General features: G+C 72.2%; 50 protein-coding genes and 1 riboswitch (2 of these 51 running past the window's edge). Of the genes, 22 read left to right on the forward strand and 28 right to left on the reverse strand.

Annotation, left to right across the window (positions count from 1 at the left end):
* The 7 genes from ASE15_RS15735 to ASE15_RS15765 form a co-directional block, all read left to right on the forward strand.
* Positions 1–392, forward strand: partial view of a winged helix DNA-binding domain-containing protein gene (locus ASE15_RS15735; RefSeq protein WP_056764308.1) — the 3' end only. The gene continues 784 nt to the left of window position 1, outside the view; 392 of the gene's 1,176 nt are visible here — the last part of the coding sequence; the start codon falls outside the window, past its left edge; the stop codon is at positions 390–392.
* Between the two features lie 70 nt (positions 393–462).
* Positions 463–852: a MerR family transcriptional regulator gene (locus tag ASE15_RS15740; RefSeq protein ID WP_056764310.1), complete on the forward strand. Its 390-nt coding sequence runs from the start codon at positions 463–465 to the stop codon at positions 850–852.
* A 51-nt stretch (positions 853–903) separates the two neighbouring features.
* Complete coding sequence (locus ASE15_RS15745; RefSeq protein WP_056764313.1) at positions 904–1,953, forward strand: aldo/keto reductase; 1,050 nt, start codon at positions 904–906, stop codon at positions 1,951–1,953.
* A gap of 169 nt (positions 1,954–2,122) precedes the next feature.
* Positions 2,123–3,052, forward strand: coding sequence for an ABC transporter substrate-binding protein (locus ASE15_RS15750; protein WP_056764315.1), 930 nt, complete (start codon positions 2,123–2,125; stop codon positions 3,050–3,052).
* A gap of 323 nt (positions 3,053–3,375) precedes the next feature.
* On the forward strand, positions 3,376–4,299 hold the full coding sequence (locus ASE15_RS15755; protein ID WP_082609070.1) for an ABC transporter substrate-binding protein: 924 nt from the start codon (positions 3,376–3,378) through the stop codon (positions 4,297–4,299).
* A gap of 29 nt (positions 4,300–4,328) precedes the next feature.
* Positions 4,329–5,372, forward strand: a complete 1,044-nt coding sequence (locus ASE15_RS15760) for an amino acid ABC transporter permease (RefSeq protein WP_082609069.1) — start codon at positions 4,329–4,331, stop codon at positions 5,370–5,372.
* Between the two features lie 98 nt (positions 5,373–5,470).
* Positions 5,471–6,235 (forward strand): amino acid ABC transporter ATP-binding protein, encoded by a 765-nt coding sequence (locus ASE15_RS15765; protein ID WP_056653646.1) that lies wholly within the window; start codon positions 5,471–5,473, stop codon positions 6,233–6,235.
* Between the two features lie 114 nt (positions 6,236–6,349).
* Here ASE15_RS15765 and ASE15_RS15770 read toward each other — a convergent pair whose 3' ends face one another.
* Positions 6,350–7,432: an excalibur calcium-binding domain-containing protein gene (locus ASE15_RS15770; protein WP_157277251.1), complete on the reverse strand. Its 1,083-nt coding sequence runs from the start codon at positions 7,430–7,432 to the stop codon at positions 6,350–6,352.
* Positions 7,433–7,625: 193 nt separating this feature from the next.
* Here ASE15_RS15770 and ASE15_RS15775 point away from each other — a divergent pair, with 193 nt between their 5' ends.
* A complete protein-coding gene (locus ASE15_RS15775) occupies positions 7,626–11,633 on the forward strand; it encodes a bifunctional RecB family nuclease/DEAD/DEAH box helicase (RefSeq protein WP_235534519.1) in 4,008 nt (1,335 codons plus the stop codon).
* An 87-nt stretch (positions 11,634–11,720) separates the two neighbouring features.
* Here ASE15_RS15775 and ASE15_RS15780 read toward each other — a convergent pair whose 3' ends face one another.
* The 4 genes from ASE15_RS15780 to ASE15_RS15795 form a co-directional block, all read right to left on the reverse strand.
* Positions 11,721–12,422, reverse strand: coding sequence for a hypothetical protein (locus ASE15_RS15780; RefSeq protein WP_056764321.1), 702 nt, complete (start codon positions 12,420–12,422; stop codon positions 11,721–11,723).
* Between the two features lie 132 nt (positions 12,423–12,554).
* Complete coding sequence (locus ASE15_RS15785; RefSeq protein WP_056764323.1) at positions 12,555–12,923, reverse strand: hypothetical protein; 369 nt, start codon at positions 12,921–12,923, stop codon at positions 12,555–12,557.
* Positions 12,924–13,030: 107 nt separating this feature from the next.
* Positions 13,031–13,142: riboswitch (SAM riboswitch) on the reverse strand.
* Between the two features lie 131 nt (positions 13,143–13,273).
* A complete protein-coding gene (locus ASE15_RS15790) occupies positions 13,274–13,477 on the reverse strand; it encodes a cold-shock protein (protein WP_030152390.1) in 204 nt (67 codons plus the stop codon).
* Positions 13,478–13,659: 182 nt separating this feature from the next.
* Positions 13,660–15,195 (reverse strand): polysaccharide deacetylase family protein, encoded by a 1,536-nt coding sequence (locus ASE15_RS15795; protein ID WP_157277252.1) that lies wholly within the window; start codon positions 15,193–15,195, stop codon positions 13,660–13,662.
* A gap of 233 nt (positions 15,196–15,428) precedes the next feature.
* Between ASE15_RS15795 and ASE15_RS15800 the strand changes: the two genes are divergently transcribed.
* The 6 genes from ASE15_RS15800 (at position 15,429) to ASE15_RS15825 (ending at position 22,245) form a co-directional block, all read left to right on the forward strand.
* The gene (locus ASE15_RS15800; RefSeq protein WP_056653246.1) at positions 15,429–16,280 is read left to right on the forward strand and encodes an aldo/keto reductase; all 852 of its coding nucleotides are present in this window, start codon (positions 15,429–15,431) and stop codon (positions 16,278–16,280) included.
* 469 nt (positions 16,281–16,749) lie between these two features.
* Positions 16,750–17,841: a branched-chain amino acid ABC transporter substrate-binding protein gene (locus tag ASE15_RS15805; RefSeq protein ID WP_235534474.1), complete on the forward strand. Its 1,092-nt coding sequence runs from the start codon at positions 16,750–16,752 to the stop codon at positions 17,839–17,841.
* A gap of 172 nt (positions 17,842–18,013) precedes the next feature.
* Positions 18,014–19,048: a branched-chain amino acid ABC transporter permease gene (locus ASE15_RS15810; protein WP_139107950.1), complete on the forward strand. Its 1,035-nt coding sequence runs from the start codon at positions 18,014–18,016 to the stop codon at positions 19,046–19,048.
* On the forward strand, positions 19,045–20,520 hold the full coding sequence (locus tag ASE15_RS15815) for a branched-chain amino acid ABC transporter permease (RefSeq protein WP_082609068.1): 1,476 nt from the start codon (positions 19,045–19,047) through the stop codon (positions 20,518–20,520). Before ASE15_RS15810 ends, ASE15_RS15815 begins: the two co-directional genes overlap by 4 nt.
* Complete coding sequence (locus tag ASE15_RS15820) at positions 20,517–21,539, forward strand: ABC transporter ATP-binding protein (protein WP_225220318.1); 1,023 nt, start codon at positions 20,517–20,519, stop codon at positions 21,537–21,539. The genes ASE15_RS15815 and ASE15_RS15820 overlap by 4 nt, the downstream gene beginning before the upstream one ends.
* Complete coding sequence (locus ASE15_RS15825; RefSeq protein ID WP_056653240.1) at positions 21,526–22,245, forward strand: ABC transporter ATP-binding protein; 720 nt, start codon at positions 21,526–21,528, stop codon at positions 22,243–22,245. The genes ASE15_RS15820 and ASE15_RS15825 overlap by 14 nt, the downstream gene beginning before the upstream one ends.
* Positions 22,246–22,507: 262 nt before the next feature.
* Here the strand turns inward: ASE15_RS15825 and ASE15_RS15830 are convergent, their stop codons facing one another.
* The 4 genes from ASE15_RS15830 to ASE15_RS15845 form a co-directional block, all read right to left on the reverse strand.
* On the reverse strand, positions 22,508–23,725 hold the full coding sequence (locus ASE15_RS15830) for a glycoside hydrolase family 3 N-terminal domain-containing protein (RefSeq protein WP_056653236.1): 1,218 nt from the start codon (positions 23,723–23,725) through the stop codon (positions 22,508–22,510).
* A 254-nt stretch (positions 23,726–23,979) separates the two neighbouring features.
* The gene (locus tag ASE15_RS15835) at positions 23,980–24,597 is read right to left on the reverse strand and encodes a carboxymuconolactone decarboxylase family protein (RefSeq protein WP_056653233.1); all 618 of its coding nucleotides are present in this window, start codon (positions 24,595–24,597) and stop codon (positions 23,980–23,982) included.
* A gap of 231 nt (positions 24,598–24,828) precedes the next feature.
* Positions 24,829–26,958: a toxin glutamine deamidase domain-containing protein gene (locus ASE15_RS15840; RefSeq protein WP_056653230.1), complete on the reverse strand. Its 2,130-nt coding sequence runs from the start codon at positions 26,956–26,958 to the stop codon at positions 24,829–24,831.
* A 66-nt stretch (positions 26,959–27,024) separates the two neighbouring features.
* Complete coding sequence (locus ASE15_RS15845; protein ID WP_200955969.1) at positions 27,025–28,062, reverse strand: ABC transporter substrate-binding protein; 1,038 nt, start codon at positions 28,060–28,062, stop codon at positions 27,025–27,027.
* A 404-nt stretch (positions 28,063–28,466) separates the two neighbouring features.
* On the opposite strand from ASE15_RS15845, the gene ASE15_RS15850 reads away from it, so the two are divergent.
* Entirely contained in the window at positions 28,467–28,808 is a 342-nt protein-coding gene (locus ASE15_RS15850; protein ID WP_056653227.1) for a hypothetical protein, read from the forward strand.
* Between the two features lie 77 nt (positions 28,809–28,885).
* Here the strand turns inward: ASE15_RS15850 and ASE15_RS15855 are convergent, their stop codons facing one another.
* The 8 genes from ASE15_RS15855 to ASE15_RS15890 form a co-directional block, all read right to left on the reverse strand.
* Positions 28,886–29,788 carry an AraC family transcriptional regulator gene (locus tag ASE15_RS15855; RefSeq protein WP_056653225.1) on the reverse strand — a complete coding sequence of 301 codons (903 nt, stop codon included), beginning with the start codon at positions 29,786–29,788 and terminating at the stop codon, positions 28,886–28,888.
* Between the two features lie 99 nt (positions 29,789–29,887).
* Positions 29,888–31,405, reverse strand: coding sequence for a glycosyltransferase 87 family protein (locus tag ASE15_RS15860; RefSeq protein ID WP_056653223.1), 1,518 nt, complete (start codon positions 31,403–31,405; stop codon positions 29,888–29,890).
* A gap of 128 nt (positions 31,406–31,533) precedes the next feature.
* Positions 31,534–33,423 carry a heavy metal translocating P-type ATPase gene (locus tag ASE15_RS15865; RefSeq protein ID WP_056653220.1) on the reverse strand — a complete coding sequence of 630 codons (1,890 nt, stop codon included), beginning with the start codon at positions 33,421–33,423 and terminating at the stop codon, positions 31,534–31,536.
* Between the two features lie 308 nt (positions 33,424–33,731).
* Positions 33,732–34,091 carry a hypothetical protein gene (locus ASE15_RS15870; protein ID WP_056653217.1) on the reverse strand — a complete coding sequence of 120 codons (360 nt, stop codon included), beginning with the start codon at positions 34,089–34,091 and terminating at the stop codon, positions 33,732–33,734.
* The gene (locus ASE15_RS15875; RefSeq protein WP_082618508.1) at positions 34,088–36,112 is read right to left on the reverse strand and encodes a ferrous iron transporter B; all 2,025 of its coding nucleotides are present in this window, start codon (positions 36,110–36,112) and stop codon (positions 34,088–34,090) included. Before ASE15_RS15875 ends, ASE15_RS15870 begins: the two co-directional genes overlap by 4 nt.
* Positions 36,109–36,339 (reverse strand): FeoA family protein, encoded by a 231-nt coding sequence (locus tag ASE15_RS15880; protein ID WP_056653215.1) that lies wholly within the window; start codon positions 36,337–36,339, stop codon positions 36,109–36,111. Before ASE15_RS15880 ends, ASE15_RS15875 begins: the two co-directional genes overlap by 4 nt.
* A gap of 74 nt (positions 36,340–36,413) precedes the next feature.
* Positions 36,414–36,620, reverse strand: coding sequence for a hypothetical protein (locus ASE15_RS15885; RefSeq protein ID WP_056653206.1), 207 nt, complete (start codon positions 36,618–36,620; stop codon positions 36,414–36,416).
* A gap of 165 nt (positions 36,621–36,785) precedes the next feature.
* Positions 36,786–37,805, reverse strand: coding sequence for a LacI family DNA-binding transcriptional regulator (locus ASE15_RS15890; RefSeq protein ID WP_056653203.1), 1,020 nt, complete (start codon positions 37,803–37,805; stop codon positions 36,786–36,788).
* A 190-nt stretch (positions 37,806–37,995) separates the two neighbouring features.
* Here ASE15_RS15890 and ASE15_RS15895 point away from each other — a divergent pair, with 190 nt between their 5' ends.
* From ASE15_RS15895 to ASE15_RS15915, 5 genes are read left to right on the forward strand one after another with little or no spacing between them, the layout of a single operon-like run.
* Complete coding sequence (locus ASE15_RS15895) at positions 37,996–39,303, forward strand: ABC transporter substrate-binding protein (protein ID WP_056653631.1); 1,308 nt, start codon at positions 37,996–37,998, stop codon at positions 39,301–39,303.
* Between the two features lie 22 nt (positions 39,304–39,325).
* On the forward strand, positions 39,326–40,246 hold the full coding sequence (locus ASE15_RS15900) for a carbohydrate ABC transporter permease (protein ID WP_056764327.1): 921 nt from the start codon (positions 39,326–39,328) through the stop codon (positions 40,244–40,246).
* The gene (locus ASE15_RS21550; RefSeq protein ID WP_082618566.1) at positions 40,246–41,196 is read left to right on the forward strand and encodes a carbohydrate ABC transporter permease; all 951 of its coding nucleotides are present in this window, start codon (positions 40,246–40,248) and stop codon (positions 41,194–41,196) included. Before ASE15_RS15900 ends, ASE15_RS21550 begins: the two co-directional genes overlap by 1 nt.
* A gap of 7 nt (positions 41,197–41,203) precedes the next feature.
* A complete protein-coding gene (locus ASE15_RS15910; protein WP_056764329.1) occupies positions 41,204–43,714 on the forward strand; it encodes a beta-glucosidase in 2,511 nt (836 codons plus the stop codon).
* A gap of 49 nt (positions 43,715–43,763) precedes the next feature.
* Positions 43,764–45,530, forward strand: coding sequence for a glycoside hydrolase family 43 protein (locus ASE15_RS15915; RefSeq protein ID WP_056764331.1), 1,767 nt, complete (start codon positions 43,764–43,766; stop codon positions 45,528–45,530).
* Between the two features lie 75 nt (positions 45,531–45,605).
* Here ASE15_RS15915 and ASE15_RS15920 read toward each other — a convergent pair whose 3' ends face one another.
* The 4 genes from ASE15_RS15920 to ASE15_RS15935 form a co-directional block, all read right to left on the reverse strand.
* Complete coding sequence (locus ASE15_RS15920; RefSeq protein ID WP_056764333.1) at positions 45,606–45,962, reverse strand: iron chaperone; 357 nt, start codon at positions 45,960–45,962, stop codon at positions 45,606–45,608.
* An 81-nt stretch (positions 45,963–46,043) separates the two neighbouring features.
* Positions 46,044–46,625, reverse strand: a complete 582-nt coding sequence (locus ASE15_RS15925) for a VanZ family protein (RefSeq protein WP_056764335.1) — start codon at positions 46,623–46,625, stop codon at positions 46,044–46,046.
* A gap of 168 nt (positions 46,626–46,793) precedes the next feature.
* Positions 46,794–47,531: a HEAT repeat domain-containing protein gene (locus ASE15_RS15930; protein WP_056764732.1), complete on the reverse strand. Its 738-nt coding sequence runs from the start codon at positions 47,529–47,531 to the stop codon at positions 46,794–46,796.
* Between the two features lie 188 nt (positions 47,532–47,719).
* A complete protein-coding gene (locus tag ASE15_RS15935; RefSeq protein ID WP_056764337.1) occupies positions 47,720–48,322 on the reverse strand; it encodes a TetR/AcrR family transcriptional regulator in 603 nt (200 codons plus the stop codon).
* A 185-nt stretch (positions 48,323–48,507) separates the two neighbouring features.
* Here ASE15_RS15935 and ASE15_RS15940 point away from each other — a divergent pair, with 185 nt between their 5' ends.
* Together ASE15_RS15940 and ASE15_RS15945 are read left to right on the forward strand one after the other, a co-directional pair.
* On the forward strand, positions 48,508–49,584 hold the full coding sequence (locus ASE15_RS15940; RefSeq protein ID WP_056764339.1) for an alkene reductase: 1,077 nt from the start codon (positions 48,508–48,510) through the stop codon (positions 49,582–49,584).
* 97 nt (positions 49,585–49,681) lie between these two features.
* Positions 49,682–50,395 (forward strand): SDR family oxidoreductase, encoded by a 714-nt coding sequence (locus ASE15_RS15945; protein ID WP_056764341.1) that lies wholly within the window; start codon positions 49,682–49,684, stop codon positions 50,393–50,395.
* Positions 50,396–50,513: 118 nt separating this feature from the next.
* On the opposite strand, the gene ASE15_RS15950 is transcribed toward ASE15_RS15945, so the two are convergent.
* From ASE15_RS15950 to ASE15_RS15980, 7 genes are all read right to left on the reverse strand, one after another.
* The gene (locus tag ASE15_RS15950; RefSeq protein WP_235534477.1) at positions 50,514–51,317 is read right to left on the reverse strand and encodes a strictosidine synthase; all 804 of its coding nucleotides are present in this window, start codon (positions 51,315–51,317) and stop codon (positions 50,514–50,516) included.
* 31 nt (positions 51,318–51,348) lie between these two features.
* Complete coding sequence (locus ASE15_RS15955; protein ID WP_056764343.1) at positions 51,349–52,206, reverse strand: alpha/beta fold hydrolase; 858 nt, start codon at positions 52,204–52,206, stop codon at positions 51,349–51,351.
* A 47-nt stretch (positions 52,207–52,253) separates the two neighbouring features.
* A complete protein-coding gene (locus ASE15_RS15960) occupies positions 52,254–53,249 on the reverse strand; it encodes an NADP-dependent oxidoreductase (RefSeq protein WP_056764347.1) in 996 nt (331 codons plus the stop codon).
* Positions 53,250–53,292: 43 nt separating this feature from the next.
* On the reverse strand, positions 53,293–54,144 hold the full coding sequence (locus ASE15_RS15965) for an alpha/beta fold hydrolase (RefSeq protein WP_056764350.1): 852 nt from the start codon (positions 54,142–54,144) through the stop codon (positions 53,293–53,295).
* A gap of 237 nt (positions 54,145–54,381) precedes the next feature.
* The gene (locus ASE15_RS15970) at positions 54,382–55,146 is read right to left on the reverse strand and encodes a cyclopropane-fatty-acyl-phospholipid synthase family protein (RefSeq protein ID WP_056653173.1); all 765 of its coding nucleotides are present in this window, start codon (positions 55,144–55,146) and stop codon (positions 54,382–54,384) included.
* A gap of 104 nt (positions 55,147–55,250) precedes the next feature.
* Entirely contained in the window at positions 55,251–56,087 is an 837-nt protein-coding gene (locus tag ASE15_RS15975; RefSeq protein ID WP_056764352.1) for an MBL fold metallo-hydrolase, read from the reverse strand.
* Positions 56,088–56,220: 133 nt separating this feature from the next.
* On the reverse strand, positions 56,221–56,937 hold the 3' portion of the coding sequence (locus tag ASE15_RS15980; RefSeq protein WP_056764354.1) for a DinB family protein. Its footprint extends 36 nt past the window's final position; 717 of the gene's 753 nt are visible here — the last part of the coding sequence; the start codon falls outside the window, past its right edge; its stop codon occupies positions 56,221–56,223.

Below are 56,937 nucleotides of genomic sequence, written 5' to 3' on the forward strand. Positions count from 1 at the left end.
GGGACGAGGCGACGGGGCTGGTCATGTGGCGGCTGGTCGACGGCCCGCCCCTGACCGCGGCCGCGGGGGACGGACACGTCGACCTGCTCCAGGGGTACGACGAGTACTTCGTGTCGTACAAGGACAGCCGGGACCTGGCCCGCGACCCGCTCTCGGTCGAGGCACCCGCGGTCCTGCCGCTCCGGCTCCCCGGCACGGAGGAGTCGCCGTTCCTGCACGTGATCGCCGTGGGGGGCCGGGTCGTGGGGCGGTGGCGGCACGTGCTCACGGCGCGCACCCTGCGGCTCGACACCCAGCTCTTCCGGCCGCTCGTCCGGGCCGAGCAGCGCGGGTTCGAGGTCCAGGCGGAGCGGCTCGCGGCGCACTGGGGCGTCGAGCACGTGCCGTCCTGACCGGTGCCCGGTCCGACATCAGCACCCCTGCCCCCGGCGCCCGACGGCGCCGCCGTGGCACGCTGGACCCATGACCGCTCTCGCCCCGGGAACGGCGCTGACCATCGCTGAAGCGGCCGCGTCGTCGGGCCTCACCGTCCACACCCTGCGCTACTACGAGCGCGACGGGCTCATGCTCGACGCGGTCGAGCGTGCCCCGTCGGGGCACCGGCGCTACACGCCTCGTGACCTCGACTGGCTCGTGCTCCTCACGCGGCTGCGCGGCACGGGCATGCCGATCCGTGAGGTGCGCGCGTACGCGGACCTGGTCCGCGCGGGCCAGGGCAACGAGGCCGAGCGGCTGCGTCTGCTGCACGCGCACCGCGAGCGCGTGCGCGCCGAGCTCGCGTCCGTGCAGGAGCACCTCGCGGCGATCGAGCGCAAGATCGACGTCTACGAGGGGCGGACCGGGGACCGCTGACGACGGCCGTCCTCTTGACCTCGAGCGCACTCGAAGTCGCACGCTGGAGTCATGACGGACACCACCGCAGCTCGGCACCTCCCCACCCACACGCTCGGCAGCACCGAGAACGGGACACTGCTCGAGGTCGGGGCCGTGGGCCTCGGCTGCATGGGCATGTCGGCCTTCTACGGCGCGACGAGCGGCGAGGGCTCGACCACCGACGAGACCTCGATCGCCACGATCCACCGCGCGCTCGACCTGGGCGTGACCCTCCTCGACACGGCCGACATGTACGGCCCGCACACCAACGAACGCCTCGTGGGCCGCGCGCTGCGCAGCTCGGGCGTGGCCCGCGACGACGTCGTGGTCGCGACCAAGTTCGGGATCTCCCGAGCCGGGGCGAGCGCGGGCGACCGGACCATCGACGGACGACCCGAGTACGTGCGCCAGGCCGTCGACGGCAGCCTGCAGCGGCTGGGCCTCGACCACATCGACCTCTACTACCAGCACCGCGTCGACCCCGACGTACCCATCGAGGACACCGTGGGCGCCATGGCCGAGCTCGTCCAGGCGGGCAAGGTCCGCCACCTCGGCCTGTCCGAGGCCGCGCCCGAGACCATCCGGCGCGCGCACGCCGTGCACCCCATCACCGCTCTCCAGACCGAGTACTCGCTGTGGTCGCGCGACGTCGAGGCGCAGATCCTGCCGACGCTGCGCGAGCTGGGCATCGGGCTCGTCCCGTACTCACCCCTCGGGCGCGGCTTCCTCACGGGGACCATCTCGTCGGTCGACGGGCTCACCGAGGACGACTACCGCAGGACCAACCCGCGCTTCGTGGGCGACGCGCTCGACGCCAACCTCGCGCTCGTGGCCCAGGTGCGTGCGCTCGCGGCGGCGCGAGGCATCACGGCCGGGCAGCTCGCCCTGGCCTGGGTCCTGGCGCAGGGGCACGACGTCGTCCCGATCCCCGGCACCAAGCGGGTTCGGTACCTCGAGGAGAACGTCGCCGCGGCGGCCGTCGAGCTCACTCCCGAGGACCTCGCGGCGCTCGACGCGGTGCTCCCGGCCGGGGCCGCGGCGGGTGACCGGTACCTGGACATGTCGCCGCTCAACGGCTGACGAAGGGCTGATCGGGTGCGTGCCGACCGAGGCGTCGGGCCCACCCGGGGGCGCGACGCGGTCGGGCGGGTCAGGGCTAGGTGCCGAACCGAAACCCTTACGTGACGCGAGCGAGACGTATCGCCCCTAGAGTGGCGCGCCACGACGTACCCACCCGATCGGAGCTCTCATGCGCAAGATGCCTCTCCTCGTCGCCCTCACGGCCGCGGCGACCCTGGCCCTCACGGCCTGCACCGACGCCTCGCAGCCCACCGACTCCCCATCGACCGGTTCCGCGGGCGAGACCTCCACGGAAGCTCCCTTCGACCTCACGTCGGTCCAGAAGGACGACGCGGCCGCGGCCCTGCTGCCGGCCGGCATCGCGAGCGCGGGCAAGCTCGTCGTCGCGTCCAACACGGAGTACGCACCTGCCGAGTTCATCGACGCGGACGGCCGGACACCGGTCGGCTACGACATCGACATCATCACGGCCGTGGGCGCGGTCCTGGGGCTCGAGGTCGTGATCGAGTCGGCCGACTTCCCGGCGATCATCCCGGCGCTGGGCAGCAAGTACGACGTCGGCATCTCGTCGTTCACCATCACGACCGAGCGCATGGCCGAGGCGAACATGGTCAGCTACTTCAACGCGGGCGAGGCGTTCTCGGTCCAGAAGGGCAACCCCAAGAACGTCGACCCGGCGAACATCTGCGGCCTGACCGTCGCGGTGCAGACCGGCACGGTCGAGGACGAGGGCGCCGACGAGATCAGCTCGACGTGCGTCGAGGACGGCGAGCAGCCGCTCGAGGTCCTGCGCTACGACAACCAGGCCGACGCGACCACCAACCTCGTGGGCGGCAAGGCCGACATCATGTACGCCGACTCGCCCATCGTGTCCTACGCGATCGAGCAGACGAACGGTGAGATCGAGCAGATCGGCGACGTGTTCGACTCCGCGCCCCAGGGGATCGTGACCGCGAAGGCGGACACCGAGCTCGCGGCCGCGATCCAGGCCGCGCTCACGGTCCTCATGGAGGACGGCACGTTCACCGACATCCTGGCCTCGTGGGGCAACGACGCGGGGGCCCTCGACGAGTCGGTCGTCAACCCGCCGGTCTCCTGAGCCGAGCGAGGTAGCCGAGCGAGGTAGCCGGCCGAGGTACCGGTCGAGAGGTGCCAGGCCCGACGGCGGTCGAGCAGCTCCACGGAGCTGCCCGGCCGCCGTCGGGTCCGGCATCCGGGCCGGCATCCGGGCCGGTGCCCGGGGCGCACCCGGCTCCCGGAGCCCAGGCCGGAACGGCGTCGTTTTGCCAGTCGGGGCGCCCGCGCGGGAAACTGGGAGGGCAACGGTGCGGCGCCGCTCCGTGCTGCCCGCGTTGCACGGTGTCACGACCCACCCCCCTGAGGTCGGCGCCGGAGCTCATCACCATGAAACGGGAGACCCCCATGCGCAGGCTGCCTGCCCTCACCGCCCTGACCGCCCTCGTCGCGACCTTCGCTCTCACGGCGTGCACCGACGCCTCGACGGACTCGGGCGCGAGCCCCACCGCCGGCGGCTCGTCGACCGCGACGTTCGACCCGTCGACCATCGCCAAGGACGAGACGATCGCCGCGATGCTCCCGGCCGACGTCGTCGAGGCCGGCCTCCTGACCGTCGGCACCAACGCCACGTACGCCCCCGCCGAGTTCATCGGTGACGACGGCAAGACGATCGTCGGCTACGACGTCGACCTGGCCAAGGCCGTCGGCGCCGTCCTGGGCCTCGACGTCGAGGTCACCAACGCCGACTTCGCGTCGATCATCCCGGCGATCGGCAGCAAGTACGACATCGGGGTCTCGGGCTTCACGATCACGCCCGAGCGCCTGGCCGAGGTCAACATGGTCAGCTACTTCCGCGCGGGCGAGGCGTTCGCGGTGGCGCAGGGCAACCCCAAGGACGTCGACCCCACCGACGTGTGCGGACTGAGCATCGCCGTCCAGACCGGCACGGTCGAGGACGAGGCCCTCGACGGCCTCATGGCGGACTGCGAGGCCGCGGGCAAGCCCGACATCACGCCGCTGCGCTACGCGAGCCAGGCCGACGTGACGACCAACCTGGTGGGCGGCAAGGCCGACGTCATGTACGCGGACTCGCAGGTCGTGGCCTACGCCGTGACCCAGACGGGCGGCCAGATCGAGCAGCTCGGCGACATCTTCGCCGACTCGCTGCACGGCATCGCGATCGCCAAGGACGACACCGCGCTCGCGCAGGCCGTCCAGGCCGCGGTCCAGAAGCTCATCGACGACAGCGACTACACGACGATCCTCGACACCTGGGGCAACGCCTCCGGTGCGGTGACCACGGCCGAGCTCAACCCCGTGGTCTCCTGAGCTGATCCCCTGACAGAACAGAGGTAGCCATGGCCCAGCCGCCCAGCACCCCATCGCCCGACGGATCGCCGGGCGGGGGCTCGTCGAGCCTCGGCACGGCGTCCGCGCCTGCCGACCGGATCCCGGAGCGCATCCACGCGGTCCCGGTGCCCCGGCCAGGACGCTGGGCGGCGGCCGTGGTCCTCCTCGTCCTGGCGGCCATGGCCGTCCACGGCCTGGTCACGAACGAGAAGTTCCGGTGGGACGTCGTCTGGCTCTACCTGCGGGACGTGCAGATCATGCGCGGCGTGGGCTGGACCCTCATCCTGACGTTCTCCTCGATGGCCATCGCCGTCGTGCTCGCGGTGATCCTCGCGGTCATGCGGCGCTCGGACAACCCGGTCATGCGGGCGACGAGCTGGTTCTACATCTGGTTCTTCCGCGGCACCCCGATCTACACCCAGCTCGTGTTCTGGGGTCTCATCTCGGTGCTGTACCCCAAGCTCAGCCTGGGCGTCCCGTTCGGTCCCGAGTGGTTCGTGTTCGACACGGCCGACCTCATCACCGCGGCACGCGCGGCGATCCTGGGGCTCGCGCTCAACGAGGCCGCGTACCTCGCGGAGATCGTCCGCGCGGGCCTGGGATCGGTGGACCCGGGCCAGGCCGAGGCCGCGAAGGCCCTGGGCATGAAGGACGGCAAGATCCTGCGGCGCATCATCCTGCCGCAGGCCATGCGCGTGATCGTGCCGCCGACGGGCAACGAGACCATCTCGATGCTCAAGACCACGTCGCTGGTCCTCGCGGTGCCGTTCAGCCTGGACCTGACGTTCGCGTCGAACGCGATCGCGAACCGCATCTTCCTCCCGATCCCGCTCCTCATGGTCGCGGCGATCTGGTACCTGCTGATCACGAGCATCCTCATGGTCGGCCAGCACTACATCGAGCAGTACTACGGGCGCGGGTTCGGCTCGTCGACGGGCACGAGCCGCCGTCGCAAGCCGGGCAAGGGCCCCAAGAAGCCGAGCAAGCAGGAGGCGATAGCGGCGTCGGGCACGACCGCGAACGCCGACCCCTTCCTGGAGGTGACCCCGTGACCGCGGACGCTCTCGACCGCCCGTCGGGGGCTTCGACCCCGTCCTCCGCCCCCGCGTCAGGCCCGACGGCGGCACACGCCGACGCGTCCGCCGCCCCCATGGTGGAGATCGCCGGGGTGCACAAGATGTTCGGTGACGTCCACGTCCTCAAGGGCGTGGACCTCGAGGTGCCGCGGGGCTCGGTGTGCGTGGTGCTCGGCCCCTCGGGCTCGGGCAAGTCGACGCTGCTGCGCTGCATCAACGAGCTCGAGGACCTCACGGCGGGGCGCATCTACGTCGACGGCGACCTGATCGGGTACCGCGAGGTCGAGAAGAACGGCAAGAAGCGCCTGCACCGGCTGCACCCCAAGGTCATCGCGACCCAGCGCTCGCGCATCGGCATGGTGTTCCAGCGCTTCAACCTGTTCCCGCACATGACGGCCCTCCAGAACGTCATGGAGGCCCCCGTGCAGGTGCGTGGGCTGTCGCGGGCGCAGGCCAGGGCGCGGGCCGAGGAGCTGCTCGCCCGGGTCGGCCTGTCCGACCGCGTCGACCACTACCCCTCGCAGCTCTCCGGTGGTCAGCAGCAGCGGGTCGCGATCGCGCGGGCGCTCGCGATGGACCCCGAGCTCATGCTGTTCGACGAGCCGACGTCGGCGCTCGACCCCGAGCTCGTGGGCGAGGTCCTCGCGGTCATGCGCGACCTCGCGGAGAGCGGCATGACGATGATCGTCGTGACGCACGAGATCGGCTTCGCACGGGAGGTCGGCGACCACGTGGTCTTCATGGACGACGGCGTGATCGTCGAGCAGGGCGACCCGCGTGAGGTGCTGACGAACCCGCGCGAGGAGCGGACCCGGGAGTTCCTGGCGCACGTGCTGTAACCGTCCGCGCCTGTGTCGAGCGTGAGCTGTGGCCCCTGGACCGCTCGGTCCAGGGGCCACGTCCGTCGTACCACCACCACGAGAGGGGCCGAGGCGCCCGCCGGCGAGAGCCGGTCAGCGCTCGCAGGCCACCCCGTTGCCGTCCCAGTCGAGCGCCGGGTTGAAGCCCGCGTCGTCGTTCTTGAGCGGCGTCTTGCCGTCGCGTCTCGCGGCCTCGCACGTCAGGTAGACGCCGTTGACCTTGCCCGAGTCCCAGCCGCCGTCGTTCCCGTCGTCGCCGTTGTCCTGCACCGCGGCCTCGCGTTCCGCGATCGCCACCTCGCGGTCGTCGAGCGCGACGTCGCGCGCGTCGAGCTCGGCCTCCTTGGTGGTCGCGGCGGTCTCACGGGCCGTGACGGCCTCGGTCGAGGCCGCGATCCCGGCGAGCTGCGTCTCGAGGTCGGCTCGCTCGGCGTCGAGCTTCTCGCGCTCGGCGGCCATCTGCTCGGTCGTGAGGGCGGCCGCCGCGGTGGCGTCCCCGGCCTCCGACTGGGCCTTGAGCGTCACGCCGAGGCCGATGAGCAGCCCCACGGCGAGGCAGCCCACGCCGATCCCGAGGGGCAGGAGCCAGCGCATGTACGTCCGCTCCTCGCGCTCCTCGTCGTCGCTCGAGAAGATCGCGAGCGGCCCCCGGTCGGCGGCAGGAGTGGGCCCTGCGGGCGAGGCAGCAGTCCCGACGGCGACGGCGGGCCCGTCGGCCTGGGCGGCGCTCGTGGCCGCGACGGGCGGGGCTGCAGCAGCACCGACGACCGGCAGGATCATGGTCGAGGAGGGCGCCTCCGCGGGCGCGGGAGCGCTCACGTCGCGGCGGGACCGCCTCGTCGGCCCGACGGCGGGCGTCCCGTCCCCGGGCGACGTGACGGGGGCCATGACGTGCGTGGAGTCAGCGGGCGAGGGCGCCACCGCGGCTCCGGGCACGACCGCGGTCTGGAAGAGGACGGGGATCCCGCCCCCCGGCGTCTCGCGGGACCAGGCTTCCGCCCCCGAGGCGGGCGGGGCGGGTGGCGCCGGCGGCGCGGGGACGGCAGGGGCGGCTTCCACCCAGAAGACCCAGCCCTGGGGCGCGGCCGGCCAGGCCGGGTCGGGATGCCAGTCGGACGAAGGGGCGAAACCGGGAGGTACCAACCAGCCGGGCGGCGGGTTGAAATGTACGGCCATGGGAGAGCTCCTTCGACAGTTCCAGCGCGCTCACTATGCTGCAGATCGGCCCGTTGACGCCAATTCCGTACCCTGTCAGCGGCGCCGGGTACAAAGGAACCGGGCCGAGACGCGTGCGGCGGCCCCCGGTCGGCAGCCTCCACGGGCGATCGGCAGCGCGCGTGAGCGATCCCGAGGAGTCGTCGTGTTCCTGATGGACCAGCAGGACCCGTCCGCGGAGGAGCTGCTCGTGTTCTCCGCGAGCGACCTCGTCGCGGCGAGCGAGTGCGAGTACCGCCTGCTGCGCACGCTCGACGAGAAGACGGGGCGCGCTGCCCGCGGTGCGGTCGAGGTCGACGACATGCTCGAACGCACCGCGACCCTGGGCGACGTGCACGAGCAGCACGTCCTCGCCGGGCTCGTGGACCTCGTGGGTGCTGACGCCGTCCGGGAGATCCCCGTGTCGCGCACCATGCGCCGCGAGGACCTCGTGGCCGCGCACGCCGCGACGCTCGCGGCCCTGCGTGACGGGGTGGAGGTCGTCTACCAGGGCTCGTTCTTCGACGGCCGCTTCCACGGCCGCGCGGACTTCCTGATCCGCACGGACAGCCGGGCGGCCCACGTCCCCCTGCTCCCCGCCGGCCCGACGACGTCGCGCACCCTGGGAGGGCCCGGCGCGCCGGGTGCGGGCGGCCCCGAGTACGCGGTGTACGACGCCAAGCTCGCGCGGCGCGCCAAGGTCCCCGCGCTGCTCCAGCTCGCCGCCTACGCCGACCAGCTCCTGGCAGCCGGCGTCGAGACGTCGCCCGTGCTGCACCTGATCCTCGGCACGCGGGCCGTGACCGACCACCGGCTCGCGGACGTCCTGCCCGTGTTCCGCGAGCGGCGCGCCGAGCTGCTGCACCTGCTGGACGCGCACCGCGCGGCCGGCGAGCCGGTCCGCTGGGACGCGCCCGGGCTGCGGCAGTGCGGGACGTGCGGGTACTGCGCCCAGCAGGTCGAGGAGCACGACGACCTGCTCCGCGTCGCGGGCCTGCGCAGCACCCAGCGCGTGAGGCTCCGCGCGGGTGGCATCACCACCATGACCCAACTCGCGTCGGCCACGACCCCGCCGCGCGGGCTCGCGGCGCGCACGTTCGAGACGCTGAGGGTCCAGGCCCGGCTCCAGGCCGGGCTGGTCGACGTGCCGGCGGACGGGGGCGAGGTGCCGGGCCTGGGCCCCGGCCCCAGCGGGTCGGTCACGTGGAGCACGCGGGCGGCCACCGGGGTGGGGGATGTCGACGCGAGCAGCCCCGGCAGCACTGCCGGGGAGGGGGCGGTCGCTCATGGCGCCGAGGACGCCCCGGGCGGCACCGGGACCGAGCAGCACACGCTGTCCTACGTGGTCGTCGACCCCGCGCCGCTGCGCGCCCTGCCCCCGCCGGATCCGGGCGACGTGTTCTTCGACTTCGAGGGCGACCCGCTGTGGTCGGTCACGGACCCGGCGACCGGCGACATCACGTGGAACATCGACTACCTGTTCGGGCTGGTCGAGCGACCCGGCACCTCGGGGGAGGTACCGCCCTTCCACGCGTTCTGGGCGCACGACCTGGAGCAGGAGAAGCAGGCGCTCGTCGACTTCGTCGACTACCTGGCCAAGCGACGCGCCCAGTACCCCGGGCTGCACGTCTACCACTACGCGTCCTACGAGAAGACCCACCTGCTGTCGATCGCGGCCCGCCACGGGGTCTACGAGCAGGAGGTCGACGACCTCCTGCGCCAGGGCGTGCTCGTCGACCTCTACGCGACCGTGCGCCACTCGCTCAAGGTCTCGGCGCCGTCGTACTCGATCAAGAAGCTCGAACCGCTGTACATGGGCGACCAGCTCCGCGGCGGCGACGTGACCGACGCCGCCGCGTCGGTCGTGGCCTACGCGACCTGGTGCGCCGCGCGCGACGCGGGCGACGACGAGGAGGCGGCCAGGCTGCTGCGCGGCATCGCCGACTACAACGAGTACGACTGCCTCTCGACCCTGCGGCTGCACGAGTTCCTGCTGGGCCTCGCCGGACGCACGGCCCCCGCGACGAGCGACGTACGGACGACGCCCCCGGTGGGCAACGGGTGGGAGGACGACCTGCCGCCCGCCCTCGAGCTCAGCGACGCCGAGGTGGCGCGCCGGGCCAAGCGCGCCGAGGCCGAGCAGGTCGAGCTCGACGTGCGGGGGCTCGCGGGCGGCGTGGACGGCCGCTCGGGGGCCGGACGGACCGACGACGAGGAGGCCGTCGCGCTCCTGGGCGCCGGGGTCGGGTACTACTGGCGCGAGGCCAAGCCTTTCTGGCAGGAGTACTTCTCGCGGCTCAAGGACCCCGTGGACGAGTGGCAGACGCCCCGGTCGTACTTCGTCGTGGAGCGGGCCGAGGTGATCGAGGACTGGGCCCGGGCGACGCCGCGCAGCAACCCGTCGCGTCGTCTGCGGCTCTACGGCGAGCTGCCCGACGGCACCGAGCTCAAGGCGGGCTACGAGGGCGCGACCGCGCTCTTCGAGGGGCCGGCTCCCGACGGGATCGAGCCCGCGCACGGCGCGGTGCGCTGGTCGACGGGGAGCGTGCGCGTGCACGGCGTCGAGCGCGGACGGCTCGCGAGCGGCCGGGAGGTCGACGTCCTCGACGTGCGGATGCCCGTCCCCAAGGGGGCCGCCACGCACGACGTGCTGCCCATGGCGCTGACGGTGGGCCAGGTGCTGCCCACACCGCAGCAGGAGGCCTCGATCCGGGCGCTCGCGACGCTCGTGCAGGGCCAGAACCCCGCTGGGGTCGAGGCCCCGCTGGTGCTTCCCGACCGCCCTGCGCTCGACCTGCTGCGCAGGCGCCCGCCGCGCACGTCGTCGGGCGGCCCGCTGCCCACGCTGGGTGACGGCCCCGAGCGGTACATCGACGCGGTCACGGACGCCGTCCGCGCCCTCGACGGGTCGTACCTCGGCGTCCAGGGCCCTCCCGGCACCGGGAAGACCCACCTCGCCTCGAAGGTGATCGGGAGCCTCGTCGCCGAGGGCTGGCGCGTGGGCGTGGTGGCGCAGTCGCACGACGTCGTCGAGAACGTCCTCGCGGGAGTCATCAGCAAGGGCGGGGTGCCTGCGGACCGCGTGGGCAAGAAGGCCTCGGGCCCCAAGGGGCGCGACGTGTCGAGGGTCGGGCGCGACGTGGGCTCCGGCCTGGCCGACGACGTCGCCGCGGCGGACCTGCCCGAGGGCTCGCGGCTCGTCCCCTGGCGGCTCGTGGACTCCGCGCAGACCTCGGCCTTCGTCGCGGAAGGTCCCGGTGTGATCGGCGGGACGGCCTGGGACTTCGCGCACGTCGAGCGGTTCGGCGACGGCGAGCTCGACCTGCTCGTGATCGACGAGGCCGGGCAGTTCTCGCTCGCGAACACCGTCGCGGTCTCGCGGGCCGCGCAGCGGCTCCTGCTCCTGGGCGACCCGCAGCAGCTCCCGCAGGTCTCGCAGGGGCAGCACCCCGAGCCGGTCGACCAGTCGGCCCTCGGCTGGCTGACCCGCGCCGGCGGCGGGCACGACGTGCTGCCACCGGAGTACGGCTACTTCCTCGCGCGGTCGTGGCGCATGCACCCGGCGCTGTGCGACGCGGTGTCCGAGCTCGCGTACGAGGGCCTGCTGCACGCCGAGGCGGCCGCGGGCGAACGCTTGCTCGTGGGGGTCGAGCCCGGCGTGCACGTGGTCGAGGTCGAGCACGCAGGGAACGCGGTGTCCTCGGTCGAGGAGGCCCAGGAGATCGTGCGTCAGGTCCAGGCGCTGCTCGGGACCACCTGGTACCCGGGCGGGCGGGGTGGGGGCGCCGCAGGCTCCCACGGTGGGGCCGCCGCCTGCTCTCGGCCGCTCGACCAGCACGACTTCGTGGTCGTGGCCCCCTACAACGCGCAGGTCTGGACCGTGCGGCACGCGCTCCAGGCCGCGGGGCTGGGGGACGTGCGCGTGGGAACGGTCGACAAGTTCCAGGGCAAGGAGGCGCCCGTCGCGATCGTCTCGATGACGGCCTCGGCACGTGAGGACGTGCCGCGCGGCATGGAGTTCCTGCTGTCGCGCAACCGCGTGAACGTCGCGGTCTCGCGGGGCCAGTGGTGCGCCGTCGTGGTCCGCTCGCACCGGCTCACCGACTACCTGCCGCACCACCCCGAGGAGCTCGCCGAGCTGGGCGCGTTCATCGGGCTGTGCCAGTCAGGGGCTGCTCGGTAGCGGCCGAGCTTCCGCTGAGTGCATGATGCGGCAGCGACACGCCGGTCGAGTCGCTGCCGAACCACGCACTCAGCGGCGGGTCAGGGCTCAGAAGTCCCCGAACCCTCCGAAGTCCCCACCACCGAAGTCGCCGAACCCACCGAAGTCACCGCCGAGGTCCCCTCCGGCCTCGGTGACCTCACCGCCCGTGTCGCCCGCTCCAGGGTCGGCCTCGGTCGCCCCGGGATCCCCCTCGCCTCCCGTCCCGCCGTCGCCCGCGAGGTTCGCGGTCGGGTCGCCGAACATCGGGCCGAACATCATGTTGGCGACCGCGGAGCCGATCACGACGCCCGCGATGGTGCCGAGCATGCTCGAGCCGATCATCGAGCCCATGCCGGGCCCGCCCGGGCCGCCGACCCCTTGCCGGCCGCCGAACGACCGCTCGAGCGTGCCGGGGTTGCGCATCTCGGCGCGGGTCGCCATGCGGGCGAGCGACTGCGGGTCGTCGGAGGTCGCGCGCTCGGCGGGCGGCAGGTTCTCGCCGAGGTCGGTGAGCACACGGCGCCGCTGCTCGGGCGTGAGCCGCTCGAACGCCTCGGTGTGCGCCTGCTCGACGGCCTCAGGGGGAGCCGTGCGCAGCAGGTAACGGTAGCGGTCGATCGCGACGTCGTCCTCGCTGCGCCCCGGACCCGTCGGAGCGGGGGGCGGGGTGCCGTACACGGGGGACTCGTGGCCGTCGTAGGTCGCGTGGCGGCGCGGCATCCCCTCGTCCTGCGGGGTGCGGCCGAGGAGGCGGTCGAGGAATCCCATGAGCGTGTCCTTCTGGTCGAACCGTCGAGGGCGGGTGCCCTCACCGGTTCAACGCGGTTCGCCGCCCCTCCGTTCCGTCGAGTGCGTGGTTCGGCAGCGACACGCCCGGCGAGTCCCTGCCGAACCATGCACTCAGCGGGGAGCGGGCTCCGGTACGCAGCCCACCCCACCCAGGAGGCGGACGTTGAGCGGCTGTCCCGCGAGCTCGAGCGCGTGGTACTGCTCGTGCACGCGCACGGTCAGCCCGTCGGCCAGGTCGAGCCCCGTGTGGTGCCACACGCGGCACGCTCCCTCACCCGTCGTGTACTCGACGACGACCTCGACGCCTCCGTCGACCGGTCGCACCGCGCGGACCGTGCCGTCACGCCAGCCCCAGGGCCGGTTGCCCAGCATGCGTGCGTGGACGGGGTGCAGGAGGTGCCCGGTGTCGTACCGGTCGCACACGGTCGGTACGGGACAGGGGGCGGTGCTCGCCCGGCGTTCCATGACGTGCTGGGCCATGGTGCTCCTTCTCTCCGTGCCCGACGGCGGAGCTCACCCGCGTGCGGGCACCCACCCGGGCGAGGCCCAGGGCGAGGGGCACGAGGACGAGCGCTGCGGCGTGGGGCTGCTCGCTCTTCCCCCACGGGTGTGGGGGCGGGTCTTCCTCCGGGAGCACCGTGCGCGTCGCGCGGTTGCCGGACCAGCACGCCGGAGGGCGGTTCGCTGGTCCTCTGGACCGTTCTCAGTTCTACCACGGCGTCCAGGACCAGGCACAGGGGTACCTGGTCCTGGACGCACGAGTGCCCCCGACCGGCGAACCGGTCGGGGGCACTCGTTCAATGATCAGCTACGCCCGGAGGCGAGTGAGATCAGAGCGGGCGGATGTTCTCCGCCTGCGGGCCCTTGGGGCCCTGCGTCACGTCGAACTCGACGCGCTGGTTCTCCTCGAGCGAGCGGAAGCCCTGCGTCTGGATGGCGGAGTAGTGCGCGAACACGTCGGCGCTGCCGTCCTCAGGTGCGATGAAGCCGTAGCCCTTCTCGCCGTTGAACCACTTCACGGTTCCCAATGCCATGGGGATCTCCTTCTAGAGTTTCAAACAGCTCCATGATCTGGAGCCGAACATCACGGTGTTCGTCGTCAACTCTTGGGTAACAAGGTTCGCGGTGGCATGGGGCCGTTGCGCAAGGACAAGCGAGGCACTGCAATCTCACCGGTAACGGTACAGGGGTTACTCCGACTGTGCTACCCCTGTTGCTAACGATTGAAGTACTTGTGTCCCCCAACCAGGTCATGACCGAGCAAATCGGGCACGGTCACGAGCGTGTAACCAGCAGCCCGCAGGCTGTCCACGATGCCGGGCACGGCCGACACGGTCGAGGCGTGGATGTCGTGCATCAGCAGGATCGCCCCAGGTCGGGCACCTGCGAGGGCCCGCTCCGAGGTCATGGCCGAGTCCTTGTTCTTCCAGTCCTCGGTGTCGACGTTCCACAGGATCGCCGGCTCGTTGCGCTGGGAGAGGACACTCGTCACAGTATCGCTCGTCGCGCCGTACGGAGGCCGTACGAGCGTCGGTCGGACGCCCGACGCGGCCTCGACCGCGTCCGCGGTCGACTGCAGCTCCTGCGAGATCTGGTCGGTGCCGAGCTTCGACAGGTCGGGGTGGGACCACGTGTGGTTCCCGACGGCGTGCCCCTCCGCGACCTCGCGACGCACCAGGTGGGGGTTCGCCTGGACGGACCGCCCGACGAGGAAGAACGTGGCCCTGGCCTGCTTCTCGGCGAGGGTGTCGAGGAGCTGGGACGTGTACTTGCCGGGGCCGTCGTCGAAGGTCAGGGCGATGCACTTGAGCACCGAGCAGTCCGGCGCGTCGGGCGAGGCGGGGGGCGGTGCGGCCACGGGCGGCTCCTCGACAGGGGGCGGGGCGATCCCCATGAAGGGTGCACCGCTCGCCGCGACCTCGGCGAGCTGCTTGCCGACGGCCGACAGGACGGACCGGGTCGCGTCCGGCTCGAGCCGCACGGCGAGCTCCCCGTCGGCCCGTGCCGAGACCAGGCCGGGCGAGAAGACCAGGGTCGCGGCGCCGTCGGGCCCGAGACGGACGTCCCGGAACGTGTCCTCCGACGACGGCACAGGCTCGCCGAACCCCAGCCCCGCTGCCGCGAGCGCCGCTCCCGCCCACTCCGCGGCCTGCTTGCGGCCGTCCGCGGTGAGCAGGTCGGCCGACCACGTCGTGGTCGCGCGCGGGAGGTCGGTGTAGAAGGTCTGGCTGCCGAGCTCACCGTTCGCCCCGCCCGTGAAGGCGTAGGTCGAGGCGTGCACGCCCAGCACGTCGCCCTGCGCGAGCACCAGGTCCCAGCCGACGTTGAGCTCGTTGCCCGTCGCGGTGGGGTCGACCGCAGCCTCGTAGGCCTGCGTCGTCGCGTCGACGAAGCGACCGAACGCCCGTCCCAGCGAGTGCTCGCCGGGGATCGCGACGGTCGAGATCGAGCGGGCGTCGCCCGTGTCCGCGGTCGACTCCTGGTGGATCTCGAGGTTCTCGACGGACGTCGGGTCGAGCACCGCAGGCGGGTCGACCCGCTCCGCGGGGACCTTGGTCGCGGTCGGCGACGGGGCGGGCGAGGGCTGAGCCGACGGCTGTGCGGACGCGCGCGTCAGGAAGAACGTGACGCCCGCGGCGACGACCAGCAGGGCGACGAGGGCGGCGACGACCCGGACAGCCCGGTTCTGCGGGCGCGCAGGGGAGGAACCGCCCGGCGGCAGACCGCGGGACGGGGAGGCGTGCGGGGACATCAGGCCACCGTGCCACGCAGGGACGGTGCGCGTCGCGTCCGGACGGGCCGATGAGGCGAGCGCCACAGCGTCCGCCTCGACCCCTCGCACGGCCGCCCCAGGTGCTCCACGACCTTCACGCGCCGCGCACGCGTCGCGTACCCGGCCGCAGTCGCCCCTCGAGGCGTGCGAGGCGGCACCACCCGCCACGTGGCGGGTGGTGCCCACGGCCGCACGCGGGGTAGAACTGAGTGATGGTCTCTCCCTCCCAGGTCCCCGGCGTCGTGCTGAACAACGGCGTCACCGTCCCGCAGGTCGGCCTCGGCGTCTTCAAGGTGCCCGACGACGCGACCCAGCAGAACGTCGAGGAGGCGCTCGAGGCGGGCTACCGGCACATCGACACCGCGGCCGGCTACTACAACGAGGCCGGGGTCGGCGCGGCGCTGCGAGCGAGCGGGCTGCACCGTGACGAGGTCTTCGTGACGACCAAGCTGCGCAACGGCGACCAGGGGTTCGAGTCCGCCCTCCAGGCCTTCGAGGACTCGCGCGAGGCCCTCGACCTCGAGGTCGTCGACCTGTACCTGATCCACTGGCCGGTCCCCAGCAAGGACCTCTACGTCGAGACCTGGCGGGCGTTCGAGAAGCTCTACGCCGACGGCGCGGCGCGCGCGATCGGTGTGTCGAACTTCCTGCCCGACCACCTCGGGCGGCTCCTCGCCGAGACCGACGTGGTGCCCGCCGTCAACCAGATCGAGGTCCACCCGACGTACCAGCAGCGCGCCACGCAGGCCGCGACGCTCGCCGCGGGCATCGCGGTCGAGGCGTACTCGCCGCTCGGTCGGGGTGCCGACCTCGACCACCCCGTCGTGGCGAAGGTCGCCGCCGCGCACGGCGTCACCCCCGCCCAGGCGATCCTGCGCTGGCACGTCCAGGGGGGACGGGTCGTCATCCCCAAGTCGGTGAACCTCGAGCGTCTCGCCGCGAACATCGACGTGTTCGGGTTCGAGCTCTCGTCCGACGAGGTCGCCGCGATCGACGGGCTCGACTCGGACGCCCGCCTGGGTTCCGACCCCGCGACAGCCGCGTTCTCGCAGTACCCGTCCTGACCTCGGGCCGTCCCTCACCTGCGCCTCCGCCGAATCGAGACGTCCCCGTGACGGCCCCGTAACGCGGGACGGAGTCTCGCGTAACGGTGTCCGCATACGTTCCAGGCACTCAGGTCGTCAGGACCCGAGCCCGGAACGTCGGGCACGTTGTCCGGTTCGCCGTGTGTGACTCTCTGGTTGCAATTGTGCATCTGGGGTTTCGCGCGCGTCCGACCTGTGCCATCGTCAGCACGATATTCAGTGCTGAATATTCAGGTGATCCACCGCGGGTGCGAGGAATCTGAGCACCCGGGTGCGATCTGGCGCACGGAGGTTCGGAATGCAACGCACAGCACGTCGAACGACGGGTGGGCTGGCACTCGCGCTGGCTGCCACCCTCGCCATCACCGCATGCGGTACTCAGTCTCAGGGGGACAACACAGGATCGACAGAGTCGTCGAGCGAGACCGGCACGGCCGACCTCGCGATCGTGCCTTCCGTCCAGATCGACATCGACGGCCAGGAGGTCCCGGTCTCGACGTCGGGCGACCCCGTCGACCCGGCCGGTGACGGCACGGCCGAGTGCGCCGAGGGGACCTCGATCGCGATGGCGGGCGCACTGACCGGCCCCAACGCCGCGCTCGGGCAGAACATCCTCTACGGCGCCAAGGTCGCGGTGGACGCGTTCAACGCCGCGAACGCGGGCTGCCAGGTCACCATCAAGGAGTTCGACACCGAGGGCGACCCGCAGAAGGCCACCCAGGTCGCTCCGCAGATCGTCGGCGACGCGAGCGTCATCGCTCTCCTCGGCCCGGCGTTCTCGGGTGAGACCTCCGCGACGGGCGACGTCTTCAGCCAGGCGGGCCTGCCGTCGCTGTCGGCGTCGGCGACCAACCCCGACATCACCAAGAACGGCTGGAAGACGTTCTTCCGCGGTCTTGCCAACGACGCGGTCCAGGGCCCCGCGGTCGCCAAGTACATGGTGGACACGCTCGGCTACGACAAGGTCTGCGTCGTCCAGGACAACTCGGACTACGGCGTGGGCCTCGCCAAGGAGATCACCGCGGGCCTCGGTGAAGCGGCGGACGACTCGTGCTCGGCCGAGGTCAAGGTCGGTGACAAGGACTTCGCGGCGGCGACCCAGATCATCTCGAGCTCGGACGCCGACGCGGTCTTCTACGCCGGCTACTACGCCGAGGCCGCGCCGTTCGCGCAGCAGCTGCGTGACGCGGGCGTCGACATCCCGTTCGTGTCCGCGGACGGCACCAACGACCCGCAGTTCGTGACCCAGGCGGGCGCGGCGTCCAAGGGCGCGATCCTGTCGTGCCCGTGCGGCCCGGCTCCTGACGAGTTCGCCTCGGCCTACGAGGCGCTCAACGGTCAGGCTCCCGGCGTGTACTCGGTCGAGGGCTACGACCTGGCCACGATCATGCTCACCGCGATCGCGTCGGGTGTGACGGACCGTGCCGGGATGCTCGACTTCGTGACGAACTACGACGGTGAGGGCCTGGCCCGCACCTACAAGTGGGACGACACGGGCGAGCTCTCGTCGGCCCTGATCTGGATCTACGAGGTCAAGTAGCCGGTCGGCGCCTGCCGGTCCGGAGCGCCGCCCCCACCTGGTCGAGCACGACCGGGCCGGGGGCGGTGTGCCCTGACGGCAGCCGCCGAGCGGGCCGCGGTGCGCCCGCCTCCTCGCGGGGCGGGCGCACCGCGGTCGGCCGACCGCCCTCCCACCGGCTCGAAGGAGCAGCATGTCGATGCTCGTCCACGACGTCCTCGCCGCAGACCCACTCATCGGATTCGACCTCGCGGCCCTGGGCCGCAACTTCTGGGCCCTCACCGTCGACGGCCTGACCTACGGCGCGGTCTACGCGCTCGTCGCCGTGGGCTACACGCTCGTCTACGGGGTGCTGCGCCTCATCAACTTCGCCCACTCCGAGATCTTCATGCTCGGCATGTTCGGGCAGTACGCCACGCTCCTCGCGCTCGGGTTCTACCCGAGCGGCGACGCGTTCGACAAGGGCGTCCTGCTGACCGTCCTCTACCTGGGGATCGCGATGATCGGCGGCATGGTGGTCGCGGGAGGGGCCGCCGTCGGGCTCGAACGCGTGGCCTACAGACCGCTGCGCAAACGCGGGGCCCCGTCGCTCGTCTTCCTCATCACCGCGATCGGCGCCTCGTTCGTCATCCAGGAGTTCGTGCACTTCGTGCTCCCGGCCCTGACGGGCGGCGAGCTGGGCGGCGTGAACGCCGAGCAGCCCATCCGGCTGGTCGAGCCCGAGGTCCAGTTCCAGATCTTCGGCGCCAACGTCACCAACGTCACGCTCATCATCATCTTCTCGGCCCTGATCCTGGCCCTCGCGACCGACATGTTCATCAACCGGACCAAGTTCGGCCGCGGCATCCGCGCGGTCGCGCAGGACCCCGTGACCGCGACGCTCATGGGCGTCTCGCGCGAGCGCATCATCATGCTGACGTTCCTCATCGGCGGCGTCCTGGCCGGGGCCGCGGCCCTGCTCTACACGCTGCGCGTGCCCAACGGGATCATCTACTCGGGCGGCTTCATCCTCGGCATCAAGGCGTTCTCCGCGGCGGTCCTCGGCGGGATCGGCAACCTGCGCGGGGCGCTGCTCGGTGGTCTGCTGCTGGGCGTCATGGAGAACTACGGCCAGGTCGTGTTCGGCACCGAGTGGCGCGACGTCGTCGCGTTCGTCCTGCTGATCGTGGTCCTGATGTTCCGACCGACCGGCATCCTCGGCGAGTCCTTGGGGAGGGCGCGAGCATGAGCACCAGCACTCCTGCAGAGAACGCCGGCACGACAGGATCGGGGCAGGCGGCACCGGCATCACCGGCTCGCCCCCGCCCCGAGCTCCCGCCCGCGGGCCAGACGCCCGTCGCCCAGCGCCCCCACGGGGGCGCGGGGGACCGGCTGCGCCTGTGGTGGGACGCGCTCGCGCGCCCGGCCCAGTGGGCGTTCGGGGCGCCGTTCGTCCTGTTCATCGCGCTCCTGCCGATCCTCAACATCCCGGTCCTGACCACGGTCGGCACCAACTTCGGCGCCGTCATGGCCCAGTTCGGGATGTACGCGCTCATCGCGATCGGGCTCAACGTCGTGGTCGGGCAGGCGGGCCTGCTCGACCTCGGCTACGTGGGCTTCTACGCGATCGGCGCGTACACGCTCGCGATCCTCACGAGCCCCGACAGCCCGTGGAACGTGACCCAGCCCGAGGGCTGGCTGTCCGACGACTGGGCGTGGCTCGCGATCCTGCCGGTCGCGGTCGCGATCACGGCCATGTCGGGCCTGGTCCTGGGGTCGCCCACGCTGCGACTGCGCGGCGACTACCTCGCGATCGTGACGCTCGGCTTCGGTGAGATCGTGCGTCTGCTCGCGGACAACCTCGACGAGATCACGGGCGGTGGTCAGGGCCTCAAGTCGGTCGCCTACCCGCGGCTCGGCGTGACCGAGGAGCTGCCCAACGGCGTGTTCTCGGCGGGCAACGTGGGGAGCACGCTCAACTCGGGCGTGTGGTGGTTCTGGCTGTCGCTCGTCTTCATCATCATCTCGCTGCTGCTCGTGGGGAACCTCGAGCGCTCGCGCGTGGGCCGCGCGTGGGTCGCGATCCGCGAGGACGAGGACGCAGCCGAGATCATGGGCGTCCCCACGTTCAAGTTCAAGCTGTGGGCGTTCGTGATCGGGGCGTCGATCGGTGGCGTCTCGGGGGCGATCTACGCGGGCCAGGTCCAGTTCGTCATCCCGACGAACTTCAACATCATCAACTCGGTGCTGTTCCTGTGCGCGGTCGTGCTCGGCGGCCAGGGCAACAAGCTGGGCGTGATCCTCGGGGCGTTCATCATCGTTTACCTGCCGAACTTCTTCCTGGGGCGCACGTCGCTGTTCGGCATCCCGATCGACGGCAACGCGATCGCGAACTACAAGTACCTGTTCTTCGGGGTCGCGCTCATGGTGCTCATGATCTTCAGGCCGCAGGGGCTCATACCCGTCCGGCAGAAGCTGCTCACGTACGGGCGCGAGCTGTACGTCGCGGCGCGCCGCACGCTCGCCAAGATGCCCGACGGCGGCCCGCAGGCCGCGTACGCGACGTCCGCTCCGTCGTCGGGCACATCAGGTACGTCGGGTGCGTCGGGTGCGCCTGGCGGCAGCACGGGCGGGAACGCACCCACGGGACGCGGGCCCGACGGGCCGACCGACAGCGATCCCACCGGGAACGACGGAACGACCGACGGGGGGAACCGATGAGCAACGAACCCGGAGGCATGGGGGCCGGCGGCGACGTCGGCGACGCGCACCTGTCGCTGTCCGCCGACGCGGGCGAGCCCATGGCCGAGAAGTACCTGCCCGGCGCGGGGCTCGACGAGCCCGTGCTGGTCGACGTGACCGAGGTGCGTCCCGAGCTCGCCGACGCCGCGCTGGTCGACGAGATCGTCGCGGCCGACCGCGAGGTCCTGGCCGAGGTCGGCGAGCCGCTGCTCAAGATGGAGGACGTGTCGGTCGTGTTCGGTGGCCTCACGGCCCTGGACAGCGTCACGTTCGACATCCGGCGCGGGGAGATCCTGGGGCTGATCGGGCCCAACGGCGCCGGGAAGACCACGGCGTTCAACGCCATGACCGGCGTCTACCGGCCCACCAGGGGCCAGGTCCGGTTCGACGGGCAGGTCCTGGGCAAGGCCAAGCGCAACCAGATCACGCGACTGGGCATCGCCCGGACCTTCCAGAACATCCGGCTCTTCAACGAGATGACGGCCCTCGAGAACGTGGTCGTGGGGACGGACGCGCGGCACCGGACCTCGGTGCCGGGGGCGCTGCTGCGCACGCGTCGGCACAGGCAGGAGGAGCGCGACGCGATCGACCGGTCCATGGCGATCCTCGAGTTCGTCGGGGTCGGGGCGCGCGCCACGGAGAAGGCGCGCAACCTGTCCTACGGCGAGCAGCGGCGCCTCGAGATCGCCCGTGCGCTCGCGACCGAGCCCAAGCTGCTGTGCCTCGACGAGCCCGCGGCGGGCTTCAACCCGGCGGAGAAGGAGGCCCTCATGGACCTCATCCGCCACATCCGCGACGACGGGTACACGGTCCTGCTCATCGAGCACGACATGCGTCTCGTGCGGGGCGTGACGGACCGGATCGTGGTGCTCGAGTTCGGGAAGGTCATCGCCGACGGATCCCCCGAGGACGTCACGTCCGACCCCAAGGTCATCGCCGCCTACCTGGGCGTGCCTGACGAGGAGCTGGCTGAGGGAGACGCAGATGCCCCTGCTTGAGATCACCGACATGACGGTCGCGTACGGCCGGATCGAGGCCGTGCGCGGCGTGTCGATCACGGTCGAGGAGGGCGAGCTCGTGACCCTCATCGGGGCCAACGGCGCCGGGAAGACCACGACCATGCGCGCGGTCTCGGGCATCCGGCCGTTGTCGCGCGGGAAGATCGTGTTCGACGGCAAGGACATCACCCGGATGAAGCCGCACCTGCGGGTGCTCGAGGGGATCGTGCAGGCCCCCGAGGGCCGGGGGATCTTCCCCGGCATGACGGTCCTGGAGAACCTCGAGATGGGGGCCTACGGGCGCACGTTCGAGAACAAGGCCGTGCACGACGAGACGCTGGCGCGGGTCTTCGAGCTCTTCCCGCGCCTCGAGGACCGCACGTCGCAGGTGGGCGGGACCATGTCCGGGGGCGAGCAGCAGATGCTCGCGATCGGGCGCGCGCTCATGGCCCGGCCGCGGCTCATGCTGCTCGACGAGCCGTCGATGGGCCTCGCACCCATGGTCATCCAGCAGATCTTCCGGATCGTCTCGGAGATCAACGCGCAGGGCACCACGGTGCTGCTGGTCGAGCAGAACGCCCGGCAGGCGCTCTCGCGCTCGCACCGGGCGTACGTGCTGGAGACGGGCGAGGTCGTGCGGTCCGGGGGCGGCCGGGAGCTGCTCGCGGACCCGAGCATCAAGGAGGCGTACCTCGGCGTCGCGTGAGCACCGGGTCACGGCCTGTGCACACTGTCCCCAGGTCTGTGGATAACTTTGTGGACAGCAGTGGGGACAACGTGTGGAACACGCTGTGGACAGCGTGTGGACGACGGGCAGCGGGCGGTCGGGTGCGGTGAGCCCCGGCCGCCCGCTGCCGTCCGAGGACGGGTTCCTGACGCGTTCGGCAGGCCCGCCTGGCTGGGCTGGCGCACCCTGCCGAGCCCTGCCGAGCCCTGCCGGGGCAGCCCGGCGCGGGCGCACCCGGCACCTACGCGCCGAGCCTCTCCTTGGCCGCGAGGACCCGCAGCACCGCCGCGTCGACCTGGGCTGCGAAGCCCGGGTCGCTCTGCGCGCGCTCGACGAGGGCGGATGCCATCTCGGGGATCACGCCAGGGTCGGCCGACGCGAGCACCATGTCGCCGCCCGCGGCGATCGTCAGGACGGCCCGGTCGCCCGGCGACCAGGCCTGGACCTGCTCGGCCTTCGACACGTCGTCGGTGATGACGACGCCCTGGAAGCCCAGGTCTCCCCGCAGCAGCCCGTCGACGACCACGGGCGAGAAGGCGGCAGGCGCACCGGGGTCGATCTGGTCGTAGATCGCGGTCGACATCATGACGAACGCGGCCCCGGCGTCGATCCCCGACCGGAACGCCTCGACCGACGGGGCGTCGCGCGTGGTCACCGTGTCGGTCACGCCCGCGTCGTCGTCGGTGTTGCCGGCCACCCGCCCCAGACCGGGGAAGTGCTTGATCGCGACGTCGACGCCGCTGGCCTCCATGCCCGCGCTGAACGCGTTCGCGTGCGAGGTCACGGTGTCGACCCCGAACCCGTAGTTCCTCCCGAAGTACCCGATCGGGGCGTTGGTCCGCGCGGTCTCGGGGCTCGTGACGACGTCCATGACGGGCGCGAGGTTGAGGTCGACCCCCACGGCGGCGAGCTCCGCGCCCCAGGTCGTGGCCTGCGCCTGCAGCTCTGCGGGCGCGAGCGCGGACTGGTCCATCGCGCTCGGGATGCCGGAGAAGCCCGGGCCGCGCAGGACCTGGACCTTGCCGCCCTCCTGGTCGGTCGACACGAACAGCGGCGTCCCGTGCGTGGTCTCGTCCGAGACGAGGGCCGTGAACGAGTCGACGAGGTTCTTGACCGGCCCGGTCCCGGCCTGGGTGCGGCCCGCGAGGAACAGGTTGCCCACGTGGTGGGAGCTGATCGCGTCGTAGCTCGCCTGGTCGACCTTCCCGACGTTGACCCCGACCATCAGGAGCTGGCCGACCTTCTGCTCGAGGCTCCACCCGGCCAACGGGTCGGCGGACGGGTCGGGGGCTTCGGTGGGGGTGGGTGTCGCGCTCGCCGTCGGCGAGGGAGGGGTGTCGCTGCCCGACGGCGGAGCGTTCGTCGGGTCGTTCGTCGCGCCGCCCGGAGAGCACGCGGCGAGCAGGAGGGTGGTGACGAGCAGGGCGGCGCCCGTGGCGCCTCGACGGGACGACCTCATGCTTCGACCCTAGGCCGGTTCCCGGGATGCCCCCCGGCGACCGGGGCCGCTCGGAGGTGTTCTTCGCGTCACGTCGTGCGGGGGCCGTGCCGTGCTGGGGCGGCGCGGCCGGGGCGCCGAGCATGCGGTTGTCGTCGGTCGAGCATGCGGTTGTCGTCGGTCGAGCATGCGGTTGTCGTCCGGTTCTCCCGGAATCACGACGACAACCGCATGCTCGGCACCGAGACGTTGGCAGGGGGAGGTGCGGCACCCCGTCAGGTCGCGAGGTGCCGGCCCACGGGGTCCGGGGCGGCGATCGGCCGGCCCACGGTCAGGGCGTCGCGCAGTGACGGGTCGAGGTCCTGGAACACGGCGTCGGCCTGCGTCCCCGTCCCGTCGAGCACCGAGCTGAAGAAGCAGCGCCCCGACGCGGCCAGGATCACGTCGAGGATCTCCCCGTCGTCGAGGCCCAGGTCCCGCAGCTCGGTGAGGTCGGACTCGGTCATGTCGGCGGCGCCGGCCGCGACCTTGTCCGCGAGGTCCATGACCGCGCGGTCGATGGGGGAGAGCTGGACGGTGTCGTGCCCCTCGGCGGCCTCGCGGACCGCCTCGGCGCCGACGTGGTGCTCGGCGAGGATCGCCCCGTGGGCGAGCGCGCAGTACGTCGACCGGAGCCGCAGGGCCGCGGCGAGCGTCGCGAGCTCGTAGCGCCGGGGGGACATGGACGCCTTGATCGCGCCGTTGAGCCCGATCCACGCGTCGAGGACCGCGGGCCGGTTGGCCAGCAGGCGCGTGAGGTTGGCGACGTAGCCGCGTGTCGCACGATCCTGCTCGAACGCCGTCGCGACGGCCCCGCCGGGCTCGTCCTCGGTGGCCTCTCGGATCCAGCTCATGGCGGACCTCCCTCCCGGGCGGCCGCGTGCCCACGGTCGGAGCACGGTCCCGGGGTGCCTCTCCAGGCTCCCACGGCGCGGTCGGAGCAGGAAGAGGGGGCGCGCGGTCCGAGGGGAAGAGGACCCACGAGCTGAGCCGTCACCGTCGAGAAGTGAGTCGTTGCCCCGGAAACACCGGATCGAGGGTCAACAGCTCACTTCTCGACGGCCGAGCGATCGTGCCGTCGTGCCTCAGGTCGTGGCGACGAGCGCCACGACCTGGTCGCGCAGAGCAGCAGGAAGCTGTTCGGCGGTCCCCTCGACGTCGAACCCGAGGTCCTGTGCCTGGTGCAGCAGGGCAGCCGCCCGCGCCGCGTCGGGTGCGGTGCCGTCCCCGGTGAGCGTCATGACTCCGGCCGTGAACGCGGCTCGCCCGTGCCCCTGGTCGGCCGCCGCGACGTACAGGGCGAGCGCTCGCTGCGGGTCGTGCGGGCGTCCCCGACCGGTCGCGTGCTCGGCCGCCACGTTGTAGAGGGCGCGCGGATGCCCGGCCTCGGCAGCGCTCTCGAGGAGGAGCCGTGACCGCGCCTCGTCGACCGGCACGCCCTGACCCGTCGCGGACAGCACCGAGAGCTCGAAGAGGGCGTCGGGGTTGCCGATCCTCGCAGCGGCCTCGTGGTCGGCCGCGGCGGCTGACGCGTCCTGGGCGAACCCGTAGCCGTTGAAGCGCATCCAGCCCCGCAGCACGTGTGCGGAGCCGTCCGGGTCGTCGGCGGCCAGCGCATCGACGCGCGCGGCGGCATCGACCGCAGGTTCGAGACCCCGGAAGTAGGCCTCGCGCACCCACGTGAGCGCGGCCTCGCGCGACCCCGCGGCGTCGGCCCGGCGGTAGACGGCGATCATGACCTGCTCGGCGTCGATCGGGAGAAGACCGACGAGGTGCTCGTTGCGCACGAACGCGTCGCGCACGCCGTGGCCCAGGGCGAGCAGCCTCTCGGGGCTCGCGTGCGCGTCGTCGAGGGCCGCGCGGGCGTCCTCGTAGGCGACCGAGCCTCGCGGACGTCGGTCGGACGGCGAGGGCGCGGCCGGCGTCGGGGCGGCCGGCGTCGGGGTGGCAGGCGGCTCGGCTGCGGCGTCGCGAGCGGCGGCGTCCCAGACGAGGTCGCCGGCCGGGTTCCAGATCCGGCTGGTGCGTCCTGCGGCCCACTCGGCGTGGAAGCCCGTGGGGAGGGCGAGGTAGCGCACGAGGTGAGGCGCCTTGCGCCAGACCTCGTGCGCGGGCACCAGTCGGGTGCCCCCGCGCGGCTGCTGGGGGAAGGGCGTGATGACCCACCCCGTGGCGTCGTCGGTCGCGGCGTACCGCTTCACGTGGATCTCGGGGGCCTCGAACACGCCGTCGTAGACCCGGACGCCGTGCGTGAACCGGATCGACTCGCGCGGCACCTTGCAGAACGCGGCCATCTCGACCTGCGAGCGGAGCGCCTCGAGCATCGGGTCGACGTCCCAGGTCATGGTCTCGACCCCTGGCTTCGTGAGGTCCGTCGCGGCCACCCGCAGGTCGTCACCTTCCGCGGAGAGCGCCGACCACCAGAACCCGTGCCACACCCCGAGGCCCTTCCAGACGCGCTCGGGAGGTTGCGCCGCGTACCAGTCGACGAGGCCGCGCGCCTGCGGGGCGAGCCGGGGCGTGGTCCGCAGCCAGACGCGACGGCCGTGGCGCGACCGTGCGTCGAGCACGACCGTCGCGGGGGGCCTGGTCGGCTCGCCGTCGGCCCACCACCGGACGACGTCCTCGGTGGGGGGCCAGTCGGCGGTCCGGTTCGCGATCGGGTCGAGCAGGGTCACGGCGTTCCCGTCGAAGTGCGCGACGTACCAGTGCCCCGGGCCGTGCGCGCGGTCGATCCCGAGGATCGAGTACGCCCCCGGCCCGCGGCCCCGCAGCCGTTCGGCGAGCTCGTCGGGAGTCGTCTGCCGGAACGGTGCACCGACGAGCTGGGCGAGCTCGTCCTCGGTCGGGCCCACGGGGCCGGCCTGGCGGGCGGGCTCTCCGCGGAGCACGCCGACCATGGCCGCGACCGCGGAGGCCGCATGGTTGACCGGCGTGGCCGCGAGCGTCGTGTCGTTGCGCGCGCCGGCCTGGTAGGCGGCGACGAGCTCTCGTGCGCTGAAGCTCGACTCCCGGACGTAGGCGGCGCCGTCGAACCCGATGATCGCCTGGGCTCCTCCTCGTCCCGGGACCCAGACGTGGAACCCTCCCGGGACGACGTGCTGCGAGGTCGCGACCGTGGCGACGTCGATACCGAGGAGCCGAGCGGCTCGCTCGGCGACCTCCGGGAGCGTCTGCGTCCAGTGCTGATCGGCCTGGCCCGTGGAATCGTTCACGGGCAGATCCTAGGGGTGCCGCCCGCGGGGTGAGAGACGCCCCGCCCTGCGGGCGGCGGGGACCGGTCACCCCGTGACGTGCGCCGCGGGCTCGTAGGCCGCGAGGAAGGCCTCGAGCTGCGACGTGATCCCCGTCAGGGAATAGCCCGTGCGCAGCTCGACCTGCGCCAGCTGGCCCGAGGCGACCGCGGGCAGCGCGGTGAAGGTCGGGGTCGCGAGCTGGGGGGCGTCGGCCCACGTCGAGGGCACGAGGATCAGGTCGGCCGGGTAGGCGCCGGGCTCCTCCCAGCTCGCGGAGGCCCAGAAGCCGTCCTCGCTGTCGAGCTCGGCGAACGTCACGCCCAGGTCGACGAGCGTGCTGCCGAGCGGCGTCCACGTCGGGACCGCGTAGTCGACGCTCGTCTCGAGCGGGATCGCGTAGGCGACCGCGACGTCGGTCTTGGTGGCGGCGACGGCCTGGACCTTCTCGCTCAGCTCGGCGAGCTCGGCACTCTCCTGGGCGTAGACGGCCGCGGTCTCGGAGCCACCGAGGCTGAGGGCGACCTCCTGGAAGTCGGCCAGGGTCCGGGCCGCGCCATCGGTGATGTTGATGCCCACCATCGGCACGACGCTCTCGACACGCTCGATGTCGTCACCCCAGACGCTGCCGAAGTTCCCGCCGTTGTACGAGCTCCAGATGTCGAGGACCAGGTCGGCGTCGGCGGCGAGGACCTTCTCGAGGCTGATGTCGGTGTCCGTCTCGGAGATGGGCTCGATCCCCTCGAGGTCGAACGCCGCGAGGTCCTCCTGGGACAGGCGGGAGAAGCCGATGATCCCGACCGGGCGGATCCCGTACTCGAGGAGCACGGGGGCGGTGTCGGCCGTGGCGATGATGCGGTCGGGGACCTCGTCGAGGCTCACGGTCGTGCCGCGCGCGTCGGTGTAGGACCAGGCTGCGGCGTCGGCCGGGGTGCCGCCGGCAGGGGCGCTGCTGCCCGCGTCGGTCCCCGACGAGCACGCGGCCAGGAGCAGCGCCGTGCCGACGGTGGTGGCCCAGGTGGCGGTCGTGCGACGACGCCGCAGAGCGGAGCGCGGGGAGGAGGGCGGGGGAGCTGTGACGGTCACGGGTCTTCGCTTTCGGGGGAGCGCGCGGGGTCGGCACGGGGCGACCCACGGGACGGGGACTCCTCGGGGACGGGACGCCCCGTGCGAGGAAGTTTGGTAAGGCTTACCTTTGTGCCGCCACTCTAGAGACCGTGATCGAGGCGCACAATCACGCGATCTGGTCGCCGGATATCGTGATCCGGTCAAACCCCAGGTCAGGAGCTCGCAGCGTCGGTCTGGGGGCCGTCGCGTCATCTGCGAGGTGCGCGTCCTGAGGAGCGCTGGTTGGCGGACCGGGAGGACTGCGCTCGCGGCTCCGGGCCGCCGTCGTGTCCTCTGGCCCGAACCGCTCCGGGCGCCTAGGTTGACGGCCAGCGCACGCTGTAGGGCGGCGCGGACAGATCAGGCGGAGGGGGCAGGGTGACATGAAGGTCAGCACGCGTGTGGAGGACTGGCAGGTCATCGACGGCACGCTGGACAACACCGTCGATATCGCTTCGGAAGACGGCGATGCCGAGCTGTGCGCGGTCGGGCTGCGCATCCGTCAGGCCGGGTGGGAGGCCTGCGCGGTGCATCCCCACCGTGGGGGCGGCTCCGTCGGCTGGCCCCCGGCCGACGACGTGCTCGAGGTCGAGCTCTCCCGCGACGACTGGACGGTTGCCATCGCCCAGCTTCGACGCTGGGCTGCTGTCGGCGAGGCGACGGACGACCGGCCCGAGCCGCGCCTGGCCCGCTGGCTGGAGGACGAGGTGAGAGCTGCCGGCTGAGCGGGGGGAGCTCATGCTCGGCGTGCGTGCGTGCGTGCGTGCGTGCGTGCGGGCCCGGGGGACCGGAGAGCTTGGCGTCAGGCGGAAGGGCGCCCCGTCAGAAGTCGCGCACTCTGCGGACGCCCCTCGCCGCTCTCTCGCGAGGCGTCGTCCGGCGACCGCGCAGCGTCCCGGAAGGACCCGGGGGTCAGGCCCGTCTCGCGGCGGAAGACCGCGACGAACGCGCTCGTCGAGGTGTACCCGACGGCGTCGGCCACGTCGCTCACGCGGGCTCCCTCCGACAGCCGGGCCATCGCGACGTTCATGCGCAGGTGCAGGCGCCAGCGACCGAACGGCTGGCCCGACGCGCGGCGGAACACCCGGCCCAGCGTGCTGGTGCTCAGCCCGACGTGCCGCGCCCACTGCGCGAGCGTCCGGTCGTCCCCCGGGTCGTCGAGCAGCTCGTGCACGATCCGGGCGACCGGCTCGACGGTCGGGACCGTGATCCGGGTCGATGCCGTCACGGGCTCCAGCAGGTGGATCGCGACCTGCTCGGCATGGTGGCGCGCCTCGTCGGGCATGTCCTGTGACGTGAGGTGCAGCACGAGCTCGGAGAACAGCGCGCTCGGGGCGACCGTGACGGGTTCGGGGCCCAGGTCGCGCGAGCGGCTGGGGTCGAGGTAGACCGTGAGAAACCGGCTGTCCGTCCCGGCGCGCACGGCGTGGGGGAGTCCGGCAGGGATCCACAGACCGTTCCGCGGCGGCAGTGCCCAGACGTCGTCGCCCGCCCGGACCGTCAGCAGTCCCGAGAGGGCGACCAGCACCTCGTGCGTCCGGTGCGAGTGCTCGAGCCACACCACCGGCTGGTGCGTCCGCGACGGGCCTCCCGCCAGGACGAAGTCCACGTCGCCCGAGGCGTCCTCGGGCTGCACGACGAGCGCGTCCTGCGAGGGGCTGCCCCACGGGAGCCAGTTCTCGACGGGATCGCGGTCCGGGGGCACAGGGACAACCCTACGGAGCCGACGTCGCTGGGAGGGCCGCCGACGAGGAGGTGGTCGTGTCCCGCCGGAGCCGCGTGCCGCACGCCCCCGTGCCCGGGTTCAGTCCCCGGGCACCAGGACCCGCACACCGCGCCGTTCCAGGACCGTGGCGGTCGTGTCGTCGAGCGTCCGCTCGGTCGTCTCGTCGAACCCGTTCCCGACCGTCCGCACCATGAGCGTCGCGGACCCCGACGTCAGGTAGCGCAGCGCCTCGCGCTGCCACGCGGCGTTCCGGTCGCGCGGGACGGCCTGACCCGCGGCGTCGCGCGCCCCGACGTCGTACGCGTACCCCGACAGGTCCACCGGCAGCTCGCACCCGCGGCGAAGGTCGCGGCTCAGCACGTCCGTCAGGGCCAGCAGGGCGGGCGAGTCCGCCCGGACACAGCCCTCCTCCGGGAGGGCGGCGCGCAGCTCGGCCGCCGGGAAGGGCGTGGGGCGAGGCAGGGCAGGGGCGGCCGTCGCGAGCCCCAGCCCCAGGCACGTCCCCGCCGCCACGAGCCCCCGGCCCCCGGCCGGGACGAGCGAGACCGCAGCGGCGACCACGAGCACCAGGGCCGGCGTCACGAACGCCGCGTACTGCTGGTAGGCCGACGGCGAGGCCAGCAGCACCACGGTCTGGACGACGAGCAGAGCGACCCACAGCCGACCACGGCGCCCGGCCCAGGCGACGACCGCCGCGACGAGCACCGCGGCCAGGACGGCCCAGACCAGGGCGAGCTGCGCCGTCGGGGTCGTGGCCCACGCGGTGCTGCCCGTCCCGGCGATCCACGTGAGCCGCTGCTCGACGCCCGTGTCGGTCTCGCGCGGCCGTCCCAGCTGGTCCAGGAACACCATGCGGAACATGTCCGAGCCCGCCGCGAGCGCGAACGGCGCCAGCACGACGACGACCGCCCCCAGCGCCCCGGCGCTCGCGCGCAGAGCCGCCCGCCACCCGGCCGTCACGAGCAGCCAGCCGATCACGACGAGGACGGGAACGACGCCCCAGATCTTGACCGTGGCACCGAGGCCCAGGACCGCGCCCCCCGCCCAGAGCCACCCCGTGCGCGCCCCCGCCCCCATGTCCGGCAGCCCGCGCAGCAGCAGGACCACCCCGCCGAGCAGGCACAGCGAGCCGAGCGGCTCGAGCAACGTGATGCGCTCGGCCCACGCCGCGGCGAACGAGACCGCGTACAGGACCCCGCCCACGACCGCTGCGGTGGTCCCCCAGCGGCCCGCGACGCGCGTCACCAGGACGGCGTTCGCCGCCCCGACGAGCATGACGCCCACGCGCGCGGCGACCAGGGCGTCGCTGTCGCTCGTCCACGCGGTCAGGGCCGCGAACGGGGCCAGGGCGAGCATCGAGCCGGGTGGGTGCAGGAGCGTGAAGTCGCGGTAGGGCACGAGCCCGTGCACCAGGGCGACGGCCGAGGAGAAGTACACGCCGTCGTCGTACCCCGTGTAGTCGCGGACGCCGACCGTCCCGCCCGCGAGGCTCCAGCGCACCGTGAAGGCGAGGACGGCGACCCCGGCGGCGACGATCCAGCCCGTCGCGCGGGTGGGGCGTCGGGCGGTGCGGTGGGTGCGGGGCGCCGGGCTCACTCGTTCGAGTCTGCCCGGCTTCGGCGCGGGGCGCCCGGGGGGACGTGGGCCGCGCCCGGGACCGACCTGCGTGCCCGACGGCGGCGCTCGCCTCGGGGGCTCGGGTCCGGCCGGGGAGCCGGCCGGGCTCAGCGCGCGGCGACCGCGGGCTCGGCCGGCGAGGGGGCGTAGGCAGTCTGCGGAGGACCGGAGAGGCGCGCGCCGCGGCTCGCTCGCAGCGCCCAGAGGATCGCGACGAGGTCGACGCCCTCCTGCATCCAGGCGCCCGCGAGCGCGGGGAGGTATCCGAGTGCCGCGACCAGCATGAGCGCGACGCTGAGCCCGATGCCGACCCAGATGCTCTGCAGCGCGACCCGGAGCGTGTCCTTGCTGACCCGCACGGCTGCTGCGACGGCCGAGACGTCGTCGCGCAGGACGACCGCGTCGGCCGAGTCGCTCGCGGCCGTGGCGCCGCGCGCTCCCATGGCGATCCCGACGTCGGCCGAGGCCAGGACCGGCGCGTCGTTCACACCGTCGCCCACCATGACCACGGGGCGCGCGGGGGCGTCCCGGACCGCCTCGACCTTGTCGAGCGGCAGGCACTCTGCGCGCACGTCGTCGATGCCCAGGGCGGCCGCGACGTGCTCGGCCGTCGTCCGCTGGTCGCCCGTGAGCATCATGACGTGATCGACGCCCAGGGACCGGAGCGTGCTCACCGTGGTCGCGGCCTCGGCCCGCACCTCGTCGCGCAGGACCAGCGCCCCGACGGGGACCCCGTCGACCGCGACGTGGACCGCGAGCTCGCCGGGCTGGAGCACGGCGGGCTCGACGGCGGTGCGGGTCTCGGCGGCGACGTAGGACCGTTTCCCCACCACGACCTCCCGGCCCGCGACGAGAGCCCGGACACCGTGCGCCGGGACCTCGTGGGCCTCGGTGCCCTCGGCCGGCTGGAGCCGGCGCTGCCGAGCGCCCTCCACGACGGCGTCGGCGAGGACGTGGCTCGAGTACTGCTCGGCCGACGCTGCCAGCCGCAGCACCTCGTCGGCCCCCAGGCTCCCGGTGGTCTCGACGCGCGCGAGCGCGGGACGACCGTGGGTGAGGGTCCCGGTCTTGTCGAAGGCCACGGTGCGGGCGCGGTCGAGCCTCTCCAGGGTCTCGCTCGACTTGACGATCACGCCCTCGCGCGCGGCGCGGCTCATCCCGCCCATGAAGGCGACCGGCGCCGCGATGAGCAACGGGCACGGTGTCGCGACGACGAGAACTTCCGCGAACCGGGTGCCGTCCCCGCTGACCCACCAGGCGAGCCCGGCGATCGCGAGCGCGACGAGGGTGAAGGGGACCGCGAAGCGGTCGGCCAGCCGGACGGTCCGTGACCGGCTCGTGGTCGCCTGCTCGACCAGCGCGACGATCTGCTGGTACTGGCTGTCGCGGGCCGACCTGGTCGCGCGCAGCGTGACGGCCTGCTGCCCGTTGATGCCACCTGAGGGGACCTCGTCCCCGCGCTGCCGCTCGACCGGCAGGGGCTCGCCCGTGAGCGACGACTCGTCGAGGTCGGCTCGGTCGCTCACGAGCTCGCCGTCGACCGGGACCACCTCGGCCGGACGGACCACGACCAGGTCGCCGGGGCGCACGTCGTCGACGCGGACGTCGCGCAGCGAGCCGCCGTCGAGCACGTGCGCGGTCGCGGGGGCGCGGGACATGAGCGCCGAGAGGTCGCGGCGGGCCCGGTTCGCTGCGTAGTCCTCGAGCGCCTCGCCTCCCGTCAGCATGAGCACCACGACGAGGGCCGCCCAGTGCTCGCCGACGACCACCGCGGCCGTCACGGCCGTCACGGCGAGGATGTCGATCCCGGCGTGCCCGCGGAGCAGGTCACGGAGCATACCCACGCCCGTCCATCCTGCGACGGCCAGCGCGTAGGCGGACACGAGCCACGGGACGGCCGGGGACCAGGGGGTGAGCGAGAGGACCCCGGCGACGGCCGCGACCAGGACCGTCGCCATCACCAGCGGATACCGCCCGAGGTTCTTCACTGTGGTCATACCACGTTGTCTAGCATTTCGTGCACATTCTTTCCAGCAAGGAAAGGCTCGCCTGGGACTGTGTGAGGAAAGGCATTCCTTCGCTGGGTCTCCACATTTCTTCGGGGCTTCTCGGGCGGCCCCGGTGTCGCGACATGAGTGCCAGGAGCCGCGAGATGCCGCCGATCTTCGGTGCTTGCGCCAGGGGTGGGTCAGCGACAACGCGGACCTTTTCGGCGAATGTGGCGATCGTGGCGGCGCGTGGCGCAGGAATGTCCCGCCGGTGCGCGAAGAATGTGTTGGTGCGGGGTGCCGCCTGTGGGTGGGCGTCAGCCGCGCCGGGGCGACGCGGACGCGAGCGGGCACCCCGCGCACGCCAGGGGGATCCGGCGCCGCGTGCCCGCCGCGGGCGGGGGCGTGCAGCCCGGGCCTCCGGCACCCGTCGCGCAGCCGAGGGCGGGTGCCGTGCCCGGCCGCGTCGGGCGGGGTCCCGCGACCTGCGCGAGCCCCAGGCGGACGAGCTGAGCGACCGCCGCGTCGACGAGCCGCGGTTCGAGGCCCAGGTCGCCGGCCAGGGCGCCGACCGCGACCCCGGCGCGGAGCCGCGCCAGCACTGGGCGTAGGAGCTCGCGGGGTGCTGCGCCGTCACGGAGACCGAGCTCCTCGCTCGGCGCCGTCGGGGCGCTCACCAGACGAGCCGCAGGAGCTGGAAGGTCGCGACCGACAGGACCCACGCGACGCTCAGCTGGACCGCGACGGCCCCCAGGGTCCAGCGCCACCCGAACATCCGCTGCTGCTCGGCGACCGTCGCGAGGCACGGCGTGTAGGCGAGCACGAAGACCATGAAGGCCAGTGCCGCCGCAGGGGCGTGACCGCCCGACGTCTCGTCGAGCGTGGCCCGGAGCTGCTCGCCGAGCTCGCCCGGCGACGAACCCACGGGCTCGTCGACCGCGTACGCCTGCGCGAGCGCGCCCACCGCGACCTCCTTGGCCACGAAGCCCGTGACGAGCGCGCTCGTGGTGCGCCAGTCGCCGTAGCCGGCGGGGGAGAAGACGGGGGCGACCTGGTCGGTCAGGCGCCCGTAGGCAGAGTCGTGCACGGGCACCTCGCCGAACGTGTGGCCGGGCGTCACGGGGACCGAGAGCAGGAGCCAGACGACGACGAGGACGCCCACGATGATCGTGCCCGCCCCGCGCAGGAACGCGAGCACACGACGGCCCGTCGTCACGAGCAGCGGGACCGGGCGCGGCACGTGGTAGGCGGGGAGGACGAGCGCGAGGGGCTCGTGGGTCAGGTCGCGGAACAACGTGCCTCGCAGCACGAGCGCCCCGACGAGCACGAGTGCGACGCTCAGCACGTACATCGCGAGCACCACGAGCCCGGTGTGCCGCGGGAAGAACGTGCCTGCGAGCAGGACGTACACCGTCAAGCGGGCGGGGCACGAGGCGTACGGGATCAGGAGGCCCGTGAGCAGCCGCTGCCGCGCGTTCGGGAGCGTGCGCGTCGCGGCGAGCGCCGGGAGGTTGCACCCGAAGCCCACGATCAGGGGCATGATGACCCGCCCGTCGAGTCCGACCGACCGCATGAGGCGGTCGGCCAGGACCGCGACCCGCGCGACGTAGCCCGAGTCCTCGAGCAGCCCGATCGCCAGGAACATCAGGGCCATGAGCGGCGCGAACGCGACGACGACGCCGACGCCCGCGACCAGGCCGTCGACCAGGAGTCCCTCGAGCCACCCGCCGCTCAGGCCCACGCCGTCGAGCGCCCAGGTCACGAGGCCCGCGACGGGGCCCGTGACCAGGGCCTCGGTCGCGCCCATGATCGGTGCCGCGACCCAGGTCGCGAGCTGGAACAGCGCCCAGAGCGTCACGACGAAGACCGGCAGGCCCACCCAGGGGTCGAGCAGGAGCGCGTCGATCCGGTCCGCACGGCTGCGCGTCGCGGAGCCGTGCGCGCCGACCGACCCGACGACGTCGTCCGCCCACCCGAGCAGCGCGTCGATGCGGTCGAGCTCGTCGTCGGGTGCGGTGTGCGGTGCCGCGGTGCAGACAGGCAGGCCCGGGACGGGCCGAGGGTGCTCGGACACCGCGCGGACCGCCGCGACCAGCCCGTCGGTCCCGCGCCCCGTCCGAGGATCGACCTCGACCACGGGCACGCCCAGACGGGCGGCGAGCCGGCCGGGGCCGACCGTCACCCCGTCGGCCGTGGCGACGTCGGTCATCGTGAGGGCCACGACGACGCGCTCGGTCCGCGCCCCGACCTGACCGAGCAGGAACAGGGCGCTGTGCAGCTCGGCCGCGTTGGCGACGAGGAGCGTCACGGTGCCCGGCTCGGCCCCTGCCCGGTCGATCTCGGCGACCGTCACGGCCTCGTCGGGCGAGACCGGGGTGAGCGAGTAGGTGCCGGGGAGGTCGACGAGCGCGAGCGGGGTCGCGGTCGTCGTACCGGCACCGGTGCGGGGCCGCCAGGTCCCCCGGGCCAGGTCGACCGTGGTCCCGGGCACGTTCCGGGTGGTCTGCCGCGCGCCCGTGAGGTGGTTGAAGAGCGTCGACTTCCCGGCGTTGGGCGTGCCCACGAGCAGCACCCGCAGGACGGGAGCGGGAGCCGTGGTCGCGCCACCGCCCGGGGCGCGGCGACCGCGGGGGTGAGCGGCGCCGTCGGGCCCCTCGTGCGTGCGCGGTGCGCCGCCCTCGCAGCGCGGACAGCTCACGGGGCGGTCTCGAACCGGCGGACCGTCGCGGCGTCGAGCGCGATGCGCCGGCGCCCGACGAGCACGACGCGCCCGCCGAACGGGGTCCGGAGCGCGACGGTCACGCCCGCGCCGGGGCGCAGGCCCAGCTCGCGCAGCCGCACGTCGGACGTCGGGGTGAGCCGCGCGCCCGCGCGCGCCGAGGTCAGGACGACGTGGGTGCCCGGGGGGACCTCGGCAAGGTTCATGCTGCCGACGCTAGTGATGAGGTGAGGCTTGCCTCAGATGCCGGAGGTCCTGGCGCTGCGGGCCGTAGGTCCCGTCAGAGGCTCAGGAGCGCGCCCGTCCCGATCCCGGCGAGCGTGCCGACCACGATCGTCACCGCGGCGATGGCCACGGGGTGCGCGGGCGTGCCGTGCAGGCGCTGCCACAGGCTCGGGGTCGCAGGAGCGGTCGCGGCATGGTGGATCTCGCGGCGCGAGAGTCCCGCGGTCACGGGGGCGGGCTCGGTGACGTGCTGCGTGCTCATGGTTCTACCTCCTGGAGATCTGCTTCTGGGAGGAGAGACGCCGTCCTGCGGTCGGCATGACGCGGAAGTCGTGGTGAGGAGAGTCACGCGGCCCCCGGTGGCGGAGCGACCGGCTCCGGCGTAGGAGGCGACGGCCCGCCGTGCGGCAGGGCGAGCCTGCCCGGCCTAGGCGCCCGCGGGCGCCGCCGTGCTCCCGCGCACCACGAGGCTCGTCGCGAGGTCCATGCGCGTGTTGGTCACGGCGCCCTCGCGCGCCTTGAGGACGAGCCGGGCCGCTTCCTGGCCCATCTCCTGGAGCGGCTGGTGGACCGTGGTGAGCGCGGGGCTCGACCAGCGGGCCACGGGGACGTCGTCGTAGCCCACGATCGAGAGGTCCTCGGGCACGCGCAGGCCGTGGCGTCGGGCGGCCTCGAGCACGCCGAGAGCCTGGAGGTCCGAGCCCGCGAAGATCGCGGTGGGCGGCTCGGGCAGGCTGAGGAGCTCGTCGGCGCGGTCGGTGCCGCCCTGGGGGTGGAAGTCGCCGAACCGGACCAGGTCCGGGTCCGCAGTGATCCCGGCCGTGCCGAGGGCCGAGCGGTAGCCGTCGAGGCGGGCGAGCGAGCACATCATGTCCTCGGGCCCCGTGATGACGCCGATGCGGCGGTGGCCGAGCTCGATCAGGTGCCGGGTCGCCATGAGGCCGCCCTGCCAGTTCGCCGAGCCGACCGAGGGGACGTCGGGCTCGGGGTCGCCCGCGGGGTCGATGACCGCGAACGGGATGGCGCGGGACCGGAGCTGCTCCTTGACCGCGGCCGGGAGGGTCGAGAAGACGAGCACGACGCCGAGCGGGCGGCGCGCGAGCACGCCCTCGATCCACTCGGGCCCCGGAGCGTGCCGGGTGCCGGACTCGGTCAGCACGACGCTCGCGCCGTTCTCCCGCGCGACGTCCTCGACGCCGCGGATGAGCTCCATGGCCCAGATGCTCTCGAGCTCGTGGAACACGATCTCGATGAGGGGGGCCGAGGCGGTGGGGCTCTTGCGGCGCCGGTAGCCGTGCTGGACCAGGAGGGCCTCGACCCGGTCGCGCGTCCCGGCCGCGACGTCGGTCCGCCCGTTGAGCACCTTGGACACGGTCGAGAGGGACACCTGGGCCTCGGCGGCCACGGCGGCGAGCGTGACCCGCCCCGGAAGAACTTCGTCGGTCATGCCGGTCAGCGTAGCGCCTCGGGGGAAAGTTTCGAAGGGTGGGCCGCCGTGTCTCGGTGCGGAGGTCCCAGTCTTCTCCCAGTGGATAACGGTTGGGACTCGTTGTTGACCCCGGCGGATTCGCGTCTTAGAGTCCAGGGCAACCGAGTACTTTCGGCGCAGGCGCCGAAACTTTCGAAAGGGTTCGATGATGAACACAAGAACGCGGAAGTCGCTCACGGCCGCGGCCGTGGCGTCGGCGCTGGTCCTCCCGCTCGCAGCGTGCGCGAGCGGCGACTCCGGCGGCTCCAGCCGTCCCGAGAACGAGATCCACGTGATGGTCTACGGGGACGCGACCAACAAGGTCGAGCAGCAGATGGTCGACACGTTCAACAAGACCTCGGACGTCAAGGTCGTCCTCGACACCATCCCGGGCGCCGACTACCAGCAGAAGCTCCAGACGATCATCGACACCAACGCGGCGCCGGACGTCTTCTTCAACTGGGGCGGCGGCTCGATCGAACCCTTCGTCGACGCCGACCTGCTGCTCCCCCTCGACGACTTCATCGCCGAGGACCCCCAGCTCAAGGACGCGTTCCTGCCCGCGGTGTTCAACTCGGCCGTGATCGACGGGAAGTCCTACGGCATCCCCATGCGCGGCACGCAGCCCGTCATGCTGTTCCACAACAAGCAGGTCCTCGCGGACGCGGGCATCGAGGCCCCCCAGACGTGGGACGAGCTCCTCGCCGCGGTGGAGACCCTCAAGGCGCAGGGCGTGACCCCGATCGCGCTCGGCGGCGCCGACCAGTGGCCGACCCTCATGTGGTACCAGTACGCGTTCGACCGCGTCGCGGGCCCCGAGCTGTTCGAGAAGGCGCTCGCGGGCGACACCGACGTGTGGGACTCGGCCGAGAGCCACGAGGCGCTCGACAAGCTGTCCGAGCTCATCGACGCCGGCGCGTTCGGCACCAACTTCGACTCGGTCAAGTTCACGGACGGCGGCTCGCCCGCGCTCCTGCGCACGGGCAAGGCGGCGTTCGAGCTCATGGGCTCGTGGAACTACTCGACCCACTACGACGTGGACCCCGGGTGGACCGACGCCAACCTCGGTTACACGGCCTTCCCCGCGATCGACGGCGGCAAGGGCGACGCGGCCAACATCACGGGCAACACCAACAACTTCTACTCGGTGCTCGCCAAGACCCGCTACCCGGACGCCGTGCGTGACTTCCTCAAGCTCATGTACTCGGACGAGTTCGTCGAGGCGCAGCTCGCGATCGGGAACCTGCCGACCACGACCAACACCGAGCAGTTCCTGGACCAGGCCGCGAGCCCCGAGTACGCCGCCTTCCAGTTCGACCTCGTGAAGAACGCGCCGCACTTCCAGATGTCCTGGGACCAGGCGTACCCCCCGGCTGCCGGCACCCCGCTCAAGATCGCGGTCCAGCAGTTCTTCAGCGGCCAGATCGACGCCGACGGCTTCATCGCTGCGATGAAGTCCCTGCCGGCCTCGCGCTGACCGGTCCCGGACGGAGATCGTCATGACCACCCGCGCACCCCAGGGGCGCACGCGCCCGGGCGCCGCCGACCTCCAGGTCGGCCGCCCGGGCGTGGTCTGGGCCCTGCCCGCCGCCCTGTTCTTCGGGCTCTTCGCCCTCCTGCCCATGGTCCTCGTGCTCGTGCTGTCGTTCACGCAGTGGAGCGGCCTGGGCAGCCCCGAGTTCGTCGGGACCGAGAACTGGTCCCGCCTCCTCGACGACCCCGTGATGCTCAAGAGCATCGGGCTCTCGCTCGTGCTGACGGCGCTCGGCGTCGTGACCCAGACCCCGGTCGCGATGCTGCTGGGCGTGTGGGCCGCAGGGCACCAGTGGAACCGCGCGGTGCTCTCGGCGATCTTCTTCGTGCCGCTGCTACTGTCCGCGGCTGCGGTCTCGGTCCTGTGGCGCGCGGTGCTCGACCCGAACTTCGGCGTCCCGGCCCAGATGGAGTGGCTGTTCGGCGACGGCAACCTGTTCGGGAACCAGTCGACCGCGATCGCGGTCCTGGTGTTCGTGAGCCTGTGGCAGTTCACGCCGCTGCACGCCCTGATCTACCAGGGCGCCGCGAAGGCCGTGCCGCCCATGCTCTACGAGGCGGCCGAGATCGACGGCGCGGGACGCGTGCGCTCGTTCTTCGCGATCACGCTCCCGCAGCTGCGGAACACCATGATCACGTCGGTGATCCTCATGGTCGTCGGCGGCCTGACGACGTTCGACACGGTCCTCATCCTGACCAACGGCGGGCCCGGCACGGACACGACCATCACGGCCTTCTACATGTACCAGAAGGCGTTCCGCGGCTTCGACTTCGGTCTGGCCTCGGCGATCGCCGTGGTCCTGGTCGTCGCGGCGACCGCGATCTCGCTGGTCATGGTCCGCCTGTCCGGGTACGACAAGATGCGCAGCGAGCTGGAGGGCGTGTGATGAGCAACGACCTGAGCGTCACCCCCGCGGAGCAGGTCTCCGGCCCGACGACGTCACCCACCTCGGGTGGTGCGCCCCGCCCGGGCGCGACGAGCGCGGGCGTCCCGCTGCGCCGTCGGGCTGGAAAGGGCAGCCGCAACCGGCCCAACTGGGGCGCGGGCGTCGCGGTCACGATCTGGCTCCTGATCGTCGCGATCCCCCTCTACGTGCTGGTCACCGCGTCGTTCCAGACGCAGGCCGGGTACGCCGAGGGCGGCCCGCTGTCCCTGCCGACCACGTTCACGCTCGACAACTTCACCAACGCGTTCGACCAGGGCTTCGGCCGCTACTTCCTCAACACGCTCGTCGTGACGGTCGCGGTGGTCGGGATCGTGGTGCTGCTCGTGCCGCCGCTGTCGTACGCGATCGTGCGCAACCGCTCGCGGGCCACCACGGGCATCTTCCGGATGTTCCTCCTGGGCCTCGCGGTCCCCGCGAGCGCCGTGATCGTCCCGATCTTCTACGTGATCTCGGTCGTGGGCCTGTACGACAACCTGATCGGCGTGATCCTGCCGACCGGGGCGTTCTGCCTGCCGATCTGCACGATCATCCTCAGCGGCTCGATGCGCGACATCACCAACGAGCTCTACGAGGCCATGGCCCTCGACGGCGCGTCGCCCAAGCGCGTGTTCCTGCAGCTCGTGCTGCCGCTGTCCAAGGGCGGCGTCGCGACGATCGTCGTGTACTCGGCCCTGCAGGCGTGGAACGGGTTCCTGTTCCCGCTGATCCTCACGCAGTCCGAGTCGACCAAGGTCATCACGCTCGGCCTCTTCAACTTCCAGACGCAGTACGGCGTCAACATCCCCGGCCTCCTCGCGGCGGTCGTCATGTCGATGATCCCGATCCTGCTCGTGTACCTGTTCGCCCGGCGTGCCCTGGTCCAGGGCCTCATGGGCGTCGGCGGAAAGTAGCTCCACGATGACTCTTCAGACGAACCTGCCGTCCGCTGCCGTGCCCGGCCCCGGTGGGGAGACCCTCCCCGTGTGGTCCGACCCGTCGGTCGACACCGCGACCCGCGTCAAGGCGCTCATGGCGGAGATGACCCTCCGCGAGAAGGTCGCCCAGCTCTTCGGCGTGTGGGTCGGCGCGTCGGCCGAGGGCGGCGAGGTCGCCCCGCACCAGCACGACATGGAGGACGGCGTCGACCTCGACGCGCTCCTGCCCGACGGGCTGGGGCAGCTGACCCGCCCGTTCGGGACCAACCCCGTCGACCCGGCCCTGGGTGCGCTGTCGCTGCTGCGCACACAGGAGCGCGTGCGGTCGGCGAACCGGTTCGGCATCCCCGCCGTGGCGCACGAGGAGTGCCTCGCGGGCTTCTCGGCCTGGGGCGCGACGGCCTACCCCGTGCCGCTGTCGTGGGGCGCGTCGTTCGACCCCGCGCTCGTGCGCCGCATGGCCGCCGCGATCGGTCGCGACATGCGCTCGGTCGGCGTGCACCAGGGCCTGGCCCCCGTGCTCGACGTCGTGCGCGACGCCCGCTGGGGTCGCGTCGAGGAGACCATCGGCGAGGACCCGTACCTCGTGGGCACCGTCGCCACGGCGTACGTGCAGGGCCTCGAGTCCGAGGGCATCGTCGCGACGCTCAAGCACTTCGCGGGGTACTCGGCATCGCGCGGCGGACGCAACCACGCGCCCGTCTCGATGGGCACGCGCGAGCGCGCCGACGTGATCCTGCCGCCGTTCGAGATGGCCGTCCGTGAGGGCGGCGTGCGCTCGGTCATGCACGCCTACACCGACACCGACGGCATCCCGTCGGCCGCCGACCGCGAGCTCCTCACGGGACTGCTGCGCGACACGTGGGGCTTCGACGGGACCGTGGTCGCCGACTACTTCGGGATCGCGTTCCTCAAGATCATGCACGGCGTGGCGGGCGACTGGGCAGAGGCCGCCGCGGCGGCGCTCGCGGCGGGGGTCGACGTCGAGCTGCCGACCGTCAAGACGTTCGGCGAGCCGCTCGTCGCGGCCCTCGAGGCCGGGGACGTCGACGTCGCGCTCGTCGACCGGGCCCTGGAGCGCGTGCTGCGCCAGAAGGTCGAGCTCGGTCTGCTCGACGCCGGCTGGGACCCCGTCCCCGAGGTGCTGCGCGACGTGCCCGCGGACGTGCTCGCGGCCGTCGCCGGGGCGGGGGCCGCCGCGCAGGACATCGATCTGGCCGCGCTGCGCGGGACCGTCGACCTCGACGGCCCCGCCAACCGCGCGCTTGCCCGCGAGGTCGCCGAGCAGGCCGTGGTCCTGCTCGCGAACGACGGTGTGCTCCCGCTCGGTCCGGACGTGCGCCGGGTCGCGCTCGTGGGTCCCACGGCCGAGGATCCCATGGCCGTGCTCGGCTGCTACTCGTTCCCCGCGCACGTGGGCCTGGCCCACCCCGAGATCCCGCTCGGGATCTCGCTGCCCACGCTCGCCGCGTCGCTGCGCGCCGAGCTGCCGGGCGTCACGCTCGACGTGCTGCCCGCGATCACTCTCGACGGCACGAGCGATCCGTCCTCGACCGGGGCCGTGAGCACGGCCGAGGTCGCGGCCGCCGACGCCGCGGGCATCGCGGCAGCGGTCGAGCTCGCCCGCGAGGCCGACGTCGTCGTGGTCGCCCTGGGCGACCGGGCCGGCCTGTTCGGTCGCGGCACGAGCGGCGAGGGCTGCGACGCCGAGTCGCTGCGCCTGCCCGGTGCCCAGCAGGACCTGCTCGACGCGCTGCTCGCGACGGGCCGCCCCGTGGTCGCGACGATCCTCTCGGGTCGTCCCTACGCGCTCGGCGCGGCCGCGACCCCCGCGCCGGGGGAGCCTGGCGCCGCGGCGATCGTCCAGGCGTTCTTCGCGGGCGAGGAGGGGACCCCCGCGGTCGCGGGCGTCCTGTCGGGGCGCGTGGCGCCGTCGGGCCGGCTGCCTGTGAGCGTGCCCGGGACCGAGGGCGCCCAACCCACGTCCTACCTGGCCGCGACGCTCGCGCAGGCGACCGACGTGTCGAACATCGACCCGACCGCGGCCTTCGCGTTCGGCCACGGGCTCACGTACACGAGCTTCGACTGGTCGGACCTCGTGGTGAGCGCGGCCGAGGCCGCGACCGACGGGGCCTTCGAGGCGTCGTTCGTCGTGCGGAACACGGGCGGGCGCGACGGCGTCGAGGTCGTGCAGCTCTACGCGCACGACCCCGTGGCGTCGGTCGTGCGGCCCGTGCAGCGGCTCGTGGGATACGTGCGCGTGCCGCTCGCCGCGGGCGCCTCGGCCCGCGTGAGCGCGACCGTGCCCGCCGACGTCCTGTCCTTCACGGGGCGCGACGGGCGCCGGATCGTCGAGCCGGGCGCGATCGAGCTGCGGTTCGGGGCGTCGAGCGCCGACGTGCGGCTCGTGGCCCCGGTGACGCTCGTGGGCGCCGTGCGCGTGGTCGACCACACGCGCGAGCTGCACGCGCCCCTCGTGGTGGGCGAGGTCTGAGGTGACGGACCCGAGGTCGGTCAGGCGGTCGGCCGCGCAGCCGATTCCCGTGGTCCGGCCGCCCTCGGGTCCGGCAGCCCGGACCTTCGCGAACCCCGTCCTGCCCGGCACGCACCCCGACCCGAGCATCTGCCGGGTCCCGGGGGCCACCCGGGCGGACGGGACCCTCGCGCCCGACGACTACTACCTCGTCACCTCGACGTTCGAGTACTTCCCGGGCCTGCCGGTCTTCCACAGCCGCGACCTCGTGACGTGGACGCCGGTGGGCCACGCGATCCACCGGACCGACCAGGTGGACCTGTCGAGCGTGCCGTCGTCGGGCGGGCTGTACGCCGCGACGATCCGCCACCACGCCGGGACCTTCTACGTCGTGACGACGCTCGTCCACACGCAGGGCCAGGGTGGGCACCTCCTCGTGACCGCGACCGACCCGGCCGGGCCGTGGTCCGACCCGGTGTGGCTCGAGGGTGACGGGATCGACCCGTCGCTGTTCGTCGACACCGCTGGTCTGGACGACGGCGCTCGCGTGTGGCTCACCGCGACGCGCCTCGCCGACCCGGGGGAGTGGGAGGGGCAGACCGAGGTGTGGCTGCGCGAGCTCGACCTCGCAGCCGGGGCCTTCGTCGGCCCTGAGCACGTCCTGTGGCGCGGCGCGCTGCACGGCGCGGTCTGGGCCGAGGGCCCGCACCTGTACCGGGTGGGCGACCACTACTATCTGCTGGCCTCCGAGGGCGGCACCGAGCACCAGCACGCGGTCTCGGTCGCGCGGGCCGACGCGGTGACGGGTCCGTACACGGGGAACCCCGCGAACCCGGTCCTGACGCACCGCCACCTGGGCCGGGACTTCCCCGTGGTCGGGGTCGGGCACGGGGACCTCGTGGAGACCGCGGCCGGCGAGTGGTGGATGGTCCTGCTCGGCAGCCGCCCCTACGGCGGCTACTTCCCCAACCTGGGGCGCGAGACGTTCCTCGCGCCCGTGGTCTGGGAGGACGGGTGGCCCGTGGTCGCCCCGGGCGTGGGCCACGTCGCGGGGAACTTCCCCCTGCCCGACGTCGGAGCGCGGCTTCCGGGGGCGGGTGCGGCATCGCGGGGAGGAGCTTCTGCGCAGCGGGCCGTCGCGGTCCCGGGCGATGCGTCGGGTGAGACGCCTGGTGACGCGTCCGTGGAGGCGAGCGCCGTCGTCGTGCGGGAGACGTTCGACGGCACGTCGGGTGATGCGCTGGGCCTCGCGTGGAACCAGGTGCGGACCGGGGACCGGTTCTGGTCGCTGACCGAGCGGCCCGGGCACCTGCGGCTCGCGCTGCTGCCCGCGACGCTGTCCGACGTCGCGACCCCCGCGTTCCTGGGGCGCCGGCAGGAGCACAGGGACGTGGACCTCACGGTGCGCGTCGACGTCGACCCGGCCGGGCCGGGCGAGTGGGCCGGGCTCGCGGTGCGCCAGTCCGAGGAGGCATGGATCGCGGCGATCGTGACGCGGGCGGCGCCCGGTGCGGCCGGTGCGCCCGGCGGGCGCGAGCTGCTCGTCGTCGAGCGCTTCGGAGGCGAGGAGGTCGTCGTGGGCCGCGCGGCGCTCGGGTTGCTCGGCCTGGCCCAGGGTCCCGTGGACGTGGTGCTGCAGGCCGCAGGGCAGGAGTACGCGTTCGGCGTCGAGACCGGGGACGGGTTCGTCGCGGTCGCGACCGTGCACGGCGGGCGGCTCAGCTCGCCCGAGGCCGGCGGGTTCCTGGGCGTGTGGCTCGGGCCGTACGCGACGGGCCGCGGCACGGCGACGGCGACCGTGGCGGACGTCGAGCGGGTGGAGTACGGAGGGCTCTAGCGCGCGACCAAGGCCTAGGCGGCCCAGGTCGGAGGCCGACGCTGTCCGCAGGGGCGCCGCTCCCAGGCTGAGGCGTCAGGCCCCGGCCGCGTGGCGTGACGCCGACGCCAGGCGTTCGACGAGGTCGTCCGGGACGGGTCTGCGCGGCGAGAAGGTGATGCCGGTCTTGGTCGCCTGGAGACCGGCGGCTGCGATCTCGTCGGCATGTGCGGTGATGGCGCCCGGGAGGACGTAGAGCCCGCACTGCTTGCTGAACGCCGCGTAGCTCGCGACGACCGAGCCGTCGACGGCGAACCCCGGCATGTCATAGGCCACGATCTCCTCCGCTTCCGGCAGAGTGCGGGACAGCAGCGCGCGCAACCGCCTCAGCGACGGCTGGAAGACCTCGGGCGCTGCGGCGATGTAGGAGTCGTGGTCGGCTGACGTCGTCATGGGGTGTCTCGCTCTCGGCTGGTGCTGTGGAGGCTCGGTCGTCGGGCCGTGGGGCAAGCCTCCCGCGGGCCCGCTCCGGTGTCACCCGCGCTGTGCCGAGCCGACCTCGGCTCCGCGGACCTCGATCGCGTGCCAGCGGAACCGGTCGACGAAGGCGCTGAAGGACGGGACCTTCACGAGCGCCGAGAACACCGCGAAGCCGACCGCCCCACCGGTGACGTTGAAGAGCAGATCGTTCACGTCCGCGATGTGACCGCCACCCACCAGGTGCGCCGTCACGAGCTGGGTGACCTCGATCGTCAGGGAGAGGACCGCTGCCGCCACCACGACCTTCCTCCACGAGGCCCGGGGCACGAGCAGCGGCACGAGGACGCCGACCGGGACGAAGACCAGGACGTTCATGACCGCGTCAGCGATCTCGTAGTCCGCGAACGGCACGACGGCGAGATGGCTGCCCCAGGGGGCGCTGCTGACGGGCTTGTCCAGGAAGATCGGGAAGACGGTGTTCGCGACGATCCCGGCGACGTAGACGCCGAGCGCGAGGGCGACCGCGGCCCGCGGCACGGAGAACCGCCCGCTGCGGATCAGGGACCACATCGACCCCGCGAGCACCGCGGCGGCCAGAGGGATGACGACCGGGAGGACCGGGACCTGCTGGAACACGGATGACCTGCACCTTCTCCGAGACACGAACGCGGCTGGTGCCGCGGCTCCACGCAACGGTGCCCGCTGTCCGACGAGCTCGGCATCCGTCTGTGGTCGGATCCGAGGCGACGGCGTGTGCGACCGCCTTCGTCACCCGGACGCAGCACGCTCGCTCGCGGCGCTCGATCAGCCGGGCCGCACGTCGGGCGGGTCGAGCAGGCGGCGAAGGCGGGTCTTCTTCTCGTTCTCGCGCACGATCCACGCCACGTCCGGGTCGTCGGAGCTGCGCAGCGCGGCGAGACGCGGCAGGCCGGCAGCCGGGTCGCCCGCGACGGCGACGCTCCAGCAGTACCCGAGGGCCTGGCGCAGCGCCCGGACGCCGGTGTCGCGGCGGGCGTCGGACGGGAGCGCGCCGATCGAGGCGGTGGCGGCCGCGCAGACGTCCAGGGCGGTGGTCGCGGTGGCGGGGGTTCGCAGGAGGCGCGGCTCGCAGATCCCAGCGACCGCGGCTCGGCGAACCAGGGGGTCTCGGTCGTCGACCCAGGACGCCACGAGCGCGCCGAGGGTCGCGGGCTCGTCATCGCCGATGCGCTGCAGCGCCATCGCGACGGCCTCACGGACGCGCCACGACCCCTCGGCGGCGCGGTCACGCAGCAGGGCGACCAGTTCAGTGCGCGCACCGGCGGGGACGTCGACGACGAGCCGGCCGAGACCGACCGTCCCGCAGCAGCGCAGGTACTCGTCGGGGCTGTCGGCCAGGGCGAGCACGAGGCCTTCCGTCGCGACGTCGGCGAACGCGCCGATCAGCTCGAGGTTCGCCCGAGGACCGGGCAGCCCGGAGCGGGCGGTGAGGTAGGCGCGCACGGCAGCAGGATCGCCGTCGAGCGCGCGCAAGGCGGCCCGGTGCTCTTCACGCACGCTCATGACCAGCACGCTAGGGCTTCCACCCCCGCCCGGGGTAGGGCCGTTCGGCCGATGCTCAGCTGCCGAAGGGCCTGCCTCGGCCCTGGGGCCCGGCGTGCAGGCGGACTCACGGGCGCCCGATGCGTTCTCCACGACGACGTCGCGCTCGTCGACGCCATCCCGCGAACCTGTCGGTCGGGTGTCGTGGGTCAGTCTGGTAGGAGCGCGTCCACCTGGTGTGCGATCTCCTGCGCGATTGCCTCGACGGGGCGTGCGGCGTTGGTCGTCGCGGCCATGCTGAGCAGCATGATCGCCGAGACGATGTGAGCGAGGGTCGCGGCCTTGGCGGGGTTGATGCGTTGGTCGCGTTGCAGCACGGCCGCGATGGCTTCTTCGGTCTGCACCGTCAGCTCGAGGGCTTTGCGGTGGTGAGGTTCGTCCGGGTCGCCGAAGACGATCTCGCGCAGGTAGGTGCGGCCGTTGGAGATCTGGGCGCGGTTGCACTCCACGACAGGGCGGACGATCGCCATCACGGCTTCGAGCGGGTCTTCTGCGTGGTCGGCGGCTGCCCTGCCGCGGGCGAGGGCGTCGGCGTAGGAGGAGTTCTGGACGAGCAGGAGGAGCTCGCCCTTGGTCTTGGCGTACAGGAACAGGGTGCCGGTGCCGATGTCGGCCTTGTCGGCGATCTGCTGGGTGGTGACGTCGTCGACGCCGTGCTCGGAGAAGAGCTCTCGGGCGGCGGCGGTGATGCGGTCGAGCTTGTCCTGCTTGTTCCGTTCGCGTCGACCGACGGGCTGGGGGGCGACTGACATGGGACGACGTCCTTCGGGAATAGAACCTGACTGCGCTCAGTTCCGAGCATAGTCACTACTGTGTGGGCTCGGAAGTATCGGGCCTCATTCTCCCATTCTCGGGGGACACCTTGGTGTCCACCGGCTGGTGGGTGATGGGCGGCGGTGGCGTTCGCGACCCCTCGATGTGAAGGACGAACAGCCTCATGACCACGTCTTCCCTCTGGCAGCCGTTCACGCTCGGCCGCGTGGAGCTTGCCCACCGGCTCGCACTGGCTCCCATGACCCGCAGCCGGGCGAACCCGGACGGCACCCCTGGGCCGCTGACAGCCCGCTACTACGGGCAGCGCGCCTCGCTCGGGCTCGTCATCACCGAAGGGGTCCAGCCCTCGGCAGATGGGCAGGGGTACCTGAACACCCCGGGCATCTACACCCCGGAACACGTCGCGGGCTGGCGCGAAGTCGCCGACGAGGTGCACGCGAGCGGGGGCGCGCTCTACATCCAGCTGATGCACGTCGGGCGCGTCTCACACCCGGACAACACCCCGCATCACCGTCAGCCGGTCGCGCCGTCGGCGATCTCCGCCGAGCAGGACATGTTCACCGCCACGGGCCCGCAGAAGACTCCGGTGCCCCGTGAGCTGAGCATCGACGACATCCAGACCACGATCGTGGACTTCCGTCACGCGGCAGCCTCTGCGATCGCCGCCGGCGCGGACGGCGTGGAGATCCACGGCGCGAACGGGTACCTGCTGCACCAGTTCCTGTCCCCGAACGCGAACCACCGCACGGACTCCTACGGCGGATCGGTGAAGAACCGGTCCCGGTTCGTGATCGAGGTGGCTCGTGCGGTGGCCGAGGAGATCGGAGCCGACCGCGTGGGCATCCGTCTGTCGCCGTCCATGCCCCTGGGCGGGATCGACGAGGGTGACACCGAGCAGGTGCGCGCCCAGTACCGGCACCTGGTCGGCGAGCTCGCGGGACTGAACCTGGCCTACCTTCACGTGCACCACGTCGGCGACGACGAGCTGCTGCGTTCGTTCCGCGACACCTGGCCGACCGCGGTGCTCGTGGTGCGGTACGGGCGTTCACGCGAGCAGATCTCCGACGACATCGACGCGGGTCTGGCAGACGTCGCGCCATTGGGACGGTTCGCGCTGGCCAACCCCGACATCGTCGAGCGCCTGCGCACCGACGCCCCGCTGAACGAGGTGGACCCCACCACCTTGTACGGCGGCGGTGAGGCCGGGTACACGGACTACCCGGTCCTGACACGCGCCTGAGCGCGTGCCCGTGAGCCGCCCGCCCTGCTCCGCCCCGGCGGGGTGGGCGGCTCACGCCTCCGCACATCGCGTCCACACACGAAGAAAGAAGCAGAACATGTCATCACTGAACGGCGCCGTCGTCCTGGTCACCGGAGCCAACGGCGGGATCGGAACCCACTTCGTCCACCAAGCACTGGCCCGAGGAGCGAGCAAGGTCTACGCCAGCGCGCGCACCCCCCGCACCTGGGGCGACGAGCGCATCGTCCCTCTTGCCCTCGACGTCACCGACCCCGTGTCCATCGCGGCCGCGGTCCAGGCTGCCCCGGACGTGACGGTACTGATCAACAACGCAGGCGCATCGGTGTCCAGCGCCGGCATCCTCACCCACACCGATGAGGAGATCCGTGCCAACGTCGAGACGAACTTCCTCGGCCCGCTCTTCCTCACCCGGGCCTTTGCCCCGATCCTCACGGCGAAGAGCGAGTCGGTGATCGTCGACATCCACTCCGCGCTGAGCTGGTACGCGGTCGCCGGCATCTACAGTGCGACCAAGGCGGCCCTGTGGTCGGCCACCAACTCCCTGCGACTCGAGCTCGCCCCTGCCGGGGTCCAGGTCGTGGGAGTGCACGTCGGCTACGTCGACACCGCGATGGCCGCGCACGCCAGCGACCCCAAGACCGACCCGGCCGACCTCGTGCGCATCGTGTTCGACGCCGTCGAAGCGGGTGAGCTCGAGGTCCTGGCCGATCAGACGTCCGTGCAGGCCAAGGCCGGGCTCAGCGCCCCCCTCGAGCTGGTCTATCCCCAGCTGGTGAACGCGAACGCCTGATCCTACGAGCGGGCTGCGCCGCGGTGCCGGTGACCGCGGCGCAGCCCGCACCAGTCACGACGAACAGCGCAACGGCGGGCGCTGAGCTCCGGTGCGCCGAACTTCTTCTGCCGGCTGGCTACTCCTCGTAGTGGGGCAGGATCTTGCCGTTCTTCACGTAGGTCAGTGCGGTGTCCACGTCGTAGGCGTGGATCGCGGACACGTGCGGGTCGAGCAGCTCGGTGAGGTGGCCGGCGTGATCGTCGTAGAACGCGTCGCGGGCGGCGTCGTCGCTGAAGCCGAGGATGACCGAGGCGTGCAGGTGCTGGTCGTCGGGGTTGTCGTGGGCGACGTTCGGGGTGTCCCACGTCTTCTCGTTCCACGGCAGGAACACCTGGGTGCGCAGCTCTTTCAGGCCGCCCGTCGTGAGGAGCGCGGGGGTGAGCTCCTTCTTGACGAACGTGTGGAACGCGACCGTGCCCTCGCCGTCCCCGCGGCGCAGGTAGATGATCGCGCGGGACCCGGGCTTCTCGCCTGGGGCGACGTCGTACCAGCGGGAGGATCCGGGAGGGCCGGCATGCAGGAGCGTGCGACGGAAGATGTTCACCTCGTCCTCGAACGCCAGTGCGGTCTGCTTGCGGCCGACCAGCGGGGACAAGGCGTTCTCGAAGGTGACCTCGGCGATCCCGTCGATCCGCCGATCCTCCGGGATTGCCGTCTCGATGCCGGAGGCGTTTGGCCAGCGGCCGGGGTTGTGCTCGGCGAGGTGGATCTGCCGGTACTCGAGAAGGCCGGGGGTGGCGGAGATGATGCCCGAGTGAGGGCCCTTCCACCGGTCCATGCCCGCTTGCCGGGGCTGGTCGGTGCGCATCCACAACAGGATGGACGAGGTGAAGTGCTTCGACACCTCCGGTGTCGTCGTGACGTTGCCGCTCATCTTCATGCCGTCCGTTCTCTTCGTGTGCCGTCGGGCGCTAGTCGGTGAGGAATCTCGCGGCGACCGGGGCGAACTTCTCCCAGTACTGGAAGATGCCGCCGTGGCCGGAGTTGGGGTAGATGATCAGCTCCGAGTCCTTGATGCGCTGGTGCAGGTCTGCGGAGAGGATGGAGGGCACCATGCGGTCGTTGTCGCCGTTGGCGATCAGGGTCGGCTGAGTGATCACCGAGAGATCCGACGGGGCCGAGCGGCCGTACCGCTGGATCGCTTTGAGCTGCGTGCCGAACGCCTTGTTGGAGATCGGCGCGTCACGGTCGACGGTGCGCTCCTTGAGGCGTTCCACGAACGCCTTCCCGGCCTTCTTGCCGACCTTGTCCCGGTTGAAGAAGAGGAACTCCTTCGGGTCCGACCGGGTGATGACCGACCGGAAGATGTCCCAGTACGTGACTCCCACGACCTTGTCGATGTTCCTCCCGCCGCGGGGGCCGGTGCCGGTCAGGACGAGCTTGCGGACCAGGTCAGGGTGCTTGACGACCAGGTCCTGGGCGATCATGCCGCCCATGGAGAAGGAGAAGATGTCGATCTTGTCGAGACCGAGCGCGGTGATGAACGTGTAGGCGTCGTCAGCGGCCGCCTCGAGGGTGTGGGGGACGGTGCCTGAGGAGGCGCCGACGCCTCGCTGGTCGAACGTGATGACGTGACGGGTCTTCGCGATGGCATCCACGATGCGTGGGTCCCAGTTGTCCAGGGTCGCGGCCAGGTGGACGAAGAACACGACCGGGATACCGCCCTTCGGGCCGAGCTCACGGTAGGCGAACGTGACCCCTCCCGCGGTGATGCTCTTTGCCGGGGCCTTCGCGTAGGACGTGATGACGGGCTCTTGGCTGGAGGTCATGATGTCTCCCTCGAGGTTGGTCGTGATCAGGACTCGTCGGAGACGGGTCAGGGGTTGGTGATGACGGCCTTGCCGCGAACCTTGCCGTGGGCAAGGGCGTCGAGGGCCTGAGCTGTCTGGTCGAAGGAGAACGTCTTCCCGACGACGGGGCGCAGCGTCCCCTTCTCGACGAGGGCGGTGATCTGGCGCAGCTGGTCGCCGCTGGCGCGCATGAGCAGGAACTCGTAGGTCACGCCGAGCTTCTTGGCCTGGCGACGGATCGTGGCGCTCAGTGCGGTGATCGCGAGGCGCAAGACCGGGTTCAGGCCTGCCTCGCGGGCAAAGGCCGGGTCCGGGGGGCCCGAGATCCCGATCGCCTTCCCGCCGGGCCGGAGCACGCGCAAGGACTTCTCGAGGTTCTGCCCGCCCAGGCTGTCCAGGACCAGGTCGTATCCATCGAGGAGCTCCTCGAAGTCCTGGCTGCGGTAGTCGATGACGGTGTCCGCGCCGAGCTCACGGACGAAGTCAGCGTTGGCCGCGCTGGCGGTCGTGGCGACGTGCGCACCCAGGTGCTTGGCGAGCTGGATCGCGATCGTGCCGACGCCGCCGGCGCCAGCGTGGATGAGGACCTTCTGGCCCGGTTGCACCTTCCCGCGCTCGACCAGTGCCTGCCACGCGGTCAGGGCCACCAGCGGCAGGGATCCGGCCTGCTCCAGGCTGATCGATGCGGGCTTGAGTGCCAGGTCGGCTTCGTCGACGGCGATGCGTTCGGCGAAGGTACCGATCCGGCCGTCGCGCGGGCGAGCGTAGACCTCGTCACCCGGCTCGAACCCCTGCACCTTCGCACCGACGCGGACCACGGTCCCGGCGAGGTCGTGGCCGAGGATCAACGGGAGCTTGTACGGCAGGATCTGCTTGAACTCGCCGGTACGGATCTTCTCGTCGAGCTGGTTCAGCCCGGCGGCCTGCACCCGTACGAGCACGTCGTGCTCGCCGACGGCCGGTTCAGAGACGTCTGTCTCCTGCAGGGGGCCCTTGTACTTGTCGAACACGAACGCTCGCATGATCTCTCTGTCTCCTACGGATCTGTCGGTGGGGTGATGGTGGTCAGCGACGCAGGAAGTCGCGCGCGGCGGCGACGAACGCGCTGTGATGCTGAAAGACCGCGCCGTGCCCTGCGTCCAGGTACATCGTGACCGAGGCGGCAGGCAGGAGGCCTGCCAGGGCGGCGGCGTTGGCCGGTGGCACCATCCGGTCGCTGTCGCCATGGACGATCCACACGGGCCCCGACCACACCGACAGGTCAGCGGGCTGCTGGCGGCCCCAGCGATGCACGGCGGCCAGCTGTGCCCGGTAGACGCCAGGACTGACGCCCTTCTCTCGCATGCTCCTGCGCTCCCTGAGCCGCACGAGGTACTCGCGAGCGGCCAGCCTTCCAGCAGGAGTGCGGGTGAAGAACAGCAGGACCCTCGGATCGGTGAACGTGACCGCAGCACGAAGCACGGTGCTCACCATGACGCGAGTCATGGCAAGAATCCCCGGCCCACCCGCAGGCCCGGAGCTTGCCAAGATCAGTCGATCGATCGATCCCGGAGCCTTCGCGGCCATCGCCTGGGCGACCATGCCGCCCATCGACAGACCGAACAGATCGATCCGATCGAACCCCAGGCCCTGGATCGCTCCCAGCGCGTCCGCGGCCATCTCCTCGATGGAGTCGCGAACCTGTCCGGTCGAATCCCCCACGCCGCGGTAGCTCAGAGCGATGACGCGACGATCCTGCGAGAGCCCCTCCAGGATCCGCGGATCCCAACCATCCAGATTCGCCCCCAGATGCGTCAGAACCACCAACGGGACCCCAGATCGCGGCCCCAGATCGCGATACACGAGACCCGCACCCGCAACGTCGACCACCCGGGTGGGCGCCTCCCGAGAGGCCAACGGCCCTTGCTGCTCCGACATGCCAGATCCCCTACCCGACGACCATCCCGACTCCACTCAAGTCTGAGCGTAGTCAGAATTACTGTCAAGGGCATCGCCGATCCGACCCGCACCGTGGCGAGCTGACGCAGTCTTGCGGCGAGAGAGCGATGTCCTCCCTGGCGACGAGCCGGGCGGGAGTCTGTACCCAGGCGTGGCGCGGCAGGGGCAGTCTGGGTGTGTCGGACCTGTATCTCGACGCTACCGGGAGACGGATCTTCAGGGACTCGTGACGGTCGCCCGGCCCGGGTGCAGGACCAGCGTGACGAACCCCAGACCGCCTCGGTACCCCTGGAGCCAGCCGTTGCGGTGCTTCTCGACCTCGGAGAGCACCTCACCCGCGTCAGGGTGGTCCGGGTTCTCGACCGCCCAGCGTGCCGGAGCCCCGGTCCACGCCCACTCGTAGTCGTCCCACTCCTCGAGCGTGCTGACGTGCCCGTGCACCGTCGCCCACCCGTGCCGCGTCACGAGGTCGACGGTGCCGGGCAGGTCGAGGTACTCGTCCGCCGAGAGGCCGCCGAGGCCGTCGAGGACGGCCGCTGTCGGAGGCGCAGGCCAGAAGCAGTCGCCGAGCAGGAGCAGACCGTCGGCGGCGAGGTGGCCGCGCGCGGCCTCGAGCGTGGGGCCGAGGCCCCCGAACGCGTACGCCGCGCCCACGCTGAGCACCGCGTCGAACGGCACCTCGCTCACGTACTCCCGGACGTCGCCCTGAACCAGCGTCAGCCGGTCTGCCACGCCCGCGGCAGCAGCCTTGGCCAGCGTCTCCTCGAACCCGACGTCGGACATGTCCACCCCCACCGCGGTGAGGCCGGGTTCCCGGACAAGCGCCCGCAGCAGCCACGTGCCGTCACCGCACCCGAGGTCGAGGACGCTCCGTCGGCCGCCCGTCGTCCGGTCGAGGAGGCCTTCGACGCGGGCATCGCTCAGCGGCGACGCGATCGGGTGCTCGGAGTGTGCCAGGCGAAAGAGGGTGGATCGTTCCATCCCCGGACCCTATGCGAGGAGCGACGGTCGCTCTGCCGGTGCGGATCGGCACTCCGTAGGCGCGATCCTTCTGCGGTGCGTCAGCGGCTCGTGAGTCGGAGCCTCTAGCCGGGCGGCTCGTCGCGCTCTCTTCGTCGTGCGACGCCCTGGGCCTGTCCCTCGTGGATGTCGTTCACCCATTCCCAGCCGGGCTTGGCCGATGGGCCGATCCGCGGGTCATCGGTAGCGGTTCCGTCTCGTAAGGCATGCACGTACGCCCGGTCCAGGTCGATCCGTGCACGTACCTGATCAGCTCCGCAGGCGGACCCATGGCCAGGAACGAGGATGGCGACGTCGTCCGCCGCGTCTTCGAGCACCCGGAGCCCCACGAGGTACTCCTCGATCGGATCGTTGGTCTCTCCGAAGTCGTCGAGCATGGGGACGAAGAGGTCGGAGAGCATGTCGCCGGCGACGAGGACGCCGCGCGCTTCGATCAGCAGGGCGGCATGACCGGGAGCGTGCGCCGGATGCTCGACGATGCGTGCCTCCGGGCCGTCCCACGGGATCCGCGCGGTTCCGGCGGGCAGCCCGGTGATGAGGCCGTACCCGTCCAGCGGTGTCTCTTCGGCGATCTCCGGTGGCAGGCCCTCGGCGGCGCGGTCCCTCCAGTTCGGCTGCGACCGCACGTCGCGCATGACGGCCGCGCAGCGAGCCGTCCCGTAGCGGGGGGCGTCGCCGAGCCCAGGGTGCCAGAGCACGTGATCCCAGTCGGGATGTGTCGAGAAGCCGGCCACGACCGGCAGGCCCAGGTCGCGCAGGTCGTCGGCCAGGCAGGCCATCTCGGTGCGCGTCAGTCCCGGGTCGACGACCAGGACGCCGGTCTGGCCTTGTACGACGACGGTGTTGTTCTGGAGCAGCTCGCTCCGATGGACCATCACGCCCTGCGCAACCTGCTCCAGCATGGGTGCTTCCTCTCGCTCGCTCCCAGGTCTGACCGTGGTGCGAGGCGGAACTCATCGCCGGGCGGCGCAGTTTTCGTGGGCGACGAGCTCACGACGGCAGGAGTGTCCCCTCGGGCCCACCCGGCCCGGAGCCTCACGGTGACGCGAGCGGGGCCGACCGGAGCAGAGCGAGATCCCGCCGGACGTAGCGCAGGTGCGCCCACTCCTCCTCCAGGATCACGCGCACGCAGTCCCCGACGCTGGGGTGCCAGTCACCGCCGCCCCACGGGTCGTCGCGTTCCTCCGCGAGCAGCTCCGGGGTGGCCGAGGCCAGGAACGCCGTGACCTGCCCCTGCCGCTCGGCCCGCACCGCGAGGATCTCCTCGTACGTCGGTGTGTCCGTGCGGAAGATCGACATGTCGAAGCCCATCTCGCCGGCGCCGGTGAAGATCTGCCCGATCTCGTGGAACGGCTGCTGCATCCGCAGGATCCCGCCCCGGAGCCAGGCGTCCGTCGCCAGGACGAGGTGACGCAGGGTCTGGGCCAGCGACCACTCGTCCTCCACGTGGGCGTCCACCAGGTCCGGGGGTGTGCCCTCCACCGTCTCCTGCCACGCGGACTGCACGGCGACCCACCCCTCGCGCAGCCCCTCGACCGTCTGCGACTTCTGCAGCTCGCGGCCCGGGAACTGCCGGTTGAGCTCGGCGTCCACGTACGGCACCACGTCGACCCCGTTGACGATCAGGCTGCCGAAGAACAGGTCATGGCTGTCGACGTCGAGCCCGTCCAGGTCGACGCCGCGCATCCTCACGCCGCTGACGTCGGAGAACCGCAGGGTGGCGCCCTTGAAGCTGGCCCTGACGAAGGTCGC

Source organism: Oerskovia sp. Root22, assembly GCF_001429135.1.
GTDB classification, from domain to species: Bacteria; Actinomycetota; Actinomycetes; order Actinomycetales; family Cellulomonadaceae; genus Oerskovia; species Oerskovia enterophila.

Bases quoted from the DNA above. Each gene is read 5' to 3' on its own strand.
- ASE15_RS15740 (WP_056764310.1), top strand. From the start codon at position 463: ATGACCGCTCTCGCCCCGGGAACGGCGCTGACCATCGCTGAAGCGGCC.
- ASE15_RS15745 (WP_056764313.1), top strand. From the start codon at position 904: ATGACGGACACCACCGCAGCTCGGCACCTCCCCACCCACACGCTCGGC.
- ASE15_RS15750 (WP_056764315.1), top strand. From the start codon at position 2,123: ATGCGCAAGATGCCTCTCCTCGTCGCCCTCACGGCCGCGGCGACCCTG.
- ASE15_RS15755 (WP_082609070.1), top strand. From the start codon at position 3,376: ATGCGCAGGCTGCCTGCCCTCACCGCCCTGACCGCCCTCGTCGCGACC.
- ASE15_RS15760 (WP_082609069.1), top strand. From the start codon at position 4,329: ATGGCCCAGCCGCCCAGCACCCCATCGCCCGACGGATCGCCGGGCGGG.
- ASE15_RS15765 (WP_056653646.1), top strand. From the start codon at position 5,471: ATGGTGGAGATCGCCGGGGTGCACAAGATGTTCGGTGACGTCCACGTC.
- ASE15_RS15770 (WP_157277251.1), bottom strand. From the start codon at position 7,432: ATGGCCGTACATTTCAACCCGCCGCCCGGCTGGTTGGTACCTCCCGGT.
- ASE15_RS15775 (WP_235534519.1), top strand. From the start codon at position 7,626: ATGGACCAGCAGGACCCGTCCGCGGAGGAGCTGCTCGTGTTCTCCGCG.
- ASE15_RS15780 (WP_056764321.1), bottom strand. From the start codon at position 12,422: ATGGGATTCCTCGACCGCCTCCTCGGCCGCACCCCGCAGGACGAGGGG.
- ASE15_RS15785 (WP_056764323.1), bottom strand. From the start codon at position 12,923: ATGGCCCAGCACGTCATGGAACGCCGGGCGAGCACCGCCCCCTGTCCC.
- ASE15_RS15790 (WP_030152390.1), bottom strand. From the start codon at position 13,477: ATGGCATTGGGAACCGTGAAGTGGTTCAACGGCGAGAAGGGCTACGGC.
- ASE15_RS15795 (WP_157277252.1), bottom strand. From the start codon at position 15,195: ATGTCCCCGCACGCCTCCCCGTCCCGCGGTCTGCCGCCGGGCGGTTCC.
- ASE15_RS15800 (WP_056653246.1), top strand. From the start codon at position 15,429: ATGGTCTCTCCCTCCCAGGTCCCCGGCGTCGTGCTGAACAACGGCGTC.
- ASE15_RS15810 (WP_139107950.1), top strand. From the start codon at position 18,014: ATGTCGATGCTCGTCCACGACGTCCTCGCCGCAGACCCACTCATCGGA.
- ASE15_RS15815 (WP_082609068.1), top strand. From the start codon at position 19,045: ATGAGCACCAGCACTCCTGCAGAGAACGCCGGCACGACAGGATCGGGG.
- ASE15_RS15820 (WP_225220318.1), top strand. From the start codon at position 20,517: ATGAGCAACGAACCCGGAGGCATGGGGGCCGGCGGCGACGTCGGCGAC.
- ASE15_RS15825 (WP_056653240.1), top strand. From the start codon at position 21,526: ATGCCCCTGCTTGAGATCACCGACATGACGGTCGCGTACGGCCGGATC.
- ASE15_RS15830 (WP_056653236.1), bottom strand. From the start codon at position 23,725: ATGAGGTCGTCCCGTCGAGGCGCCACGGGCGCCGCCCTGCTCGTCACC.
- ASE15_RS15835 (WP_056653233.1), bottom strand. From the start codon at position 24,597: ATGAGCTGGATCCGAGAGGCCACCGAGGACGAGCCCGGCGGGGCCGTC.
- ASE15_RS15850 (WP_056653227.1), top strand. From the start codon at position 28,467: ATGAAGGTCAGCACGCGTGTGGAGGACTGGCAGGTCATCGACGGCACG.
- ASE15_RS15865 (WP_056653220.1), bottom strand. From the start codon at position 33,423: ATGACCACAGTGAAGAACCTCGGGCGGTATCCGCTGGTGATGGCGACG.
- ASE15_RS15880 (WP_056653215.1), bottom strand. From the start codon at position 36,339: ATGAACCTTGCCGAGGTCCCCCCGGGCACCCACGTCGTCCTGACCTCG.
- ASE15_RS15885 (WP_056653206.1), bottom strand. From the start codon at position 36,620: ATGAGCACGCAGCACGTCACCGAGCCCGCCCCCGTGACCGCGGGACTC.
- ASE15_RS15890 (WP_056653203.1), bottom strand. From the start codon at position 37,805: ATGACCGACGAAGTTCTTCCGGGGCGGGTCACGCTCGCCGCCGTGGCC.
- ASE15_RS15895 (WP_056653631.1), top strand. From the start codon at position 37,996: ATGAACACAAGAACGCGGAAGTCGCTCACGGCCGCGGCCGTGGCGTCG.
- ASE15_RS15900 (WP_056764327.1), top strand. From the start codon at position 39,326: ATGACCACCCGCGCACCCCAGGGGCGCACGCGCCCGGGCGCCGCCGAC.
- ASE15_RS21550 (WP_082618566.1), top strand. From the start codon at position 40,246: ATGAGCAACGACCTGAGCGTCACCCCCGCGGAGCAGGTCTCCGGCCCG.
- ASE15_RS15910 (WP_056764329.1), top strand. From the start codon at position 41,204: ATGACTCTTCAGACGAACCTGCCGTCCGCTGCCGTGCCCGGCCCCGGT.
- ASE15_RS15920 (WP_056764333.1), bottom strand. From the start codon at position 45,962: ATGACGACGTCAGCCGACCACGACTCCTACATCGCCGCAGCGCCCGAG.
- ASE15_RS15930 (WP_056764732.1), bottom strand. From the start codon at position 47,531: ATGAGCGTGCGTGAAGAGCACCGGGCCGCCTTGCGCGCGCTCGACGGC.
- ASE15_RS15935 (WP_056764337.1), bottom strand. From the start codon at position 48,322: ATGTCAGTCGCCCCCCAGCCCGTCGGTCGACGCGAACGGAACAAGCAG.
- ASE15_RS15940 (WP_056764339.1), top strand. From the start codon at position 48,508: ATGACCACGTCTTCCCTCTGGCAGCCGTTCACGCTCGGCCGCGTGGAG.
- ASE15_RS15945 (WP_056764341.1), top strand. From the start codon at position 49,682: ATGTCATCACTGAACGGCGCCGTCGTCCTGGTCACCGGAGCCAACGGC.
- ASE15_RS15950 (WP_235534477.1), bottom strand. From the start codon at position 51,317: ATGAAGATGAGCGGCAACGTCACGACGACACCGGAGGTGTCGAAGCAC.
- ASE15_RS15955 (WP_056764343.1), bottom strand. From the start codon at position 52,206: ATGACCTCCAGCCAAGAGCCCGTCATCACGTCCTACGCGAAGGCCCCG.
- ASE15_RS15960 (WP_056764347.1), bottom strand. From the start codon at position 53,249: ATGCGAGCGTTCGTGTTCGACAAGTACAAGGGCCCCCTGCAGGAGACA.
- ASE15_RS15965 (WP_056764350.1), bottom strand. From the start codon at position 54,144: ATGTCGGAGCAGCAAGGGCCGTTGGCCTCTCGGGAGGCGCCCACCCGG.
- ASE15_RS15970 (WP_056653173.1), bottom strand. From the start codon at position 55,146: ATGGAACGATCCACCCTCTTTCGCCTGGCACACTCCGAGCACCCGATC.
- ASE15_RS15975 (WP_056764352.1), bottom strand. From the start codon at position 56,087: ATGCTGGAGCAGGTTGCGCAGGGCGTGATGGTCCATCGGAGCGAGCTG.